Here is a 43,655-nt window from a genome sequence, read left to right on the forward strand (position 1 = left end):
AAGTCGATGATCACGGCCTGACTTGTGCTCGCCAGGAGCAAGAGTAGAACCACGATCAGAAGCGTCTTTGCACGCCCCATCGCCAACTCCTCCTCGGACGCATTCGGCCCCATGGTCTGCATCTACAGTTCCCCGCGTTCGGTTTGGCGGTCCGTCTGTCGAAGGTCACCTCCCTGTTTTGTGCTGACTGTCTTCATGATAGCGACGGCCCTGCGAAGGAGGCTCTCGCTAGAGTGAAGACTTCCTGAAGGCTTGGTAACGAGTCTGCAGGGCAAGGCGGCGTGTGCTTAGGGCTTCACCTGGCAAAGGCAGGAGCGCCGGAGTGCACGGCGAATCCAGTGGCCAAACCTGCTGTGACGACCGACGGAAGGGTGGCAGCATGGGCGCGTGCGTTGACCGTTCGGATTGGTCGCGGGGAGACTCTCGGCGATGGCGGAGAACCTGCGGTCTCGTGCCTCTGGTCGCGGTGGTGCTCCTTCTGGCGGCGGGCGATTCTGCTGCAGATATCCTCTTCCGGGACAGGTTCAGCGGCCCGCGCCTGGGGGACCAGTGGGTCAAGACCAAGGCAGGAGACTTCGCCGAAGAGACGGTCGAGGTCGATGGCGGACGGTTGAGGCTGGCGGCCTCGACCCTGGGCACGGACGATCGCACGGTGAAGTACCACGGGGTGCGGACTCGCGAGGCGATTGCGGCCCTGGAGCGGCGGATGAGGCTGGAGGTGGACTTGGACTGGGGAAGCCAGGCCAATGGCTGCTACATGACCTGCGGCTTGTACCTGTGCCCGACGGCTGCCCAGAACCCCCGAGACGAGCCGGACTGGCTGCGCGTGGAGTACGTGGGTGTTCCGCCGGGGCTCAAGGCACGCTGCCAGGTGACGATATGCACCGCAGGTCAGCCCCGCGACCTGTACACCGAGGGCTGGCCGGAGAAGCGAGAAGGACGGACGATTGGCCGCCAGAGACTGCGGATCGAGCTCTGCGGCCAGACGCTACGGCTGGAGGAAAACGGCATCCTCCTGTGCGGGGCCTCAGAGGTGAAGCTGCGGTTCACCAGGGCCTACGTATACCTGCAGCAATCCTCCCACAGCAACTATCCCCTGCGGGAAGTCTTCTTCGACAACCTCCGTATTGATCAGGACCCGAGGCCTACGGCCCCGGCACCCGAGTGAATCCCTGGGCAGTGGGTGTCGGGGACGCTAAGGACACGGGCTATCGCTTCGTCACCGTCCACAGGCCGGCAGGGCCGGTGAACCAGGCTGCGCCCTCCTCGGCGGACACCTTGGCCTCGGGGAACACAGAGGCCACGGCGGGCTGTGCACGCCAGGTGCCCGGAGCAAGATCGGTCACCAGGACCTGGACGAGACCTGTGCCCGGGACGGTGAAGCGAAGGCTTGCGTCGCTGCGGGCGGCATCGGTGCGGAAGAGGACGACCCGCGAGCCGTCACCCTCACCAATCTGACAGCCCACGACGCCCTCACCCTCGATGCGGCGGACGGGTAGTGACTTGCCGCTGAGCCGGTCGGTCACCTGCATCACATTCAGGAAGTGGTTTTCGGCTGCGGGTGCCCTCGGGCTGACCTCAAGACGCCAGGCCCCAGCCTCCTGGGAGGACTTGCGCAACTGCTCCTCGGGGACATCGTTGGCGAAGTTCTGACCGAAGACCCAGAACTCCTTGCCCGGACCGCCAACCTTGGAGAGCTCGAGGTCCTGGGGCTCCGGGAGCAGCACGGTGAGGTTCAGGCGGCCTCGGCTGTCGAACTCCGTGCGGTCGATGACGGCGGTTGAGCCGGAGACCTGCGGCTCTTCGAGGGAGTGCAGCAGCCAGTACTTGCGGAAGGAAGGATCGGCACTGACAACGCGATCGTATACCACCAGCGCTGCAGGAACGTCGGCCTGGCGTAGGTTCAGGAAGACGAAGGAGCGGACAACCTGCTTGACCTTGCCCGAGTAGGCGGAGGTAAGGTCGCCCTTGAGGTAGGTGTACGCGGGGCTCTGTGCGTCGGGTCCGAAGCCATGGGCCAGGACCTCGCCGGTCTTGTAGCCCTTCGCCGGGTCGAGCAGGGCCTCCAGAGTCGGCGGCTCTGAGCGACTGTTCGGGAGGCGCTGTCCACCGTCATTGCCCCAGTCCGGGGAGGTGCTGAAAACCTCCCTCGGGTCGTACACCAGCAGACTGTTGTGGGCGATGGTGCGCCAGTAGTAGTTGCGGCAGTGAGGGCTGCCGTAGGCACCCGAGGAGCCCGAGTAGCGGCCGGTGTCGGCGGCGAGAGCGCCCTTATAGTAGAGCTGGAAGGCGCCGGCATCCATGTGCTGGTGGTTGGTGAAGTTGAACACGTTGACTTTCATCTCGGCGATGACGGAGTCCTCACCCCAGCCGGTGCGAGCGACCATCCAGCCGAAGGGGCCGCCGAAGTACCGTGACAGGGGCAGGTCGGTGGCAGGCTTCGGGGTCAGGTCCGGATCCCGCCAGAGGAGCTCGAAGATCGCTTCGCCGTCACCGATTCCGCCCTGGGCAAGCGCGTGACTGAGAGCGTAGCCGTCGCCATAGTAGCTGGCGGTCAGCAGTGCACCGACGCCGAAGCCCCAGGGCTTGCCCCGAGGAGCACTGTGGGAGAAGGTGTCGCCGGAGCGAAGGCGTTGACCGTCCGGACGAGTCGTGTACAGGTACAGGTAGGGCACGTACTGCTGCTGGGGATTGTAGACGTCTCCGGCGCCGAGACGGTCGAAGATCCACAGCGGGAAGGTGTCTGCGCTGTAGCGGTAGGGGCCATAGGAATCGCCCTGATGGTAGGCGTGACCCTCGTAGAGCCAGTTCCGGGCCGGCAGATGAGCGCGGAAGAAGCGCCCGGCAGCGAGACGGTACATCTCCGGGAACTCGTCGTAGATCGCGATCCCAGCCGAGATCATGTCGCGCATGATCATAGCCTCGGAGCTGTGACCAGTGACTGAGCCCTGGCGTGTCGGCGGGTAGCCGCACTCCTGCGTCTTGGCGAGGCGGACTAGCTCGGTGACGAACTGCTGCTTCGTGTCGTCATCGATCAGCGGGTAGAGCCAGTCGTAGACAATGGCTCCGGTGACCATGGCGCGTCCGGTGGCCCGGCAGGCGTCCTGCTTGTCGGCGAGTTGGGTCGCCTTGAGGTAGTCCAGGGCATCGGCGACGGTGGCGCGACCGAGACTCTCGTCACGGGTGACGAGGTACTGCAGCGCGTTCCACTCCAGCCGATGAGGTCGGCTCCTGGTAGCCAGGGACTTGAGCCGCTCGGTCACCGGCTGCAAGACCGGGTGCTCCAGGCGGGCCTTGAGGTTCGCCACGTGCTCCGACCGCAGATAGAGGCGTGGATGCTCGCTCGGAGGCACGGGTATGGAGACGCCATCGACGTCCATCCACTGGGCCTTGCCGGGAGCTGGCTCCCAGGCGCAGGCGCTCAGGGCACACAGGGCGGTCAGCCCGACGGACAGGCCCATCGTCAGGTTCATGGCTTACCCTCTTTCGGTCTCCTGCGGGTTGTGCGGAAGCGCGCTCAGCGAGCGGCTCTCTGGGCCACTTCCTCTGCCGAGAGCGCACGACGATAGATGCGGACGTCGTCGAGCAGGCCGGTGAAGAAGGCCGTGTGGTTGCGGTCGTAGTTGCCCAGACACAAGGTGCTCTGGTTGCCCATCACCGGGCCCGAGCGAGGCATCGAGCCGCACTCCTTGCCGTTCACGTACAGGCGTATCGTCTGCCCGTCGTAGGTGCCGGCGGCATGGACCCAGGTGCCCACCGGAAGGGGATCACCGGCGGCCAGGTGATGACTCCAGGGCGCGCTGGGAATAGCGAAGCAGAGCTTGCCGCCCGACAGGCCGAAGCGGAAGCCGCTGTCCCCGCCGTTGAAGACGTTGTTCACGAACCACTTGTCACTCTGGCCGGGTGCGTCGCAGCGGATCCAGGCTTCCACGGTCATCTCGTCGAGATCCTCGGTCATGGCCCCACGGGGGATCGCGACGCTTCCGCCACGGCAGGACAAGGCGCGACCGAAGCGGCCCGGCACCAGGGCAGCGTTCTCAATCAGACCTCCCCGGGCATGGCCGGACCAGTCGTCGGCGATGGTGCTGCCCTCGGGCTCATCGAAGGTCCACCAACCGATCACAGCCGGGTCCATGTCGGCCGGAGGTGTCAGGACACGGCGGCACTCGGCATCCGCCAGTTCGTAGCGTCGGAAGCCTGCATCGTAGGGCCCGAGACCGAGGTCCTGCGGGATGAGGTCAAGATGCGTCTTGGGCGAGGTGCAGAAGGCGTTGCGAGCGGCATCGAGGTAGCCGAAACCGTACTGGCGATGAGGAGCGATGTAGTGGCCCTCGCCGAACTCGTTCCAGTTGTCAAGGAGAACCAGGCGATGTCCGAGTTGGTCGGGTGGCACCGTTGCCATGAAGGCCTTGGCCCGCTCGCAGGCGACCTGGAAGTTGTCCGGAGTGAGCCGCCAGATCGAACTGGAAGGATGCCAGGGACGCGAGTCCCAGCCCATGGAGACGGTGACCAGATCGGGGATGATCCCCATCTTCTGCCGGTCCTTCCAGTAGCGCTCCTGCGCGTCGATCGACTCCTGCTGCGAGGGCTCGCCACCCACCGGCCAGCAATAGGCGAAGCTGTAGTCGAGGCCCTCGGCGGCCATTAGCTCCAGGGGCGCGGGCTGCGTGCCACGGTACTCGCCGAGGATGGTCAAGCCGGCGAAGCCTGCACGCTTGCAGACCTCGCGAGCTTTGTCGAGTGCCTGCTTGACGGCCTCGACGCTCCCCAGGTCGTTGATGAGGAACTCGGGCCGGTAGATGAAGAGCAGGGGCTTGTTGTCGATCTTCAGGTAGGAGGGGTTCTTGAAGTAGTTCTCGATCCAGTAGGGCAAGAGCGTGTTGAGGAAGTCGTCCTCAGAGGCGACGCCCGCCTGGCCCTTGCTCTGGTTCTCCCACATGATGGTGAACTTGAACTGCGAGCCGTAGCGGGAGTGGAACAGCCCGTCGTGGATGGCGTGCGATAGCATGGTCTGCACACCCTGGCCCTGGTTGCGGCGGTACCAGCAGTAGACGAAGTAGTTGATCCCGTGGTCGAGGGCCCATTTGACCTCCCAATCTGTGACCTCGGGATTCTCCTCGTCGTACCAGCCCAAGGCAGGCTCACGCTCCGGGAAGGGCACGATCTCCTGCCACCCACCGCCACGTGCCCCCTGCTTCCACAGCGGGCAGTAGTGAGCGCCGACCAGGTACTCGGTCTGCGGCGGCGCGGGAGCAGGAACGTAGTCTGCCTTCGTCGGCTCCACCGCGGCGGCGAAGGTGATGGGCGTCGTGGCAGTCAGCGGAGCCATCTGCGGCGCACCGGCACTGAGGCGGAGCTGACCGGAGACCGGCGCAGCCGCCTGGACCGACCAGGAGACCTCGCGCCTCTCGGCATGCGCCAGACTCACGGTCTGGGTTGCACCACTGAGGACCTGCAACCCTTCGGGGCCGTCGAGGCGGAGGGTAATGTCGGTTGCGGCGCCGCCAAGATTGCGGACCGTCGCCAGGATCTTGTTCGGCCGACCGGCACGAGGAATCACCTCGGCCGGGATGAAGTCGGTGACCGCAAGCTCGGGCGGTGCGTCCGCCGTCGCGGAGAGGCGCACGAAGTCAAGCTGAACCGACGTCGCCACTTCGGCGGGCAGGATGCCCAGGGCACGCAGATTCCCGCGCCCTTGCGAGGAGGCGCCGAGGTCGAAGACATAGGAGTGCAGGTTGCCGTCGGCGACAGGGGCAAACCGCACGCTCTTCAGACCGGAGTCGGTGACGGCGACGAGCTTGCCGACGGTGCCCTGGTCAGTGGCCATGCGCACTGCGACGTAGCGAAGGCCGCTGACCGGGAGGTTCAGGCGGCGGTTCAGCAGGATCGCGCTGCCTCCATGAGTCTGGCTCACGAGCTGGCCTTCGACGATGCGTGCCTCGTCAGACTGCAGCGCTTCCCAGCCCTGAGCGGAGGCAGCAAACTCGAAGCGGGCCTCGGAGGTCTGAGCCAGGGCAGGGAACTCGCGCAGACCGTACTGGTCGAGGAGGATGTCGGAGTCAGTGAGCGCCCGGGTGTAGAGCCGGAGGCCATCGAGGGTGCCCTTGAGACCGACCGGCCCCCACTTGTAGGGTAGGCCGACCAGGATTGGACTGCCGGTGTCTGAGACGCTACCGCGTCGCTGGGCGGTGTACTCCTGACCATCAACCCAGAGGGAGGCGGTCATCCCGTCCCAAGTGGCGATGAGGTGGTACCAGCGTCCGGCAACGGCCTTCGGACCTCTCACGCGAGGCTCCAGCGTGCCACCGGCGTTGACGAAGAAGGAGATCTGCCCGCCCTCGTTGGGTGGGTCGAGGCGGAGCAGGTATGCGCCGTCCTTGGCCACCAGATTGGCGTTGTCGCTGACGTCGGCGAACTTGACGCGCAACTCCACAGCGAAGGCACTCGTGACCTTCAGGTCACCGTCGCCGGGGATCTGGAGGCCGCCGTCACCAGCCAACTCCAGGCCGCCACCTTCGTACCCGGCGACCGCCTGGGCCTTCACGACCTGCGCTGCATGGCCATGACCGGACGCGTCCTCACCGGCACTCGCGAGGCTGTCGAAGGAGTAGGAAGCAGCCGGCCCAGCATCTCCGACTGCCTCGGCTGCCGTCAGTCCCAGCAGGGGAACCACCGTCAACAACGCAACACCTACCGCAGGCAGAAAGAGCGCAGGCATCTTGACCTCCGTCGTGCGAAAGGGCCGAGTTGGTGAGACGCGTTCCAGGTGACGCCGGCTTGGCTACTCGTACGTGAACACGGCACTTGCCTTGCAGTCCGTATCGGCGGTGACGCGGACCCAATGAGCGCTGTAGCCCTCGGGGAAGACGTGGGTGACCGTCTCACCCGGGGGGATGCGGTAGGTTGCATAGCGGCACCACTGCTCGTGGTCGATGTCGACCTCGACGGCGAAGGCTACCTCGTGGTCCGCATCGTGCGACAGCTCCATTTGCTTGTGATCGTAGCCGGTCATGAGGTAAGGGTCGGAAGGCTGCTGGGCCTTCACCGGGGTGTTGAGCCATGGGCCGCCCTTGCCCACCGGCCTGCCAAGCTGCCACAGGTCGTCGAAGGCACCGAACCAGAGCCCGAGTTGCCCGTCCTCGCCGGAGAGGCAGTGCCCGTCAGGGCAGACCGGTCCGCGAGTGCCGCACAGAACCATCAGCCCGCGCCAGGTGCAGAAGTCGGCGATCTGACGACCGTGGCTGCACACCGGCTTGATCAGCGGCAGGCCATGATCGCGCGGCATCTCGTAGAGCGTCCCGTGGATATTCATCAGGTAACGCTCGGACACACACTCCCGGATTCCTCGCGGCCAGCCCCAGGCGAAGGGCTGATCATACCGGGCATCTCCTTTCGGGAGCCGGTAGCGACGGCCGTCCTGGATCATGATGACCGAGGCGGCATCGACCTCGAAGTCGCGCTGGACCCGAGCGACCTGAAGCACCTCGACGGAGCGGTCCTCGTCGGGCCTGACGAAGTGCAGGTCCTTGTCGACCTCCCAGTACCCGCGGTCGGTGACCTGGCCCCAGGCATCAGTGGTTCGGGCCACGAACTGGAGGTTCCGGTTATAGCGCGCCGGCCGAAGGATCCCGGCGACGACGGGCGCCTGGTCCTCGACGCGTGCCAGACCGGCGAAGATCTCCGGGCGGTCCTGGGTGGTATCGCGCGGCGAAGTCTGGTGGAGATAGGCGGTCGCCACGCAGTCACGGTCGGCCTTGAGACGCAGCCAGGCGGCGTCGAAGTCGGCCGGAAGTACCTTCCCCACATAGCCATGAGCGGGCACCGGAACTCGCTCGTACTCGCTCCAGGCCCCGTCGCCGGAGCGGTCGATCTCGAGGGTGAAAGTGACCGTCTCGTCGGAGTCGTGGGCCAGGTGCAGTACACGGCGGTCGAAGCCCTTGACGAGGAAGGGGTCTGAGGGTACGCCCGCCTGCACCGCATCCTGACGCCAGGGACCGCCCCAGCCGGAACGAGGACCAAAGCTGCGCAGACCCTCCACCGAGCCGAACCAGAGGTTCGACTGCGACTGTCCCAGCATGGGGTTCTGCATGATCGAGGCGTCATCGGCGGCGAGGACCAGCCGCCCGTTCCAGTCGCAGAAGTCGGGGATGTAGCGCAGGTGGCTGGCGATCGGGGACAGCCCACCGGTGTTGGCAGCGCTGAAGGTCGGTGGGAAGTTGTAGAACATGCCGTGCATGTCCATCATCCAGCGACCCTGACCGACCTCTCGGATGCGCGGCCACTCGGTGTACCAGCCATGGCGCGGGTCATAGGTGTGCGTCGCCTTCGGGAGGCGGAAGCGCTGCCACCGGCCACCATCGAGGAGCATCAGCAGCACCGATCGGCGATCCCAGCCGACACTCCAGAGGGGCGACTGGTCATCCGGTGCGCCGAGGAGCCCGCCAGGACCGGTGACCTCGGTGAACTGCCGCCGCTCGACGACGCGCCAGGTGGTCCCGTCCCATTCGGCCAGTACACCAGCGTCCTCCGGGCTCTTGACGGGCGCCTCAGCGAGGTAGGTGTACTGCTTGTTGTAGGCCGCCGACTCGCCGTTGTTGGACATCACCAGCCGGCCCTGGGAAGTGTAGCCGCCCTTCGCGTGCCAGCCGGGAACGGGCTTCTCGAAGAGCCGAGTAACCGCCAGCGTCTGGACGTCGACCTCGTAGATCGCGCCCTCCATGTCGATGAGGTAGACCTTGTTGGCCGGGTCGGTCAGGTGCCGGGCAACGGCCGTCATACGACCCACGAGGACGTTCACATCGCAGGCCCGCACCTTGCCCTCGCTGTCGATGAAGTAGGGGCCCATGACGAGCTGGTTGGATTCGCGGTGGATCATCCGCCCGGCGTGAGTTCCGCCGACACTCTCGGGCCGGATCTCAAGGCTCATGTCGGGGCTGATCGCGTAGAGCTTGTCGGAGCCTCCCCGGATCTCGTGGGGTGGATAGGTCATCATCCACAGCTTCCCGGCCCAGGGAACGACGGCACCGATTCCGACCTCGCCGCTGCCACTGAAGACGGCGAGATGCGGGTAGATACCGCTGATCTGCAACGGCGGCTGGACACCATCGGAAGCAAGGCCTGCCGACATGATTGAGGACACCACAAGGATCCCTCCAAGGGACAGCCCGGGCATAGGTGACCCTCCCCAGGGCGTAGAGGTTGGTCAGTCGATGGGCTAGCCTCCGGCGCGTGGCCGGAGGAACTCGCACCGAAGCTGCAGGGCTGGATCAGAAGGCGCACGCAGCCGGACCTCACGGCCATCTTCGCGGACGACGCGGAAGGTACCTTCCCCCTCCCGCCGCACTGAGCGAAGTCCTGTGGTCTGCCCCGGTCGCAGGGGCAAGAGCAAGGTCGCAAAGGTGATCTGTCCCGCACCCGAACGCGAGTGGCAGACCGTCGTCGCCGGGAACGGCTTGTCGATGACCCGCCAGCCGAGAAGCTCGGGCTCCGTCTGGGCGCTCACTGCGCGGACGGTCAGGCCGTCGGTGGTCAGCGGCACAAGCTGCAGGTTCGGCTGTCGTGGGTCGGCCGTGCGCATCGAGAAGTGGTCCTCGCCTAGCTTCACCTGCAGGCTGTCGAGGTGCCAGCGGACCTCGTAGTTGTGAGGCTTGCCGTCCTTGCTCACCAGTGTGTCGACGACCAGGAAGAGGTCCGGCTTGAGGAAGAGGACACGCCGATGGTGTCGGGCCGGGTATCCCCATCCCTGGCGGAAGTCGCTGCCCTCACTATAGGGATAGGAGTTTGAGGGACCGGGGAGACCGTAGGCCTCATCGTACACGCCCGCCGCGTAGTCATAGGCGGGCTTGGTCTTCCAGCGGACGTCGGTCAGCGGCTGATAGGGCATCTGCTCGGGCCTCGGGTTGGTATACCAGGCCCTGCGCTGCGGACGGTCGTCGACGAGCACGGTATTGTGGGAGAAGGTGTCGCTGCAGTACCGCTGATAGGGCGTGTCGGAGTAGTCCCAGCGGCCGGGGTCGAAGAGAATCTGGCGACCATAGGCCCAGAGCACCACGCTAAGCTTGTCCTGGTGCACATGGCGGTAGCCGACCGGGCCGAAGTTAAAACCCAGGTAGTTCGCGGTCGTGCTCCAGTCGGAGCGCATAGCCCCGGCTCCCGCATAGGGAAGGTAGACCGAAGTGTAGGCAGGCGCCTGACCGCGTGTCCCGCCGGAGGAGATCCAGGCGAAGTCGGAACGCTGCGGGAACAGCTCCGCGGCCTTCGCGAGAGGCCCGGTCACGTCGAGCGGGCGGTTGTCGTTGTAGGCCGGCATCCTGCGGTCGGGAGCCATGAGCTTGACCAAGTAGGTGTAGGGCTCCTCGGTGCTCGCAACGAGCTGCTCCAGCCCACTCTCCTTCTCGCGGCCGACCGCCACGGCCAGATCGCGCATGAGCAGGTAGTTCGAGAAGAACTGGTGGTAGCCCGGGCACAGCTCGATGCTCGAGCCATCGGGAAGGTAGCCGCGCTGCATGTCCGTCACGGCGACCTGGGCGGCGTGACTGCGCCAGTCAGCGGCCTCGGTGAACTCGGGGTACATCACGCCGGAGCTGTACAGTCCGGCCATCTCGAAGGTGAGCCAGTTCGAGGTCGCCGAGTGCTTCTCACGCAGGTACCGGGTCTGTTCGAGGGTCGACTTGAGGAACAGGACCAGGTCGTCGTCGGTGAAGGTCGGCGAGAGCAGGAAGTAGTTGAAGGCCTCAGGCCAGCCGCTGCGCATCCGGATGCCCGTGTGCATCGTGTTCCAGTAGCGCGTGTTCGAGCCGGGCGGCACCAGGCGCACCCAGCTTCGCAGCAGCTTGACCCACTCCGTCGCGGCGGGCTCCTCTCTGCCGGAGAACCAGTAGCCGGCCCCCAGCGCTCCCCAGAAGTACATTCGGCCCCAGTTCGCATGGTCGCCGTCGCGCTGCCAGTTGAGGTCACCGTCGGGGAGCCACCACGAAGGGTCGAACTCACCCGCACGATCACGGAGGCGTTGGGCCATCGCCAACCCGGCTGAACCGCTCTTCACCTTGCGGTCGATGGCATGGGCGTCGAACCACCAGAACTTGCCCGAACGGTGGCGGTAGTAGCCGGCCAACTCATGGCGCGCATGGGCGTAGTCCTTCTCGGCTACCGCAGCACGCACCGAGGCGAGCTGCGGCATATCGAGTCGGAAGGCGGCGAACAAGTCGGCGTCGGGCAGACGCTCGTCGAGGCCTGGCGCTGCTGCAGCCGACCGTGGCACGGCCAGCGCTGACAGCAGGACCAGGCAGCAAGCAAGCGCGATCCCTGCTCTCTCTCGCGGGGCGTCCGAACCGAGGCTTGTCATGGGCGCAACACCCTTACCTTCCGACGGCCGTCAACGCGTCTGGTTCGCCAAGCCGTCTCACCTGATCACTTCCCCGGCGGGGCCTGTATCCCCTTTCGCGGAAGGCCCTGAGGTCATGAGCGGCGAAGAGGAGAGGAGACTATTCCGTTCGTCTGTGAGGGAGATGAGACCATGCTCTACCGACCCTTTGGCAAGCTCTCCTGGGAAGTCTCGACTGTTGGTCTGGGGACCTGGAACATCGGGAACCAGTGGGGAGAGATTGATGAAGCCACCAGTTGTGCCACCGTCCGCGAGGCCTTCGATGCGGGCATCACACTCTTCGACACCGCAGAGTCCTATGGGATCCCGAACGGTCTCTCCGAGGAGCGTCTTGGCCGGGCACTGTCGGGCTTCCGGCACCAGATCGTGCTCGTGTCCAAGATCGGTCACTGGGGCCAGCGCACGGGCCAGATGGTGCCCAAGACGACCGTGGACATGATCCGCCTGTGCTGCCACGCCTCCCTGGGGAGACTGCGCACCGACTGGCTCGACGTTGAGCTGTGCCACGAGGGCGACATCGAGGACCCGTCGGTATACCTGGACGCCTTCGAGACCCTCAAGCAGGAGGGGCGAATCCGCGCCTACGGGATCTCGACCAACAGCCTGGAGGTCGTGAAGCGGTTCAACCTTCACGGCACCTGCTCGGTGGTGGAACTGGACTACTCACTGCTGAACCGGACCCCTGAGGCCGATCTTCTCCCCTACTGCGAGGAGCAAGGGATCGCGGTCCTGGTTCGCGGCCCGCTGGCACGGGGGCTGCTGTCCGGTCGGTACTCGGCGGACACGCGGTTCTAGGACGCCGTCAGCGGCGCCTGGCACCAGTCAGACTCGGGCCAGAAGGGCTTCGAGGCGCAGATCAGGCAGGTAGAGGGGCTGAAGTCGGTGGTGGAGGCTGGTGAGCCGATGGTCCGTGCGGCGCTGGGCTATGTCGTCTCCCATCCGGCAGCGCCCGTGGCGATTCCGGGAGCCAAGTCGCCGCAGCAGGCGCGGATGAATGCGGCTGCCGGGGAACGCCTCCTGACGGAGGAGGAGCGCACTCGTCTCGCTGCAGCGCTGGGCTAGTTAGCGGCCGGCAAAGCGCCCGAGCGTGCCTCTGGGGAACCGTCGCGCGTCAGGCCGGGGTGATCTTGCCCAGCACGCGTGGGCCTCGTGCGCCGGTGGCAGAGGGTACGTTCGACGGTCGACCCCGCAGCGTCTCCCAGGCCAGGAAGGCGAAGGCCATGGCTTCCTTGGCGTCGGCCGGGATTCCGAGCTGGTCACTGAGGATCAGCGGGATCCCGGCTGAAACGCCGATCGCGCCCAGCAGGGCCTGGTTGTGGATGCCACCACCGGAAGCCACGATCTCCCAGGGACCCTCGCGACCTCGCAGGACCTCGGCGATCGCGTGACCGGTCGCCTGACCGCAGGCCCGGGTGAGGGTCGCCAGCGTGTCGGCCGGAGACAGATGACCGGCTCGCGACAGGACCGCCGCCACGAAGGCCTCCCCGAACTGCTCCCGCCCGCAAGACTTGGGATAGGGTCGCGCGAAATACTCGTGGCCGAGGATCGAGGCCAGAAGCGCTCCGTCGACCGAACCGGTGGCGGCAAGGGCGCCGTCTTCATCATAGCCTCGGCCACCTGGGAAGAGACGCTGCACCGATAGGTCGAGGGGCATGTTCGCAGGACCGGTATCGAAGGCGATCACGTCCCCCAGGCGGCCCCGCGAGGGCAAGACAGTGAGGTTGGCGATGCCGCCCAGATTGAGGGCGACGCGGCCAAGGGAGTCGTCCGTGAGGAAGGAGTAGTCGAAGTAGGGCACCAAGGGCGCGCCCTGTCCACCGGCGGCCATGTCTCGGACGCGGAAGTCCGAGACCACGCACAGGCCGAGACGCTCGGCCACGACAGCGGGCTCGCCGATCTGGAGGGTCGCAGCCGGTCGGCCAGGGCCTCCAGGCTGCGGGAGATGCGCCACGGTGTGCCCGTGGCTTCCGATCGCCAGGACCTGATCGGCCTGCACACCTGCTTGCTGGAGGGCCGCCTTCGCCGCCTCCGAGAGACGTTCGCCGAGAGAGAAGCTGAGGCACGCCAGGTCAGCCGGCGAGCCCTTGCCGCTCGCCAGACAAAGCAACTCCTGCCTGAACCCCTGGTCATAGGGCTCGGAGACGAAGGCCAGCAGACGGATTCCTGGTCGCGGGTCTCTCGCGGTCAGACCGACTACCGCGGCGTCGATGCCGTCGGTGGAAGTCCCCGACATCAGTCCGACCAGAAGCTGCTCAGCGTCTGCCATCTCGTATCCCCGCGGGTGTGGGTGAGTTCGAAGCAGGCAAGGAGGGCAGGTTCCCTGTCGTCCTCGCCGCACCTTCGAGGGCAGTCGACGGAAGCCTGCGTCTGGTTGCGAGGTGAAGGTGACTGGAAGGGCAACGTCGAAGACGGCGGCGTTGTCGGCGTGAACTCTGGCTCTGGGCCTCCGGGGCCTTGGAGGAAGTTACGATGCAGGCACACGTCATCCTGGACAAGGACTACATCATCTCCGACGTTGACCCCCGCCTGTACGGGGGATTTGCCGAGCACCTGGGGCGTCACATCTACGAAGGCATCTACGAGCCCGACCACCCGACGGCCGACGAGCACGGCTTCCGCCGGGATGTCATTGAGATGGTCCGCGAGCTCAACATGCCGGTCATGCGCTACCCGGGCGGGAACTTCGTGTCCGGCTACAACTGGGAGGACGGCATCGGCCCACTGGACCAGCGACCGCGACGGCTGGACCTGGCCTGGAAGACCCTCGAGCCGAACACCTTCGGGACGAATGAGTTCGTGGACTGGTGCCGAGCGGTGAACTCGCAGCCGATGATCGCGGTCAACCTGGGGACCCGTGGCCCTGAGGAAGCGCGGAATATCGTGGAGTACTGCAACCACCCCAAAGGTTCGGCGTGGAGTGACCTGCGCCGCAAGCACGGCTGGGAAGAGCCCCATGGGGTGAAGCTGTGGTGCCTTGGCAACGAGCTCGACGGCCCGTGGCAGATGGGCCACAAGAGCGCGACGGAGTACGGTCGCGTCGCCTGCGAGGCTGCAAAGCTGATGAAGTGGACCGACCCGTCGATCCAGCTCGTGGCCTGCGGGTCGTCAGGTCGCGGGATGCCCACCTTCGGCGCCTGGGAGCTGGAGGTACTGGATCACACCTACGACCAGATCGACTACCTGTCGATCCATTCCTACTACGGCAACCGTGATGGCGACACGGCCAACTACCTCTCGAAGCCGGACGACATGGGAGAGTTCATTGAGGAGGTCGTGGCCTGCTGCGATGCTGCCGGAGCGCGGCGCAAGTCCCGCAAGCGTATCATGCTGTCCTTCGACGAATGGAACGTGTGGTTCCACTCCCATGACGCAACCAAGCCTGAGCCCTGGAGCGAGGCGCCACATCTGCTCGAGGACCGCTACACAATGGAGGACGCGCTGTGCGTCGGCGGGATGCTCATCTCGCTCATCAACCACTGCGACCGGGTGAAGATCGGCTGCCTCGCGCAGGTCGTGAACGTGATCGCGCCCATCATGACGGAGGAGGGTGGCCGAGCGTGGCGGCAGAGCATCTTCTACCCCTTCGCACAGGCGTCGAACCTCGGTCGAGGCACCGCTCTGCGAGCGCTGACGACCTCGCCGCTCTATGACTGCAAGGACCGCAAGGGCGTGCCGTACCTGAAGCTTGCGGCGGTCCTGGGGCCGGAAGGCGATGCGGTGACGCTCTTCTGCCTGAACCGCAACCTGACCGAGCCGATGGAGATGACGGTGGACCTGCGGGCCTTCGAGGGGCTGGAGCTGAAGAGCTGGACGGCCCTGCGGCACGATGACCTGCTCGCCAGCAACAGCGCCGATGCACCTCAGACGGTGGCACCGGCGGCCATGACCGGTGCAAGAGTGGATGGTGGGCAGCTCACTGCCTTGCTGCCAGCGGCCTCGTGGAACGTGCTGCAACTGGCAAAGTAAGGCTGCAACGAGGCTTGGGGAGACAAGCAGAAGGGCCGCGTCCGAGAGTGAATCGGGCGCGGCCCTTTGTGTGCGAAGAGGTGGCTGGATCTAGTGTGCAGCGGAACGCACCAGGCAGCGGCTTCCGAAGAAGAAGCTCTGCCCCGGCTTGAAGTTCAGCAAGGGCTGGTCGGCGAGAAGGACCGTGCAGCGACCGTTGCCCAAGATCTTGACGCTGTCGATCTCATAGGCACCATCGGGGGCACCACGCAGGAACAACTGTTGGCCACGTGCTCCGTCGCCCTCAGGCAGGCGGTCGGTGTCGAGCACCACGCTGAAGTGCTCTTGGTCGACGGATACCACTTTGCCCGTCACCGGGGGCTCCGACACGGCCTTCATCCCGTCCGCGTCGATGCTTGAACCATCGACCAGGCAGGCGGCGTTCTCCGTCGCACCTCGACTCAGGAAGGCGACACGACCGCGGAAGGTCAGCGAACCGCAGGTCGTCACGCCCTTGGCGCTCTCGAAGTCACCGACGACGATCAGGTCGTCGAAGCCCTCTCCCTGAACGCGGACACCTGCGACCTCTCCCCTCTCGGCCTTCGCAGACTCGGAGGATACCGTCAGCGGCTTTGCGCTGCCGTCGGCCGAGATGACACTGACGAAGGTGTTGCTCGGACCCTCACGACGCACCACCAGGAGGTGCAGGTCGCGGTTTTCCCAGGGGTTGCTGCGATTGCGCAGGCCTGGGGCTGTGAGGTGGAGCAGCTTCGTTCCGGTCTGCCCGAGCACGTGGACGGTGACACCCTTGCCGGCTTCGCTCCACTGCGCGACCGCGTCGGCGTCGCCGGCGGCGATCTGTTGGCTGCGGAGCCACTTCGCACCAGCGGTGTCGGTGGCAACTGCGCCTTCGAAGGGCTTCCAGTCTCCCTGCGGAGCGACGAAGTCCTTGCCGGCGCCATGGATCACGAAGTCATGGGTCTTGCCGCCCGTCACGCGGAAGACGTCGACCACGTAGCGCTTGCCGGGACCGTGGTCGATGAGAGACACCGAGCGCTCATAGCGAGTTGCGTCCGGGTAGACGGTCTTGGACTCACCCAGGGCGGTCTGGAAGGCCTCGCCGCTGGAGAAGCTGAGCAACTCGGCGCTGGTCCGCCGCTGGGGTTGGCCGTCAACCAGAACCAGATTGTGGGAGAGGGTGGAGTGGTTCCAGGTTGTGAACTCGTGGCGGGCACCAAGGTAGCCCTGGTCGCTGATGAGTTCGACACCGTTGTCGTAGTAGATGATGTTGAGCTTGTCATCGTGACCGTGACCGGAGCCATAGGCGCCCGACTTGAAGTACAGGCCGGCTGCGTCCTTGCCTGTGCCTGCCCGCAGAATCGCCCAACCTACGCCCGGACGCACCGTGCTCGCAGCGGATAGGTCGAGCGGCGTCTCCTTGCTCAGGTCGGCGTTGGGGTCGCGGCGGAAGAGCGCGTACTCGCCACCTGCCTCGCTGTACTTGCCCTCATACACCCAGGCGAGCACCCGCCGATTCTCCGGCGTGGGATACCAGAAGTAGTTGGTCTCGGCATGCTGCTTGGCCGGACGTGCGCCAGAAGCGCTGTCACTGAAGGGTATCCCGGTTCCGTCGGGCATGAGCACCCGCAGGGGCGCCAGGTAGATCTTGCGCAGGATCGGGTCGCTGAGCAGGTCGAGCTTGTCGTAGCGGTCCGCACCCGTATACTCCGGCGGGTCGGAGTAACCCTGAAGGACCTCCGGGCAGCCGTATAGCGGTCCCAGGGACATCTGCTCGTAGCTGAAGGTCCCGTCCTCCCAGTGGCCATCGCGCAGGAAGTACTTGCGGATGAAGCCGAGGAAGCCGTCGGGAGGACTGACGGCCCACTTGACGGCCTCGTGGTCACCAAGGATCGCCCCGAGCAGGGCGCCGCAGGTCATGGCATAGGGGCCGTCATTGATGCAGCAACCGGCCGGAGAGGTGGCCGTGAAGAGCCTGACCGCCTCGCGGAAAGCGCCGTTCTCGATCAGCACCTTGTCGGCGTCGCTGAGGCAGCCGCTGTTGTACAGGAGGTCATAGCAGGTGACCAGTTGGGTGAAGGTCTGGGCATCATGCAGCTTCCAGCCCGAGAGCTTGCCGGACTGGAGGTTGCTGTAGTCGCGGTAGAAGCGGTTCCAGTCGTGGGCTACGTAACCGGGGTAGACCTCGGCGAGCCGCCGCAGGACCTTGACGGCCTTCTCCGCGTAGGCGCGATCGCCGGTCAGGGCATAGTACTTGCCCAGGGCGCCCAGGGAGTCCAGCTTGCAGATGGCCTGGTAGCGAATCCGGCCGCTGATGCGGAAACGTTCACCCTTTTCGTTCTGGTAGAAGGTGTAGGTGACCCTCTTCCCGAGTGGATTGATGAGGGTCTCGCTACCGTTCTCCGGGTAGTCGGCGCTGGGAAGAACCAGCTCGCAACGTGTGCATTTGATCTGATGCGGAGGGAGGTCACGCCAGGCGTAGTCCCAGTTCGCGCCGCACTTGGGGCAGTTCAGCACCCGGATCGGCGTCAACTCGGGGATCCACTCCGCGATCTGGTCGTCCGGCAGTTGCATCCAGAACTCGGCCCGTCGCTTGAGGTCTGCCAGGACCGCCTGCGCCCAGGGGTACTTCTCGATGTTGGCCTTGGCCCGGGCGATGTCCGCCTCACGGTACAGCCCGCAAGGGTGCTTCACCTTAGCGGGCGGCTGAGGGGTCCTGTCATAGGCGTCCACAACACCCTCCTTGAAGGTGATGTCGTCGAAATAGCCGTCACCCGTCCCGCCTGAGTGACTGTAGGGCAGCACGGTGGCCTTGACGGCGTTCGGCGGGGATGGAAGCACGGCGCGCTTGTACTCCCACTTGCCCGAGTCAGGGCACCCAAGCGAGGACACGCCGTCGGGATCGATGCGCTTGCCGTCGGCATCCCAGAACTCCACATAGAAGGAGCAGGCCCTGCCCGGCGCACACAGGCACCACCATTCCACGGTGTAGTCGGTGTCCGGCTTCACCGGGATGAAGGGACTGCGGAGACCCTCGGCGTCGGTGGCGCTGTCGTCGAGGACGTGGAGGGACATCTTGCCGGTATGGGCCTGGGCAGTGGAGAGCTTGATGCCGGTTGAACCGGCTCGAAAGAGCGTCCAGCCCTCGGGGAGCGCACCGGCTGCGCCTTCCTCAAAGGAGGTCGTGTACAGCGGGGCCGTCTTGACGTCGGCACAGGAAGTCAGGCATAGCAACAGGGAGCAGAGGATCAGGCCCAGACAGCGGGCTACGAGCGTTCGCGACATGGAGGCCTCCTGGTCATTGCGTTTGCCGGGTATTCCCCACTCCCTGCAACCCGGCCTCCCGGCGGTTCTTGCGCAGGGCCCTCGTTGGTGACCCGTCTGGGAGGTTGGACGCGCGAGCAGGTGGAAGTGTTGCTAGGACTTGCAGCACGCCATCACCCTGGCTGAGGAGGCTCCGTCACCGGGCCTCTACTGTCTCGGCCGCCCTGGAGACGCCTCGTGCAGACATCTCAGGCTCTGTCGGTCGTCGTGGTCCTCTGCGCCCTGCTCGCCTGTGCCTCGTGTTCCGGTCAGGCCCTCCTCACGGCCTATCAGACCACACAGCCCCCTGCGCTTGACGGTGTGCTCACCGACCCCTGCTGGCAAGCGGCGGTGGTTAGTTCACCCTTCCTGTCTGCCTCGGGACAAGAACTTCCCGAAGCCCAGACAGAGGTGCGGGTGTGCTGGGACGACCAGACCCTCTACCTGGGGATCGAGGCGCGCGAACCCTACCTGGACCCGAAGCTGAACATGCTGCACCTGGTCAAGGCCGAGGCTACCGGTCGCGACGCCAGCGTGTTCTCCGAGGACTGCCTTGAGGTGTTCCTGCAGCCCGAGCCGGGGGCGTATTACCACTTCGCCACCAACTCGGGCACGGGACGCTACGAGGCCCGCAACCGTGACGCCGCCTGGAACGGCGACTGGCAGTGTGTGACCAGCCGGGGCATGGACCGGTGGACGGCGGAGATGGCGATTCCGCTCTCGTCGCTGAGCGCGAAGCCCTCCGGAGAGTGGCGCGCCAACTTCGCTCGCGAGCGCAGCGCGGTGAAGGAGCTCAGCACCTGGTGCGGCCTGCAGAACGATTTCCACGCGACGGAGGCCTACGGAAGGCTGCGCTTCGCGGAGTCTGGTCCGGCGCTGGGACCGGTGACTGTGGAGGCACGCGCCGGTGAGGTGACGCTTCGCAGCAACCTGCGTCCGTCAGCTACGGGTCGTGCGACTCTGGAGGCGCAGCTTCAGACAGGCGGCCAGACCGTCAGGGCCCAGACCCAGGCCTCCGGAAACGTGGCACTGCGACTGGCACCCCCGGCGACTGCAGCGACGGGTGAAGCGAAGCTCACGTACCGTCTGCTCCAGGACGGAGTCGCACTGCTGGAGTCCGCGCCGATGCAGACGTCCCTGGGTGGCGCCACGGCTGATCTCACACTTGGCTCGGCAGACGTGCGCGCCGAGGTTCTACTGAATGGCTCACCGGTGAAGGCCGGGGCTGAGGCCACGAAGCTGGCGCTGCGTCCGGGGCTGAACGTGCTGGCGCTGACGGCGGAGGCAACGGGGCCTCATCCAGGGCTGGAGCCTGAACTCCGCCTCGGGCAGCGCCCTTTGCCGTCGCGGTGGCTGACTCGCACACAGGCGCCGTCGGAAGATTGGACGCAGGCGGTTCCGGGCAAGGACTGGGCTCGCGCCTCGGAGGGAGAGCTCTGGCCAAAGGACCAGCCCGGTGTGCAGCGGCTGTGGGCCGTCTGTGCGATCTACCTTCCGCTCCAGGGCCCACAGTTGTTCCCGCGGACGGACACCTGCTACCTGCCGCGAGGTAGTCGCCAGTTCGTCCGGCTCAACCTGCACCTCCCGCCGGAGCTGCCGACGAACGGTTACTCGATGTTCGTGGAGGTTCCGGACTCGGTGCGCTGTGTGGCGCTCGACCCGCTGGGCTCGGTGACGCCGGGGATGACCTCGGAGCCGATCAGCGCTGAAGGTGGCGCGACCATGTCACGCTATCGGCTTCACTACTCGGGAGTGCCTGGCGACGGAATCGAGCTGTCCCTGCGTTGGGGTGATGAGAGCGGCGGGACGCTGGCATATCAGCCTTCCCTGCGCACCGGCGGGACTCACGACTGGCGTCACCTGACTGCAGAAGTCACCGCGCCTGCGGGGGCCGCTAACGTCCGGCCGCTGGTCATCAAGTGGCAGGACCGCGGGATCGTGGGCACGGCCTGGGTGGACAACGTGGTCTTCCGGGCGGCTGACGCGAAGCAGAACTTGCTCAAGATGGGCACGCTGGACGAGCCGACCTGGGGCAACCACGGAATGCTCAAACCCGAGGGGCCTGACGGGAGTCGCTGCATCAAGATAGTCTCGACGGCGGAGACCGCGAACCGGCAGCAGGCCCTGTGGGTGGACAACCAGGGGTCGGTGCCGGTCAAGGCAGGCCGCAAGTATGTCGTCGAGATGGATGTGCGTTGCGCGGACCTGCGCTCACCCAGTTCGCAGCCCCTGGTGGGGTTGCTGCTGGAGGCACCGGGAGACATGCCGCTAGGTGAGATGCCGATGTACACGTACTGCGAGGTCCTCGACGGGACCGTCACGGAGGTGCCCAGTCGCAGCCGCCTCGTGGTGCTCCCGGCCCTCAAGAACGTCCAGCCCGCGAGGGCGCGAATCTGCCCCTGCTACTACGGGTCGGTCTTCACCACGCCGGAGGTCGCAAAGGCCTTCGCCGACAACTGCCGGGCCTCCGGGATCACCTGGACCTACGGACGCTCGAGCAATGACGTCGTACCGCATCTGCTCCCGCAGGGCCACAAGGTCATCCTGAGCCTGCCCTGGGAGCCGTGGAGTGCTCCGCCGGGCGCCGCCGAGTGGCTTGAGCAACACCCCGAACTGCAGGCACGGGACTTCAGCGGCAAGCCGATGCTGCGGGCAATCTGCCCGACATGGTTCCTCGACGAGGGCAAGGAGCCCCTGGCGAAGCTGGAGGAATGGGTCCTCAGGCTAGTGAGTACAGAGAACTGCGCCGGGGTCGACTGGGACTTCGAGCAGTCCGTGCTCGACCCACCGACCTTCTGCACCTGCGACCGCTGCTTGAAGGAGTTCCGCCGGTATGGCAAACTCCCAGCGGAGGCGGTGCTGACGCCGCAGACCCTCCAGGGACAGTATCGGCGGCTGTGGACCGACTTCCGCTGTGAGCAGAACGCGCAGATGGTCGGGAAGCTGCGGGAGATGCTGCGCAAGGCGGACCGCCCCATCGAGTTCTCCATCTACTCGGGCTATCAGGGCGAGCGCACGCGTGAGCACTACGGCGTGGATTGGTTCCGCATGGCCCGGTTCATCGACCTCGCGATCGCCGGCTACAACGGGCACCGCGATGAGGTCTACAGCACGGTCGAAGCGCTGGGCAAGGTGCCCTTCATGGGCGGCGAGCTGTGGTACCTGTCCGACCGTGACAGCCGAAGTGGCGCACCTCGTATGGAGACCTGGCGGAACCGCATCCTCCGTCAGTACGTCGAGAGCGGCTGTCAGGGCTGCCTGATCTGGTGGCTGCCTCCAATGGAGGGTGGGGCGTTCTATGCTACCTCCGAGGCGACGGAGTTGATCGCCCGCTACGAGGATTATTTCGTGGCCACCCAACGCTGCGACGCGAGGGTCACGGTGACGGGGCTTCCCGAGACCGACTGGGCTGCCTTCGCCCACGGGGGGAAGACACTGGTGCTTCTGATGAACTTCCGGGGGGAGCAGGCAAGCGCTGAAGTGAGGTTTGGGGACGCGACGACGACCCGCTCGGTCGCGCCCTATGGCTGTGAGGTAGTGCTGCTGGAGGACGCCGAAGATTGAGGTCCTGCTGGATGGCTGTCGAGACCCCGTTCAAGGAGTGTACCTGCTGTTCTGCATCCTGGGAGAGCCTTTCGGCCTTCGTCCTGGATCCTGAGTTGACGCTTGAGGGCTACCAGCCCAGCTTTGCGAACCCCTTTGAGGGCTGGCTGCTCCTCACCCATGACACTCCGGGCTGCAGGACCACGCTGGCCGTGAAGACAGCGCATCTGCGTGACCTGTACGATGGGCCGGACTATGCGGAGCGACGCACGGGAACGCCTGGCTGCCCGCTACTTTGCATCAGAGAGAACCGGCTGGAAGAGTGTACGATGGACTGCGACATGGCGTGGGTGCGCCAGGTGATGCAGTACCTGCGACGGCACACCCTTCCCCCGCGTCTGGTCACGGAGGAGGCGCAGTAGGCCACCGATCGTGTGCTGCGGGGCGAGGCTGCTGTGCGCAGGCGGCTAGACCGGGTCGATGCCGTCGATGAGGCGTCGCATGATCTCATCGTCGGCTGCCTTCGCCTCGGCGTCGTAGGCCTCCTCGAGCTTCCTGACCAGCTCGCGGAACTCTTCGTTCTCCCCCATCAGCTCCTTCAGTCGGGTCCGGATCGCCTGAGCCGTCTCCTGCAGACCCGAAGTGTCCACCCGTATCCCGAGCAGTTGCGACGCCACACTGATTCCCCTCACGAGGCTTGGGGTATAGGTGGGAATCTCCAGGAGCGGATAGTGCGGGATGTCCACCACGAGGGAGTACATGTCGGCGTTGCGCTCACTGGCCCGCGTGATGAGGTAGGTAACGAAGCCGGCCGGTCCCTCGTAGTCGCTGAAGCTGACATTGAGAGAGGACATCCTGGCGCGCAGCTCCGGGCGTGAGACCGACGCATGTGCCCTGGGCTCCCGGGTGTGCGGGACCGCGGCTGCGACACTCCCCACGAAGACGATCGTGCGGACGCCGAAGGTCTCCACCACCTCGAGAAGGCAGTCGGCGAACTGACGCCAATGCAGGTGCGGCTCCTCACCCGAGAACAGCAGCAGGTTGTCCTCGGGCGCCGCGTAGAGCTCGTTCTTGCTGAAGGAGAGCTGACGCACCAGGCCGTTCTGGATCGCACAGTGGGGCCTGAGCAGGCCAGCCTGCTCCATGCCGCTGACCGCTCGCACCGTCGCGACCTCGCCGTCGGCGACCAGCGTCACCGGGCCCGACAGGATGGGGAGGTGCAACACCTGAAAGTCATTGGGGTCGATCTCGCCGATCTTGATGGCGGCGAGCTCGCGCCGGAAATGCTCCACGGTGCCCGTGGAGACGTGCCCGCCATCCATCCATCCGGTGAAGGCCAGCACCAGAGAGGGTGCCTCCATGGCCGGCCGGCTGCGCAGCTTCAGTTGCTCCATGCCCTATCACCTTTGGCCGTGCTCAGCGGCCGCATCCTCGCAGGATTACGACACTCGTCTGCTTCAGACCGATGACGCCGGGCTAGAGACCGGCCGTTGCCGTCTCGGTGGCAAGCGCCGCTCCTCGGCCGTCAAGCCGCTGCAAGGTCACTGCTCCGGTCAGGCTTGAGGAGAGGGTGAAGCGGTCTTCGCCTCCCCGGTGCTTCACGATCACCACCATCGTCTCCCCCGACTGCTGCATCGTAGCCTCAGCGACTGCCGCCTCGCCCCGGTGTGGCTCGATCACACTCACGTAGACGGTTCCCGGTCCCTTGCGGCGGTCGATGACGCAACTGTGAGTCTCTCCCCGAGAGGGGTCTTTGGCAAGGATCATCTCGGCGTCAGCGGGCTGCAGTTGCAGCACCGACAGCTTCCGGGGCCCCTCAGCAAACTCGACCCGGCAGAGGCCTGCGGGGACGTCACCGCGTCGCACCTCCGTCAGGTGGGCATACCCGCGAGCCGTGATGGGATTCTGCGCAAGCCGGCTGAGCGAGGCGCTGCTGCTCACCTGCCCCGGCCCGTGGAGAGCCAGGTCGTAAGTGTGCGGCTTGTCGGAGGATACGCGGAAGACGTCCAGGACGTAGTTGTCCACCAGGCACAGCGTCCGGTCGAGGAGGACGCCGGGATACGCGGTGTCGCAGGTCGCACGCGCGGCTTTGAAGACCGGACCAGAGTGGAACAGTCGGCAGACGCCATACACCCGCATATCGCCCGACTCTCCGGTCCAGATTCCGTTGGACATCGCCTGTGGAAGCTGGGCGACCTCGTCCACCGTCACCGTGTTGTGGGCGATGGTCTGGTTCGCCCAGGTCAGGTGCATGGGGTTGTCGTAGCCCCAGGAACCGGCGTCGGGGCACAGAACCTCATCGAGACCGTACAGGTCGATGCTAAGCCGGTCGGGATGGTCGTGACCGCTCCCGTAGGGCCCGAAGGCGAAGTTGACGCTGGTCGACTCCACGTCCAGTGGACGGTTGCGCAGGATCGCGAAGCCGCCAATCTGGAAGAGCGTGCAACCGGCCTCATGGCGTCCGCTGATTCCGATCCGCGCGTCCTTGCTCAGGTCATACTCGCCAGCCGGAACGTCCTTCGGGCTGTGCACAAGACTCCAGAAGTCGAGGCGGCGGCCGTCTCGTCCCTGCGTTTCGAAGCTACCGTTCTGGAGCACGTTGCGGCCGGTGGGGACCACTGTTACCTTCAGGTCATCCCAGAGGATCTCTCCGGCGCCGTCCTCAAGGAACACATGAAGGCGAACCTGACGGTACTGCCCGGCCTTGCCCTCGGGGTCCGGCGGAATCTGGGCCTTCACCGCCTGCCAGCCCTCGCCGTCCTTCACCCGGTTCGAGAAGAGGGTCTGGTCACCGAAGTTGCATCGCAGGTGCGCGCTGCCGCCTCCGGCCTTGAGCACCTTGACCCAGCCAGTCGCTTCGACCGCAGCGTCGACGGGAATGGTCACGTTGGCAACCAGGGCGCAGCGGCCACCGGCCTCGGTCTTGAGCTGGAAGGCGGCCTCACCATCGTGGGCATCACCGAAGACGACCTTGCCCTCGGACTTGCCTGAGGGCTGCCACAGGTCCCAGGGACCGGGGACCTTGCTGCCGAAGTTGCGCTCACGGCTAATGATCCAGGCGTACTTGGGGTCACCGTACTCCTGATAGGCCAACTCGTAGATCGGATGATAGGCCAGGGCGCGTGAGCCGGAGTCGCCGACGGCCGCCAGACTCCCGTTGGGGAAGGCGTAGTAGAAGGGCGCATCGAGGAAGGCGCGAATCGAGCGGTCACCCGCCGGTCCGTATTCCTCGTGCGGTGCGCTTCCCTCGAAGGGTCCCATCAGGCCGGGGAGCTTCGCGTGCCACAGGTCGATGCCGGAGTTCCTCGCCGCGACCATGATGGGCACCAGCGCTGAGGCCGTGTAGTAGGTATAGCCCATCGAGCGCTCCCAGTGGATGCCGTCGGAGAAGATCGAGTGGGTGAGCTGCTGCACGATCCCATACAGGTAGCCGCGACGGTCGGGGTCCCAGACGCCGTTGATGGCTTCTTCGATGAGCTCGCGGTCGCCGATCGCAAAGCCGCAAGAGGCGACGATCGTCAGCGCCCAACTACGCCAGTTGCTGGAGTTCATATGGCCGCAGCGATGGCCACACTCCCAGCCGAGGATTCGCAGCAGGTCGCGCTCGATCAGGCGGCTGTCGTCGGCGCTAACGAAAGGCGTTCCGGCGATGAGGTCATAGGCCATGGCAGCATCGATCGCCAGCGGACCCTCGCCAAGCGTGCTGTCGGTGAAGCGCCCTCGTGAAGGCGTTGTCTTGAGGGTCGGGCAGACGCGGGCGCAGGCAAGCAGAATCTCACGGCAGCGCTCTCCATACTTGCGCTCGCCGGTCAGGGCGTAGGCTTCGGCAAGAATCGCAGCGGTTGAGAAGTCGCCGCGTGTGGGCTGGCGAGACGCGTAGTCGGGCGAGCTGCGCAGGGCGTCCTCGGCCTGGCTGCGAATCAGGGTGACGACGGCCGTCGTGTAGGCATCGCCGGCAGCGAGGTCGGACTTGATGCGGGCGAGGTCGGCGGCTGTGCAGAAGACCCGTGGATGGTCGGGCAACTTGTCGGGAATCGGCACGCGGAGGATGTCACGGTAGGAAGGCAGGGCGGGCTTCGCCGCCTGCTCCGCAGCGGCAAGGGTCTGAGGCTTCGTGCTCTCGGGACCATCGGCGAAGCTAGCCATATGTGCTCCAAAGCCCAGGGCCAAGAAGCCCAGAAAGAGCGAAACTCGGGGTAGGTATGTCATTGCCAACCTGCCTTCGGTAGTTCGCGTAGGCCGCACCCAGTACCCTCGGCGAGATGGCCTGTCGCACACCAGTAATGCATGAGAATTCGTCGCCAGAGGGCCCTTACCCTTTGGGTATCGAAGAGGGCTCTGCAGGCTATGGGGAGGGACGGCTGAACCTCGGAGAGAAACTCAGGTCGAAGAGATCCGCTTCGCACACAGGCAGGCAGGAGGACCACTATGCGCACCAACCCCGTGAAGAAGACGCTGCGTGAGGGCGGCACGACGATCGGTACCTGGCTGGGACTACCGGACCCCTTCGTCGCCTACCACATGGCCGGAGTGGGATTCGACTGGCTCAACGTAGACCTGGAGCACAGCCCGATCAACATCGAGACGGCAGCCCTGATGTTCCAGGCGATTGCGCAGGCCGGCGGCGTCCCGCTTGCCCGCGTTCCCTGGGCCAGCGGCGAGAACGTGAAGCGTGTGCTCGACGCCGGGGCCTGGGGTGTGATCTACCCGATGCAGAACACGCGCCAGGAGGTGGAGGACGCGGTCTCCTGGGCCAAGTACCCCCCACGCGGGTGCAGGAGTATGGGCGGATCGCTGCACGCAATGTCTTTCGGCGCCAGCGGGAGCGACTACTTCAACCGCGCCAAGGACGAGACGCTGGTCGTGATCCAGATCGAGCACATCGACGCCGTCGGGCGGCTCGATGACCTGCTCTCGGTGCCGGATATCGACGCGGTGTTCATCGGGCCCAATGACCTGGGAGCCTCCATGGGCCTCGCGCCCGGCGCCTACGTGACCGACCCCGAGTTTGCCGCAGCCGTCGACGAGATTCGCAAGGCCTGTGAGCGCCATGGCGTCGCACCGGGGCTGCACGTCTTCAGCCCGGAGGATGCTGTGCGCCGCCAGAAGGAAGGCTTCCGGTTTCTCGCACTGTGCAGCGAGACGCGCTTCATGACCGCCGGAGCTCGGGAGGCTCTGTCGAAGGCCCGCAGCCTCTAGGCTTCAGAGGCTGCGGGGAGTGTGCTAGCTGCGTGCCGGAGGTGGCGCCTGGGGTCCCTGCGGAGCCTGAGGCGCCTGCGGGCTTCTGGGCTGAGGAGGCACAACGGGTCGGTCGCCGAGACGATCGAGGAGGCCACCGTCGACGGTCAGCGTCGCCCCGTTCACGAAGGAGGCCTCCTCCGAGGCCAGGAAGCAGATGGCTGCAGCGATCTCGTCCGGCGACCCGAGACGCTTGAGAACCTGCATCTCACTCGTCCGAGGTTGCCAGGTCTCGCGGTCCACCTCCAGGTTCTTGCGGCCGTAGAGGCTGACGTCGATGGTTCCCGGGAGGATGCAGTTGAAGCGGATGCCCCGGGCACCGAACTCGACGGCAAGCCCTCGCGTGAGCCCGCAGATGCCGGCCTTTGAGGCTGCATAGGCCGAGCAGCCCGGAACCGTCGCCTCGGCATGGACCGAGGAGATGTTCACGACACTGCCACTACCGCTCTCGAGCATGCTACCGATGACCGCGCGACTCATCAGGTACATGCTCTTCAGGTTCGTCCCCACGACGCGATCCCAGAAGTCCTCTTCCATCTCGAGCAAGGGCGCGGCTCGGGTGATCCCGGCGTTGTTGATCAGCACGTCTACCCGTCCGAAGGCCTGCAGCGTCTCCTCGGCGACGCGACGGCAGTCGTCGCCGATACCCACATCGGCCTGAACAAACAGCGCATGTCCGCCGCCGTCCTCGATCTCCTGCGCAGTAGCTTGCCCGCCCTCAACGTTGTTGTTCGCCACGACGCAGACACTCGCTCCCTCACGGGCCAGTCGCAAGGCGGTTGCCTTGCCGATCCCTGAGGAGGAGCCTGTCACAATAGCGGTCTTCCCGCTGAATCTGCCGTCCACCGGTTACACCTGCCTGTCACAGACTGGGTTGTGCCGTCCTGCCTCGTCGAGTGCTCTCAGATCAGCTCTCGGAACCACTCCAGCGTCCGCTCGATCCCGGTGCGCAGGTCTGTCTTCGGCTCCCAGTCCAGGAGCTCCCGCGCGCGACTGATGTCGGGGCGACGGCGCTTCGGGTCATCCTCATGCAGCAGCGGCAGGTCGCACAGCTCGGACTTGCTCCCGGTGAGTTCAAGAACCAGCTCGGCGAAATCGCGGATCGAGGTTTCCGTCGGGTTGCCGATGTTGATCGGCCCGGTGTGCTCGGAGGTCATGAGCTGGTATAGCCCGTCGACCTCGTCCTCACAGTAGACGAAGCTGCGGGTCTGCCGGCCTCCTCCGTAGATGGTGAGAGGCTGGCCCGTAAGGGCCTGCATGCAGAAGTTGGAGACCACGCGACCGTCGTCGGAGCGCATTCGCGGACCGTAGGTATTGAAGATGCGCGCGATGTGAACCGGCACCCTGTACTTGCGGTGGAAGGCGAAGCAGAGGGCCTCCGCATAGCGCTTGCCTTCGTCGTAGACGGCACGAGGCCCGATGATGTTGACGTTGCCCGTGTAGTCCTCGCACTGCGGATGGACCTCGGGGTCTCCGTAGATCTCCGAAGTGGAGGCCTGGAGGAAGCCGGCACCCTTGCGCAGGGCGAGCTCGAGGAGATTGCGGGTGCCCTCGCTGCAGGCCCGCATGATCTCGATGGGTATCCGGTCGAAGTCAACCGGGCTGGCTGGACAGGCAAGGTTGACGACGTAGTCCACAGGTCCGGCGACGTCGATGAGCTTGCAGATATCGTGCTGGATGAAGTCGCAGCGGTCGGGTATGGAGCAGTCCTGCGCATTCCGGCGGGTACCGGTGGCGTAGTTGTCCAGAACCACGACGTCAAAGTCGCGGGACAGCAAGTGCTTTACGAAGTGGTAGCCAAGGAAGCCGGCTCCCCCGGCCACAACAGCTCTGGGACGCATTTGGGATCTTTCCTCCAAGGGTTCAGCAGGAGGGGCACCCTGCCCCTCTGCCCACACACCGCGCGACGCAGCGGCCATGCAACGTGCCCATGGCCGGAGGTCTGGCCAGTCAGCCTGGCGAAATACGTGTAGGTTGTACCACGTTCTGCGCTTGAGCGGTATACCCCTGTGCTGATATCCGTGACCGGAGGCCGTTACTCCCATGAGAGTCAGGATCGATTCGTCCTATGTCCACGGCGCCCTTTCGCTGGAGACCCTTGGCGACGCGGTGAAGCCCTGGCGTATCCCCTTCCCCCAGATCGGACTATTCCCCTCACCGGGCGACAGCATGGTGAACACCGCAGGAAACGCAGCCGGAGTCCGTGTGCGGTTCACCACGGAGGCGGATCGGGTTGAGCTTCTGTGCGATAGCTTCGGGGGAGTTCGCAGCTTCGACCTGACCTGCGGGGGCGATCTGCTGGAGACGGTGGTTCTGCCGGCGGATGCCGACACGGTCAGCTTCATGAAGCTGACCGGGAGTGCGGCGACCTACGAGATCTGGCTGACGCAGGTGGCCCCGGTGGTGCTTCGTGAGCTCGCGGTGCCCGAAGGCGCAAGTCTCGCGCCGGCCCCGGACGATCGCCCACGGTGGACCACTTACGGGAGCTCCATTAGCCATTGCGGAGCGGCGCACAGTCCGGCTCGCACCTGGCCTGCGACGGCTGCCAGAATCGCCAACCTGAATCTGACCTGCCTCGGCTACGGCGGGCAATGCCACCTCGACCCGATGATCGCGCGGATGATCCGTGACGTGCCGGCAGACCTCATCTCGCTGAAGGTCGGGATCAACGTCCAGGGCGGGTCAAGCTTATCGCCACGGACCTTCCGGCCGGCGGTCATCGGGATGGTGCAGGTAATCCGGGAGCGCCAGCCCATCACTCCGATCGTCATCGTCTCCCCGATCATCTCACCGCCGCGGGAGACTGCCGACAACGCCGTCGGCCTGAGCCTGACCAAGATGCGCGAGGAGCTGCAGGACGCTGTGCAGCGGCTGAAGGACTGCGGGGATGCCAACCTGTACTACGCGGACGGTCTCGAGCTCTTCGGGGAAGACTGCGTCGAGCCCTATCTGCCCGACCTGCTGCATCCCAACGGCGACGGCTATGAAGTGCTCGGCAGGAGGTTCGTGGAGCAGGTGCTGGACCGAGTGCCACTCAAGAAAGCCCAGGCTTGAGACCGTCGAGTACCCGGACACGCGGCAGGTGCCTGGAGGGTTAGTTGCGCGAGAACAGACCGTTCTTGCTGACGGTTCCCGGCTGGGTCTTCTCAGCCACTTCAAAGGCCGCGAGGAGTTCACGGTACTGCTCGCTCTCCTCGCGAAGCAACTCGCGTTCGTAGAGGAGACGCTCTGCGGCGGTCTCCACTTCGAGCAACTGCTGTCGCTGCTCCAGGGAGGCCGTCAGGTGCGCCGCAATCATATAGGATAGGCGCTCCGGGTCGTCGGGCACTGCAAGGTCGAGGGCGGGCATCCCCATCAGCTTCAGCACCGTCTCGATGTGTGCCGATAGCATCTGGCCAAGTTCCTGGCAGAGCTCTGAGGAAACCATGTGGTCACGCTGTTCGAACTCGAGCAGCGTGACTTCTGCTCTCAGCATGTCATCCTCGACCTCGACGCTGTCGACACGGAAGCGCTCCTGGCCGATCACGAGCGCCTGCAGCCCGGGCTCCGAAGGTGTGGTCCGCACCAGGCGGGCTGTTGTGCCGATGCGGTAGGGCTCAGCGATACCCCCGACCTCAGGGCCACGCCGGATTAGCGCGATGCCGAAGAGCTGCCCTGCCTCCTGGCACTCACGCACCATGCGCAGGTAGCGTTCCTCGAAGACTGCCAGGGGCATGGGCATCCAGGGGAATAGCACCGCATTCAAGGGCATCAAGGGTAACCGCACGGTTCCCACCTCCAACTGACCGCGTCCATCGACCGCTGGCTGCTTCCTCGGCAGACCAGAGGCCCTCCTGTCGCAATTCCAGACGGTTGCAGTATTGCCGCATAGACCTTTTCACAAACGGGAAGGAGGCTTTGGGTCTGGCGACGAACTACCCCGTATAGTAGCTTATGAGGAGTCTTCGCCATGTCTGATATGATTGATCGTGAGACGGCCCTGCAGCGCGCGAGAGAGCATATCTTCTCGATGGCGGTTAGCGACGCCGCAGCCGATCTGTGCGCGGCGAATCTCGCCTTTGGCCTCGCGAAGATCCACTTCGCCCAGTCCCATTTCGGCTTCCCTGCCGATGCTTCCTTCATCGGCACGCCGGACATGACGATCACCCGCAACAGTGGACGCTGGCGGGCCGGTATCGGCTATGGTGGTCGTCTGAGTTGGGGTGACGGCGATCGCGACCTGGTCGTTCTCGATGTGAAGCCAAACACCTGCGGGATGCTCATGGGCGGCCTGCGGGAGCGGCCTGACGCAGGGGCTCTGACCAAGCGCCTGCACCAACTGCAGCACCATCAGGTTACGATCAAGGGCGTGCCGATTGAGTGGGACTTCGGTACCGGGAACCACTTCATCGACGTGTTCGAGACCGACGACTCAAGCCCCGGGCGTGACCTGCCTCCCTATGCCTTCGTGGTACACGCCTCGGGTGCGGAGCTCCGAGCCGAAAGCTCGTACGGCCCTGGCTTGTACTGGGACGACAGCGCGGAATGGCAGCGACGCTGCGAGGTTCTGGACACTCCCTGGGGTCCCCTGCATCTGCTCCGCGGCGACGAGGCACGCCAGTACATCGACCTGTACTGGGAGACCGATGACTTCGCAATGAAGCGCCGGATGTTGGCCGCCGAGTCGTTGTTCGGCGATTTCGAGATCCTCGGCAACATCAACCACCAGGGGCTGCTCAATGACAATGAAGTCCTGCTTGGGTGCCAGACGACCAGCGTGCCGGAGAACCACTTGCTGGGTGTGATGGTGCGCGCCGATCGTCCGGCCTTCCTGCTCAAGGGTCTGCCGAACCTCACTGACGAGCATATCGATGCCCTGGGCTTCCGCGAGAGAGCCGAACGCTGGGGACTGATAGAGCGTCTGCGCGATGCCAACGTGATTCCACACGGGGCCGGGTACTCGCTACCCCATCTGAGCCGCGTCCGCCGGGTCATCGAGATCAACAACACCCGCTACTTCGAACTGGAGCGCGCAGGTCAGAACGACACCCAGATCATCAGCGAGCCGCGCGACCTCAACTGGGGCTACCGGGACGAGTCGGTGGTCGATCGAACCGTCGAGTGCGGTCTGGGTGAGGTTGCCGCCAAGCTGAACCCGCTGTTCGTCCTCAAGACGTGAGTTCGGTCGTCGTCAGCCCTGATCTGACTCCACTTCCCGTGGGTTTCCTGCTGCCGAGGCACGCGCAGAGTCGTCCTTCTGCGCACCGTTTGCGTCCGTTGCGGCGCGTGGTATCATAGGGGTCGTGTTGTGCCGGGACGGTGGAGGGCTGGTCGAGGCGTAGCCGACACGGGGTCTGCCGCCGGCCCAAAGAGGGGGACGCAGTTCCCTTCAGGAGTTGACCATGCGAGAGATCGCCCCTGAGACCATCACGGAAGCCGTGTCCGTGATGTGCCGGAACGCCAACTACGACCTTCCCGGGGATGTTCGGGCAGCCCTGCAGCGCGCTCGCGAAGAAGAGACCAGTGCCGTCGCAGTCGAGGTGCTCGATACCCTCCTACGCAACGCCGAGGTCGCTGCCGCCGAGAGACTTGCGATCTGCCAGGACTGCGGCGTAGCCGTCCTTTTCGTTGAGCTGGGACGCGACGTCCATCTCGGCGGCGACTTGTACGCTGCCATCAACGAGGGCGTCCGTGCCGGCTATGAGTCCGGGTACCTGCGCAAGTCCATGGTGCGGGATCCCCTGCGCCGCGACACCAACACGGGCGACAACACACCCGCCGTCGTTCATGTGCGGCTCGTGGAGGGAGATCGGCTCAGGCTCACCATTGCTCCCAAAGGGGGCGGCAGTGAGAACATGAGCGCGGTGTGGCTGCTGACCCCGGCGGAGGGTCGCGAGGGGATCTTGCGGCGCGTCACTGAGCGCATCGCCGAGGCCGGAGGCAAGCCTTGTCCCCCACTGGTTCTCGGTGTCGGAGTTGGCGGCACGATGGAGAAGGCTGCGCTGCTGGCCAAGGAAGCGCTGCTGCGCGAGGTTGGTGCGCCGAGTCCCCTTCCCGAGGTGGCTGAGCTCGAGCAGGAGCTTCTCAGCCGGGTCAATGCGCTGGGGATCGGTCCGATGGGCCTGGGCGGTCGCACGACGGCGCTCTCGGTCCACGTGGAGCGTCATCCGTGCCACATCGCCAGCCTGCCGGTGGCGCTGAACGTGCAATGCCATGCCGCTCGTCATCTCACTGTGGAACTCTGAGGGGGCCGAAGCGATCTGGTCGCAGCTCCCCTCATCTCACCTGATGGACACCTGCCATGAGCACGTCTCCCAAGTCCGTGCAGATTCCGCTCTCCGCAGAGGCCGTTCTCGAGCTTCACGCCGGGGATAGCATTCTGCTGAACGGTCCGGTGTACACGGCCCGTGACGCTGGACACAAGCGCATGTTTGACCTTCTCGACGCCGGGCAGGAGCTTCCCTTGCCGCTTCAGGGCCAGGCGATCTACTACTGCGGACCGGCACCGACGCCACCGGGACGGGCCATGGGTTCTGCAGGGCCGACCTCCAGCTACCGGATGGATGTCTTCACACCGCGACTGCTTGGTCTGGGGCTCAAGGCGACCATCGGCAAGGGTAACCGCAGCCTGGCCGTGCGCGAAGCCTGCAGGGAGCACGGTGCCGTCTACCTCGTCGCCGTCGGTGGGGCTGGTGCGCTGCTGGCTCAGCGTATCGTGGCCGCCGAGATCGTCGCCTGGGAGGACCTGGGCGCCGAGGCCCTGCGGCGACTGCAGGTACAGCAATTCCCGGTCATCGTGGCCTACGACGCCCACGGTGGCAGCGTCTTTCCGGGCGATGAGCCGCTCGGATAGTGAACTCTCGCTCACCGGCAACCGACTGATGGCAACTACCGTATCGTCGCTCGTCGCAAAGACCTTCTACTGGGCCGCCCAGATCTCCCTGCCGCTGGGCAAGCCGGGCATGAGGATTGCCCGGTCGCTGCTGGGCACAGCCCTGGTGTACGATCCCCGTCTCGATCGCGCTCGTGGCTGGCGTTCGCTCGTTGACGGGGCGTTGGCCCGTGAGCGCGGCGACCTCGAAACTGCCGTCGCTTCCCTGCGGGACGCCAGTGCGGTGCTTCCCGACAATGACGCCGTGACGGCGAACCTGGGGATTGCGCTGGCCCTCGCTGGTCGCTACGACGAAGCAGTGACCGTGATTGAGCGGGCCATGCGCGGGGACACCGACGTCACCGGCGAGCCGCAGATCTGGATGGCCCTGGCCTGGGCGCATCTGCGGACCGGTCGCAGCCCGAAGGCTCTCGAAGCCTGCGAACGGGCTGAGGAGAGCCGTGCCACCTCGGTTGATCTGCGGATTCTGCGGATACTGGCGCTGGCCTCGTGCCGGGGGTTTGTGCAGCGAGACGAACTGCGAAACCTGCTGCGGATGCGAGGCCAGATGCTCCCGCTGGTTCTTGAACACATTGAGCAACTGGCTGTTTCCGGCTCGCGGGATGTGGCGCGCCAGCTCGTGCGAGGATTGCCCGACAGCATCCAGACGCGGGCGCTGCAGGTGATCGTGCGCTCGGCGATGGCAGGCGACAACCTGGAGGCGGCCCACTGGGCCATCCGCGAGTTGGAGATTCGCCAGCCCGATTCCCCGACAGCCCCGGTGCTGCGGTCCGAGTTGGCACTGCGACGAGGGGATCTTCACGAGGCGCTCAGCGAGGCGATGGAGGCTGTGCGCCGAAGGCCGCAGGATGCGCAGGCACTCGACCAGATCGTCCGCGTGCGTGTGCTGCGTGGCGAAGCGGAACAGGCTGTCCAGGACGCTGTGGCGGCCGTGCAACGTCGGGGTACCGGAGGCCTCACAGCGGGCATCGCGGCCTTGCACTACCTCGAAGCACAGCAGCTCGAGGTGGCTCAACGAGTGTTCTCCGTCCAGCGCTCAGGTGACGAACTGGCCTGCGCCTTCGCCACCGCTGCCCAGGCGCTTCTCCATGCACGGCGGAAGCACTATGCAGAGGCGCTGCGCCAGGCCGAACGCTCAGTGGGATATGCCGGACGCATCCCGGCCTGGGCTGGTTCGGAGTACTGCCGGCAACGCATCGCCGAGTGCCTGCGGGAGACGCTGGAGCTCTCCAAGGCCTCTGGCGAGGAGGTCCCCGAGGCGCTGGCGCAGCAGGTTGCTTCCCTGCAACCGCCTGAAGAGGCCGCGACGTAGACTGCAGCACCGGTCAGTGTGATGCTATCCCCCACTCGTCCTCCCCTGTGTTTCGCTTGCGACGGTCTCGTACAGTTGCGCGGTGCCTGCGACCATGCGCTCCAAAGTGTAGCGCTCGCGCACCAGGGCTGAGGCTGCCTCACCACGTCGCCGACCTTCCTGCGGATCCGCCAGCGCCGCGAGCAGAGCCCGCGCAAGGTCTGCAGAGTCGCCTGGGCGGGCAAGCCAACCCGTCTGTCCTTCGTGCACGATGTCGCGGATGCCCGGGATGTCGCTGCCGACGACGGCGCAACCCGCTCCGGCAGCCTCGATCACCGCATAGGGGCAGCCCTCCCACAGCGACGGCTGGCAGAAGACGTCTGTGCAGGCCATCAGCTCGGCCACGTCATCTCGCGGGCCGAGAAACTGCACCGACCCATCAGCCGGCCGGCGCAGACCACCACTCGCGGCGCCCACATCACCGGCCACCAGGAGTCTCGCCTGGGGCATCTGCCGCCGGACCGTCTCCAGAGCCGCTACCGCGTAGGCGTGCCCTTTCTGCTTGCGCACATCCCCGGCGCACAGGATCACGAGCGCTTCCTCAGGGAGCCCCAACTGCCTGCGTTTCGCTTCACGGTCGACCTGCGCCGTGGGCCCGAAGGCCACGCCGTTTTCGATCACCACGACCTGCTCAGGACGGCCGACTCCGGCCGTCAGCGCGACCTCGCGTTCACTGTCGCAGACCGCGATCAGCCGAGTGGTGATTCGCGCCAGTCGCCTCTCGGTCAGCAGATAGGCCAAGCGCAGCGGCCCAGGCACGTGCATCAGGAAGGGGAAGCCGTGGGGAGTGTACAGAACCGCCGGCACACGGGCGCGATGGGCGGCAATCCGCCCAAGCACACCAGCCTTGGCGCTGTGGGTGTGGACGATGTCGGGCTGCAGACGCCCGAGCTCTCGCTCCAGGGCCCGCAGGCAAGCGAGGTCGCGGCCCGGGGAGAGCCCGCGGACCATGGGGAGAAGGGTGACGGCGACGCCGGCGTCCTCAAGCGTCTGCCGGGTCTCCTCCGGCGCGGGATCACGCTCGGCGGACAGAATCGCGTGCAACTCGAAGCACTTACGATCCAGTCCCCGGCACAGGTCCAGGACGTGCTTCCGAGTGCCGCCGACGGTCGCTTCGAGGACCTGCACGACCCGCAGTCGGCTACTTGCCACGACCTCGTCCCAGCTTCCCGGCGATCTTGCCCGTGACCTTGCGCAGAGCCTGACTGACGATGCTGAGCTCCTCGATGTGCAGGGCGGCGGCGACGCCGAGCAGTACCACGACGGCTACGGCGAAGTTCATCGCCAGTTCCGCAAGCGACTGCAGCTTCACGCCTCCGCGACCCGCGAGCATCGTCTCCAGCATGGGCGTCGCCTGCTGGTTCGCCAGGAGCAGGGCGATCACCATCACGCCGGTGCAGATTGCCAGCTTCACTGCGAAGCTCACGACGGCCGCCCGGTTGATCTTGCCGATGCGCCCGCGGAGCATCGCGTACAGCACGAGGATCTTGCCGGTCTTGCTGATGGTCAGGGCCGCGGCGACCCAGGAGAGCTTGGCCTTCGGCGTCGCGCCGAGATGATAGACACCAAAGTAGCTAATGAGGATGTGGACGATCACGAACACGACGCCCATCACGTTCGGCGTCGTGGTGTCCTTGAGCGCAAAGTACCAGTGGTTGATGGGAGCGTCCAGCGCTGAGAAGAACAGACCGGGCGAGTACCAGTAGACGCCCAGTGCAGAAAGGTCGGCCTGCTCGCTCGTGAAGCCGCCATGCTGGTACATGAGCTGGATGAGCGGCAGCGAGGCGATCATCAGGGCGGCGCTGACCGGGATGAAGATGAAGGCCATGGCGCGCGTCATCGTGACCAGGGCATCGGCCATCTTGTCCTTCTCGCCACGGATCGCCCACTCGGACAGGAACGGGTAGACGACGAAGCTGACAGCCAGCGCCAGGGTCTGAAGCAGCACGTCGGGGATCTTCCGGGCGAAGTCGAGGCACGTGTAAACGCCCTCGCCGATCACGCTTCCGAAGCGGCTGTCGGCCCAAGTACGCAAGGTGGCGAAGATCAGCCCCAGCACCACCGGGGGCATCAGCCGGAGGACGGTGCGTGCATGAGGGTTCCGCCATACGTCGGCCGTGAAGCGGAACATCCGCAGCTTGCTCCACAGGCCGGGTAGCTGCACGAGAAAGCGGATGCTGCCACCGATCAACACTGCCCAGGCGGCCCCATAGACGGCATCCTTGGGTCGGCCCGGCCACAGGAGGGCGACCAGCACGACGAAGATCACGACAAGAGCCGTGCGAAAGGCCGCCTCCGCGACTGCGGGAAGGGTGAAGCGCTTGTAGGCATGGAGCGTGAGTTCGGGCATGACCGAGAGCGAGAAGAGCACCAGGGCGGGAGCCATGATTCGCAGCATCACGACACCGCGGTGCAGGTCCTCCGGCGAGTCGGCCAACCCGGCTCCTACAAGCAGAAGAAGCGGCTCGGCGAAGATCACACACAAGGCCGCCAGGATCAGCAGCAGGACGAACTGGAACCCGGTCATCACGCTGGTGACGTCCCAGGCCGCTTCTTCTCCCTCTTCCCGGCGCACCCGCACGAACTCGGGAAGGTACGTGGGGCGCATCAGCTTCTCGACCTTGGTGTAGATCGTGTAGATGACGCTGTTGTAGGCGATCTTGTAGGCGTCGGTGTGCCGTCCGGCCCCGAGGCTGGACAGCACGACCTCCTTGCCGATCCCCATCACTCGCCCGAGGGCCAGAAAGGCGGTGATGATGATGGCAGCGATCCCCATCTGTCTTCCGGCCCGAGCGTCAGACTCAAGATCCGACCGCTCCAGGTCCTTGAAGGGTGCAGCATCGTTGTCTGCAGGCGTGAGATCCTCTTCCATAGTGGCCTCGGAGATACTGGTGCCTCCGGCCCTGCTCCTCGGTTGGCGTGATGGTTACCGCTCGCCTGTGCGGGCTCAGGCACCCTTCGCGTCTCGGTCGATACACTTGTCCAGTAACGTGATAAGCCCGTCGATGTTCCGTGTGATGTCAAAATCAAGAGCCACGCGCTCGCGTCCGGCCTTCCTGACCCGGTCGCGCAACTCCTCGTCATAGAGGATCCGCTCAAGTTGCTCAGACAGGTCGGCTGGATCGCCGGGCTTCGCCAACAACCCGGTCTCTTCGTGCTCGATCAACTCCGGGATGCCGCCGGTGTTCGTCGCAACGGTCGGCACGCCCATCGCCAGAGCCTCGAGCAGGACGTTGGGGATGCCGTCCCGGTCCCCATCCGCCGTGACAATGGAGGCGATGGCGAAGGCTCGTGCCTGCTCGTAGAGGGGCATTAGCTCCTCCTGGGTCATGCGCCCGTGGAACACGACAGCATCACGCAGCCCCAGGCCGGAAGCAAGTCGCTCGAGGTCCTCGCGCTCCGGGCCATCTCCCACGAAGTGCAACTCAAACTGGGCGCCTCGCGAACGAGCCAACGCCGCTGCTCGGAGTAGGATGTCAAAGCCCTTCTTCTCGACCAGTCGCCCCACAGCCAGTACCATGGGCGGTCCTTCATGCCGCTCCAGGGGCGGCATGAATCTGGTTGGATCGATGCCATGATAGAGGAGATGCAGCCGCTCTCGTGTCTGTAGAGGATGGACCCGCTGCAGTCGCTCCAGCCCGTGCTGAGTGCATACCGCGGTGAACTCCGCAGCCCCGAGCTTCTCGCCGAGCAGGACCGCGTCGCCCGTGAAGATGTCCCGTGCATGGCAGGACATGCTGAAGGTGACGCCGAGGATCTCGGCGAGCATCAGGCCAACGGTGGAGGGCTTTGTGCAGAACTGAGCGTGGACATGGCTGATGGAACGCCCTGCCGCCGACGCGGCCAAGGAACCGGCGATGAGCAGTGAGCTGACGAACTCGCGCAGGGATCGAACTTGGCGCAGTCCCCGGGTGAGGGCGAGGGCCAGGGCGCTCCCATAGCCTGCCGGGTAGCGGATCAGAGCCACGAACTGCCGCAACAGCAGGCCCACCGACAGCCCCTTCGGAGCGTACAGCGTCCTGGAAATGAGGTCCGTGGCGTCTGCATGGGTCTCCTCCTCAACAGGACACGAGAGCGCCACGGGTACCACGTCGAACCCGCGCTTCTCCAGCTCGAGCATCTCACGCAGGATGAAGGTCTCGGAGGTTGAGGGGAACTCACCCACAACCACTCCGAGCCGTCCTGTTCCAGGCTTACGACGATGACGCAAGGGCTGCTGCCTCCTCATAGAGCGCGACAATATGCTGTGCATACCGGGACCAGCGAAGACGTGAGACCAAGGCCTGTCCCTCGGCGACGATGCGAGCGCGCCGGTCGGAATCACCCAGCAGGGACACGATCTGCTCCGCCAGCGCCTCCGGTCCCGCGGCAAGGGGAACGACCGGTGCCACCTGACCGGCCAACTCGGGGAGCGCGCCGCCATCTGAGACGATGGCTGCCGTCCCACACGCCAGGGCCTCCAGCGGCGTCAGCCCGGCGCCCTCATACAGCGACCAGTGAACCAGAAGGTCAGCCCCTGCATAGAGGGCGGGCAAGTCGGACGCAGGCACGTAGTCCAGTCGCCGCAATCGGCCGGCAACAGGGCTCTCTGCGAGGGCCTGCAAGGAGGCCTGCGCCTGCCAGCCGACTTTGCCGGCCAGAACCAGGTCGTGCGGGATCCGACTGCTTGCAGCCTCAAAGGCCCGAATCAGCCCGGGCACGTTCTTCTTGGGTTCGAGATTCCCCACCCACAGCAAATAAGGTTTCTGCAATTGGTACAGTTCCCGGGCTCGGGCCACAGTCCCTTCCTCCACCGGCGCGAACTGATCGCCAAGGCCCAGCGGGATCACGCGAACCTTGCCTGCCTCGATCGGAGCACAGGCCACCACCTCACGGCGCACGACCTCACTGGGGACGACTACCACGGTCGCGCGACGGAGACTGACCGGAAGGGCACGCCGGTAGTGCCAGACGTTGCTGCGCTTGCACCACTCGGGGTGACTCAGCGCCAGGACATCGTAGACCGTCAGCACGGACCCCCCTCTCCAGAAGAGGGGCATGACATAGCCCGGCGCATGGAGCACCCTTGCACCCCAACGGCGAGCGAAGCGCGACAGCGCGGACTGCTCCCAGAGGATGCGACCGGCTCTGCTGCAGGTCCAGCCCGGTGCCGCATGGGTGGTCAGGACCGGGCCTTGCAGCGCCTCCGCCTGATAGCTCGGGCGGTGGACGACCATGAACTCATGAGCGCCGATCTGCGCCCCAAGGCCCCGACAGAGGCCCTCGATGGACACCTCGACCCCGCTGGGGCGGTCGCCCAGGAGCATCCCGTCGACCAGCACTCTCACGCTTCGGACCTTTCGAGGACTCGTCGGTAGAGGGCGACCGTCTCCGCCGCCATCCTGTCCGCGGTGAACTCAGCCGCGACCCGCTCCCGGGCCTGCTCACCACAGCGCAGGGCCAGGTCCGGCTCTGTCAGCATTCGCAGCACACCCCCGGCAAGGGCCTCGGCACTTCCGACCGGCGTCACCGCGAGGCCTGACACCTCGTTTCGTACCAGCTCGCCGGGACCGGCGGCGTCGTAGACCACCACCGGCCTGCCCAGGGCCATGGCCTCCAGGACCACGCGACCGAAGGGCTCATCCAGCGCTGCATGAACGAAGACGTCACAGGCCTGGAGTAGATCCGCGACGTCCTCGCGATGGCCCGTGAAGCGCACCATCCCCGCGACGCCCAGGTCCTGCGCCAGCTTCTCCAACTCGCTTCGACGCTGCTCATGGCGCTCCCCATGGCCGCCGACCACCACAAGCAGAAGGTCAGGCACTCTCGCTTGGAGTATTGCTGCCGCCTCCAGAAGCAGGTCGTGGCGCTTCCAGGTCACCAGGTCGCCGACGGCCATCATGACGCGTGCCTCAGCAGGCAGCCCCAGCTCCTGACGCACTTCGTCTCGGCTACGCCGGGGGCGGAACTCCTCCCGGTCAAGCCCATTGTAGACCAGGTGCACCCTCTCGGGCGCCGCTCCCTGGGCCAGGAGGAACTCTCGCACCGCCCGGGAGATGGCGATGCAGTCGGAGGCCTGCCCGCCGAGACGGTTCAAAACGACCGGTCGAATTCGCAGGTCACGCACGTGCCAGATCACGGGGACGCCGCCGAGGCGTGCCTGGGTAGCCGCCAGAGCCGCAGGCCAGGTGTTTGCATGGATCAGGTCGGCGGCAAAGGCCTTCTGCGCTCGTAGAATCTCTTGGGAGAGTCTGGCGAGGTCGGCGCGCGCCTTGAGCAGTACCGCCGGGGATAGAGACCAGTGAAGCTGCAGCGGGGACACGGGCCGCAGGTCAGCCCTCCCAGCGGCCCCCGGGACTGACAGCGCTCCTCCCGGAGGGCTCAGCAAGGTGCCCGCGACCTCGGGCGGCAGATGGCGCAAGAGGGACAACAGGCTCTCGCAGGCGCCACCGGCCATCGGCGCGTGGTGCACATAGAGGACCTTCAAGGGCCGGTCGTCGCGCCCCTGGCGCCTTGGCGGGTTCTCGCGGCTGCCCTCCTCACGGGTGGGCACCGGAACCGCCCTCCAGGCTGCGGGCTTCAAGCCAATCGAGGCTTGCGCCGATGACCTCCCGCTCCCAAGGCAGGGAGTAGAAAGCGTGGTTCGCGCCCTCGACCAGGTGGCAATGCCAGGGCCTTCGGGCCGTCTCGGTCAGCCGCTGGAAGTGCGCGACAGAATCCGGAGTCGTTGGATCGGCGTTGCCATAGACGAAGAGCACGTCACCCCTGAAGCCCGCGAACCGGCCGATCCAGTCGATGTCCTTGTCAGAGGCACTGCCCTTCTCCCCCGCTCCTTTGCCTCCACCCAGCATGGCTCGTTTGATCATCCCGAGCTGCAGCTTGCCGCCGATCAGCTTCGACCAGGTCTCGCGTCGAAACAGCTTGGCGGCGTATTGCCGCAGGATGCCCTTCTTCTTGGCCTTGTCCATGGCGTCACGACTGGCGCCGACGATGGGAGCCGACCAGAGCATCAACTGGGTGCACTCCGGCACGAGGGTCCCGGTCCCGATCGCAACTTCACTCCCGGAGCAGTCGCCGAGGAAGGCCAGCTTGCTGACGCCGGCCTGAGAGAGCATGACCTGAGAGGCGGCGACCGTGTCCTGGATCATCGTGCTCAGGGTGGTCGTGGCAGCATCGCCCTCGCTATCACCGCGACCTCGGAAATCGAAGCGCAGGACCGCAAAGCCACGCTCACAGGCCTGCCGGGCCAGCTTCACGAACATCTGATGGGCGCCGATTCGATAGCCGGCCCAGCCGTGGAGCAGCACCAGGCCGACCGGCCGCACGCTTCCCTCGGGAAGGTGCAAGACCCCCAGTAGTCGGCTTCCCTCGCAGTCGAAGTGGAGATGCTGTTCCATGGGTCCTCGCAGGTGGCCTGTTGAGCTGAGGCCCTCAGGCCCCGCAGTGGGTCTTCAGCCAGTCAAGGGTCAGGTTGAGCGCGGGGTTGCAGTCGATGAGGCCGATGCGATTCCAGAAGGGCTCGAGACGCAGACCCAAGGCTGTTCCCTCTGGGTAGCTTTGGGCAAGCCGGCGGTAGGCTTCGCCCGGCTCCTCCCGCGGGCCGATGTTGAGCGCCAGAGTCGGGCCGCCGAAGGTGGCCTCGGAAGCCCCCATCTGGAGCGCTTCAAGCCAGCGTCGCGTCTCCTGGCTCACCTCGTACCCGTCGAAGTCGATGAGGTCCGAGTCCTGGCGCTCGGAGACCGATTGGGCGTCGAACTTGTCGCCCTCCGTGAGCATGGCCTTGATCATGGACCGGCGCAGGTTCTGGGACACGTAGCGCTTGCCATCGAGGATGGGCTCCCACAGAATCAGAGCGTCGGCCTCGCACGGGACGGCGGCCTGGGAAGCCAGAGCTGCTCCCAACCGCAGGCCGGCAAGTCCGAGCCAGGTGGCTTTGCCGAGCCCTCTGACGTGCTCGACGGTCGCCAGGAGGTCCTGCAGCCAGTCGGCCGGAGTGAACTGCCCGAAGTCGCCCTCGCTATCGC

Annotated in this window: 28 protein-coding genes and 1 pseudogene; 11 read left to right on the forward strand and 18 right to left on the reverse strand. The window is 65.7% G+C overall.

Features of this window, described 5'->3' with window-relative positions; genetic code table 11:
- Positions 1 to 451 precede the first annotated feature (451 nt).
- The gene (locus tag ABFE16_12075) at positions 452 to 1,168 is read left to right on the forward strand and encodes a hypothetical protein (GenBank protein ID MEN6346027.1); all 717 of its coding nucleotides are present in this window, start codon (positions 452 to 454) and stop codon (positions 1,166 to 1,168) included.
- A 40-nt stretch (positions 1,169 to 1,208) separates the two neighbouring features.
- Here the strand turns inward: ABFE16_12075 and hepB are convergent, their stop codons facing one another.
- The 4 genes from hepB to ABFE16_12095 form a co-directional block, all read right to left on the reverse strand.
- Positions 1,209 to 3,473, reverse strand: a complete 2,265-nt coding sequence (gene hepB / locus ABFE16_12080) for a heparin/heparin-sulfate lyase HepB (GenBank protein MEN6346028.1) — start codon at positions 3,471 to 3,473, stop codon at positions 1,209 to 1,211.
- Positions 3,474 to 3,517: 44 nt separating this feature from the next.
- Positions 3,518 to 6,718, reverse strand: coding sequence for a LamG-like jellyroll fold domain-containing protein (locus ABFE16_12085; GenBank protein MEN6346029.1), 3,201 nt, complete (start codon positions 6,716 to 6,718; stop codon positions 3,518 to 3,520).
- A gap of 63 nt (positions 6,719 to 6,781) precedes the next feature.
- Positions 6,782 to 9,172 carry a hypothetical protein gene (locus tag ABFE16_12090; protein MEN6346030.1) on the reverse strand — a complete coding sequence of 797 codons (2,391 nt, stop codon included), beginning with the start codon at positions 9,170 to 9,172 and terminating at the stop codon, positions 6,782 to 6,784.
- 42 nt (positions 9,173 to 9,214) lie between these two features.
- Positions 9,215 to 11,344 carry an alginate lyase family protein gene (locus tag ABFE16_12095; protein MEN6346031.1) on the reverse strand — a complete coding sequence of 710 codons (2,130 nt, stop codon included), beginning with the start codon at positions 11,342 to 11,344 and terminating at the stop codon, positions 9,215 to 9,217.
- A 171-nt stretch (positions 11,345 to 11,515) separates the two neighbouring features.
- Here ABFE16_12095 and ABFE16_12100 point away from each other — a divergent pair.
- Positions 11,516 to 12,445 (forward strand): annotated as a pseudogene (locus ABFE16_12100) (aldo/keto reductase).
- Between the two features lie 49 nt (positions 12,446 to 12,494).
- On the opposite strand, the gene ABFE16_12105 reads toward ABFE16_12100, so the two are convergent.
- On the reverse strand, positions 12,495 to 13,649 hold the full coding sequence (locus ABFE16_12105) for an anhydro-N-acetylmuramic acid kinase (GenBank protein MEN6346032.1): 1,155 nt from the start codon (positions 13,647 to 13,649) through the stop codon (positions 12,495 to 12,497).
- Positions 13,650 to 13,852: 203 nt separating this feature from the next.
- Between ABFE16_12105 and ABFE16_12110 the strand changes: the two genes are divergently transcribed.
- Positions 13,853 to 15,349 (forward strand): alpha-N-arabinofuranosidase, encoded by a 1,497-nt coding sequence (locus ABFE16_12110; protein MEN6346033.1) that lies wholly within the window; start codon positions 13,853 to 13,855, stop codon positions 15,347 to 15,349.
- Between the two features lie 90 nt (positions 15,350 to 15,439).
- Here ABFE16_12110 and ABFE16_12115 read toward each other — a convergent pair whose 3' ends face one another.
- On the reverse strand, positions 15,440 to 18,631 hold the full coding sequence (locus ABFE16_12115; protein ID MEN6346034.1) for a heparinase II/III family protein: 3,192 nt from the start codon (positions 18,629 to 18,631) through the stop codon (positions 15,440 to 15,442).
- Positions 18,632 to 18,847: 216 nt separating this feature from the next.
- Between ABFE16_12115 and ABFE16_12120 the strand changes: the two genes are divergently transcribed.
- A complete protein-coding gene (locus ABFE16_12120) occupies positions 18,848 to 22,213 on the forward strand; it encodes a sugar-binding protein (protein ID MEN6346035.1) in 3,366 nt (1,121 codons plus the stop codon).
- Positions 22,214 to 22,224: 11 nt separating this feature from the next.
- Complete coding sequence (locus ABFE16_12125) at positions 22,225 to 22,614, forward strand: hypothetical protein (protein MEN6346036.1); 390 nt, start codon at positions 22,225 to 22,227, stop codon at positions 22,612 to 22,614.
- Between the two features lie 45 nt (positions 22,615 to 22,659).
- On the opposite strand, the gene ABFE16_12130 is transcribed toward ABFE16_12125, so the two are convergent.
- On the reverse strand, positions 22,660 to 23,586 hold the full coding sequence (locus ABFE16_12130) for a PAC2 family protein (GenBank protein ID MEN6346037.1): 927 nt from the start codon (positions 23,584 to 23,586) through the stop codon (positions 22,660 to 22,662).
- An 82-nt stretch (positions 23,587 to 23,668) separates the two neighbouring features.
- Complete coding sequence (locus ABFE16_12135; protein MEN6346038.1) at positions 23,669 to 26,338, reverse strand: heparinase II/III family protein; 2,670 nt, start codon at positions 26,336 to 26,338, stop codon at positions 23,669 to 23,671.
- A gap of 282 nt (positions 26,339 to 26,620) precedes the next feature.
- Between ABFE16_12135 and ABFE16_12140 the strand changes: the two genes are divergently transcribed.
- Entirely contained in the window at positions 26,621 to 27,391 is a 771-nt protein-coding gene (locus ABFE16_12140) for an aldolase/citrate lyase family protein (GenBank protein MEN6346039.1), read from the forward strand.
- 24 nt (positions 27,392 to 27,415) lie between these two features.
- Here ABFE16_12140 and ABFE16_12145 read toward each other — a convergent pair whose 3' ends face one another.
- Positions 27,416 to 28,276, reverse strand: coding sequence for an SDR family NAD(P)-dependent oxidoreductase (locus tag ABFE16_12145; protein MEN6346040.1), 861 nt, complete (start codon positions 28,274 to 28,276; stop codon positions 27,416 to 27,418).
- Positions 28,277 to 28,332: 56 nt separating this feature from the next.
- A complete protein-coding gene (locus ABFE16_12150) occupies positions 28,333 to 29,271 on the reverse strand; it encodes an NAD-dependent epimerase/dehydratase family protein (GenBank protein MEN6346041.1) in 939 nt (312 codons plus the stop codon).
- 202 nt (positions 29,272 to 29,473) lie between these two features.
- Between ABFE16_12150 and ABFE16_12155 the strand changes: the two genes are divergently transcribed.
- On the forward strand, positions 29,474 to 30,484 hold the full coding sequence (locus ABFE16_12155; protein ID MEN6346042.1) for an SGNH/GDSL hydrolase family protein: 1,011 nt from the start codon (positions 29,474 to 29,476) through the stop codon (positions 30,482 to 30,484).
- A 40-nt stretch (positions 30,485 to 30,524) separates the two neighbouring features.
- Here ABFE16_12155 and ABFE16_12160 read toward each other — a convergent pair whose 3' ends face one another.
- Entirely contained in the window at positions 30,525 to 31,196 is a 672-nt protein-coding gene (locus ABFE16_12160; GenBank protein MEN6346043.1) for an LON peptidase substrate-binding domain-containing protein, read from the reverse strand.
- A gap of 183 nt (positions 31,197 to 31,379) precedes the next feature.
- Between ABFE16_12160 and ABFE16_12165 the strand changes: the two genes are divergently transcribed.
- The 4 genes from ABFE16_12165 to ABFE16_12180 all read left to right on the forward strand — a co-directional run bounded on the left by ABFE16_12165 (position 31,380) and on the right by ABFE16_12180 (position 35,613).
- Positions 31,380 to 32,588: a hypothetical protein gene (locus ABFE16_12165; GenBank protein ID MEN6346044.1), complete on the forward strand. Its 1,209-nt coding sequence runs from the start codon at positions 31,380 to 31,382 to the stop codon at positions 32,586 to 32,588.
- 223 nt (positions 32,589 to 32,811) lie between these two features.
- Positions 32,812 to 33,654 carry a fumarate hydratase gene (locus ABFE16_12170; protein ID MEN6346045.1) on the forward strand — a complete coding sequence of 281 codons (843 nt, stop codon included), beginning with the start codon at positions 32,812 to 32,814 and terminating at the stop codon, positions 33,652 to 33,654.
- Between the two features lie 56 nt (positions 33,655 to 33,710).
- A complete protein-coding gene (locus ABFE16_12175) occupies positions 33,711 to 34,262 on the forward strand; it encodes a FumA C-terminus/TtdB family hydratase beta subunit (GenBank protein ID MEN6346046.1) in 552 nt (183 codons plus the stop codon).
- On the forward strand, positions 34,225 to 35,613 hold the full coding sequence (locus ABFE16_12180) for a tetratricopeptide repeat protein (protein MEN6346047.1): 1,389 nt from the start codon (positions 34,225 to 34,227) through the stop codon (positions 35,611 to 35,613). Before ABFE16_12175 ends, ABFE16_12180 begins: the two co-directional genes overlap by 38 nt.
- A 24-nt stretch (positions 35,614 to 35,637) precedes the next feature.
- Here the strand turns inward: ABFE16_12180 and ABFE16_12185 are convergent, their stop codons facing one another.
- The 7 genes from ABFE16_12185 to ABFE16_12215 form a co-directional block, all read right to left on the reverse strand.
- A complete protein-coding gene (locus ABFE16_12185) occupies positions 35,638 to 36,804 on the reverse strand; it encodes a glycosyltransferase family 4 protein (protein MEN6346048.1) in 1,167 nt (388 codons plus the stop codon).
- Positions 36,794 to 38,524 (reverse strand): lipid II flippase MurJ, encoded by a 1,731-nt coding sequence (locus tag ABFE16_12190; protein ID MEN6346049.1) that lies wholly within the window; start codon positions 38,522 to 38,524, stop codon positions 36,794 to 36,796. The genes ABFE16_12185 and ABFE16_12190 overlap by 11 nt, the downstream gene beginning before the upstream one ends.
- A gap of 75 nt (positions 38,525 to 38,599) precedes the next feature.
- Positions 38,600 to 39,862, reverse strand: a complete 1,263-nt coding sequence (locus ABFE16_12195; GenBank protein ID MEN6346050.1) for a glycosyltransferase family 4 protein — start codon at positions 39,860 to 39,862, stop codon at positions 38,600 to 38,602.
- Positions 39,846 to 40,979 (reverse strand): glycosyltransferase family 1 protein, encoded by a 1,134-nt coding sequence (locus ABFE16_12200; GenBank protein ID MEN6346051.1) that lies wholly within the window; start codon positions 40,977 to 40,979, stop codon positions 39,846 to 39,848. The genes ABFE16_12195 and ABFE16_12200 overlap by 17 nt, the downstream gene beginning before the upstream one ends.
- Positions 40,976 to 42,184, reverse strand: coding sequence for a glycosyltransferase family 4 protein (locus ABFE16_12205; GenBank protein MEN6346052.1), 1,209 nt, complete (start codon positions 42,182 to 42,184; stop codon positions 40,976 to 40,978). Before ABFE16_12205 ends, ABFE16_12200 begins: the two co-directional genes overlap by 4 nt.
- The gene (locus ABFE16_12210; protein ID MEN6346053.1) at positions 42,171 to 43,028 is read right to left on the reverse strand and encodes an alpha/beta fold hydrolase; all 858 of its coding nucleotides are present in this window, start codon (positions 43,026 to 43,028) and stop codon (positions 42,171 to 42,173) included. Before ABFE16_12210 ends, ABFE16_12205 begins: the two co-directional genes overlap by 14 nt.
- Before the next feature lie 34 nt (positions 43,029 to 43,062).
- On the reverse strand, positions 43,063 to 43,655 hold a 593-nt coding region (locus ABFE16_12215), incomplete at its 5' end, for a hypothetical protein (GenBank protein MEN6346054.1).

It is taken from the genome of Armatimonadia bacterium (assembly GCA_039679385.1).
Taxonomy (GTDB): Bacteria; Armatimonadota; Zipacnadia; order Zipacnadales; family JABUFB01; genus JAJFTQ01.

Bases quoted from the DNA above. Each gene is read 5' to 3' on its own strand.
- hepB (MEN6346028.1), bottom strand. From the start codon at position 3,473: ATGAACCTGACGATGGGCCTGTCCGTCGGGCTGACCGCCCTGTGTGCC.
- ABFE16_12085 (MEN6346029.1), bottom strand. From the start codon at position 6,718: ATGCCTGCGCTCTTTCTGCCTGCGGTAGGTGTTGCGTTGTTGACGGTG.
- ABFE16_12090 (MEN6346030.1), bottom strand. From the start codon at position 9,172: ATGCCCGGGCTGTCCCTTGGAGGGATCCTTGTGGTGTCCTCAATCATG.
- ABFE16_12095 (MEN6346031.1), bottom strand. From the start codon at position 11,344: ATGACAAGCCTCGGTTCGGACGCCCCGCGAGAGAGAGCAGGGATCGCG.
- ABFE16_12105 (MEN6346032.1), bottom strand. From the start codon at position 13,649: ATGGCAGACGCTGAGCAGCTTCTGGTCGGACTGATGTCGGGGACTTCC.
- ABFE16_12110 (MEN6346033.1), top strand. From the start codon at position 13,853: ATGCAGGCACACGTCATCCTGGACAAGGACTACATCATCTCCGACGTT.
- ABFE16_12115 (MEN6346034.1), bottom strand. From the start codon at position 18,631: ATGTCGCGAACGCTCGTAGCCCGCTGTCTGGGCCTGATCCTCTGCTCC.
- ABFE16_12125 (MEN6346036.1), top strand. From the start codon at position 22,225: ATGGCTGTCGAGACCCCGTTCAAGGAGTGTACCTGCTGTTCTGCATCC.
- ABFE16_12130 (MEN6346037.1), bottom strand. From the start codon at position 23,586: ATGGAGCAACTGAAGCTGCGCAGCCGGCCGGCCATGGAGGCACCCTCT.
- ABFE16_12135 (MEN6346038.1), bottom strand. From the start codon at position 26,338: ATGGCTAGCTTCGCCGATGGTCCCGAGAGCACGAAGCCTCAGACCCTT.
- ABFE16_12140 (MEN6346039.1), top strand. From the start codon at position 26,621: ATGCGCACCAACCCCGTGAAGAAGACGCTGCGTGAGGGCGGCACGACG.
- ABFE16_12150 (MEN6346041.1), bottom strand. From the start codon at position 29,271: ATGCGTCCCAGAGCTGTTGTGGCCGGGGGAGCCGGCTTCCTTGGCTAC.
- ABFE16_12155 (MEN6346042.1), top strand. From the start codon at position 29,474: ATGAGAGTCAGGATCGATTCGTCCTATGTCCACGGCGCCCTTTCGCTG.
- ABFE16_12165 (MEN6346044.1), top strand. From the start codon at position 31,380: ATGTCTGATATGATTGATCGTGAGACGGCCCTGCAGCGCGCGAGAGAG.
- ABFE16_12170 (MEN6346045.1), top strand. From the start codon at position 32,812: ATGCGAGAGATCGCCCCTGAGACCATCACGGAAGCCGTGTCCGTGATG.
- ABFE16_12175 (MEN6346046.1), top strand. From the start codon at position 33,711: ATGAGCACGTCTCCCAAGTCCGTGCAGATTCCGCTCTCCGCAGAGGCC.
- ABFE16_12190 (MEN6346049.1), bottom strand. From the start codon at position 38,524: ATGGAAGAGGATCTCACGCCTGCAGACAACGATGCTGCACCCTTCAAG.
- ABFE16_12210 (MEN6346053.1), bottom strand. From the start codon at position 43,028: ATGGAACAGCATCTCCACTTCGACTGCGAGGGAAGCCGACTACTGGGG.